This is a genomic window from Paracoccus sp. 08, from assembly GCF_024105395.1.
GTDB classification, from domain to species: Bacteria; Pseudomonadota; Alphaproteobacteria; order Rhodobacterales; family Rhodobacteraceae; genus Paracoccus; species Paracoccus marcusii.
The window spans coordinates 1-54,806 of sequence record NZ_WEKR01000068.1; the positions used below are offsets into that span (position 1 = coordinate 1).

Annotated in this window: 55 protein-coding genes and 1 pseudogene (1 of these 56 running past the window's edge); 23 read left to right on the forward strand and 33 right to left on the reverse strand. The window is 69.2% G+C overall.

Going from position 1 to position 54,806, the window contains the following annotated elements; all coding sequences use genetic code 11:
• Together GBO37_RS17105 and GBO37_RS17110 are read right to left on the reverse strand one after the other, a co-directional pair.
• Positions 1-214: pseudogene (locus GBO37_RS17105) on the reverse strand (dihydroorotase); the annotation flags it as partial.
• On the reverse strand, positions 214-1,173 hold the full coding sequence (locus GBO37_RS17110) for an aspartate carbamoyltransferase catalytic subunit (protein WP_045981080.1): 960 nt from the start codon (positions 1,171-1,173) through the stop codon (positions 214-216). The pseudogene GBO37_RS17105 and the gene GBO37_RS17110, both read right to left, overlap by 1 nt.
• Positions 1,174-1,343: 170 nt before the next feature.
• Between GBO37_RS17110 and GBO37_RS17115 the strand changes: the two genes are divergently transcribed.
• The 3 genes from GBO37_RS17115 to GBO37_RS17125 are packed head-to-tail and all read left to right on the forward strand — an operon-like array spanning position 1,344 to position 4,083.
• Positions 1,344-2,717, forward strand: a complete 1,374-nt coding sequence (locus GBO37_RS17115; RefSeq protein ID WP_046000005.1) for an MATE family efflux transporter — start codon at positions 1,344-1,346, stop codon at positions 2,715-2,717.
• Positions 2,718-2,743: 26 nt separating this feature from the next.
• Positions 2,744-2,980 (forward strand): Lrp/AsnC ligand binding domain-containing protein, encoded by a 237-nt coding sequence (locus tag GBO37_RS17120; protein ID WP_045981082.1) that lies wholly within the window; start codon positions 2,744-2,746, stop codon positions 2,978-2,980.
• Entirely contained in the window at positions 2,980-4,083 is a 1,104-nt protein-coding gene (locus tag GBO37_RS17125; protein ID WP_252930141.1) for a pyridoxal phosphate-dependent aminotransferase, read from the forward strand. The genes GBO37_RS17120 and GBO37_RS17125 overlap by 1 nt, the downstream gene beginning before the upstream one ends.
• On the opposite strand, the gene GBO37_RS17130 is transcribed toward GBO37_RS17125, so the two are convergent.
• From GBO37_RS17130 to GBO37_RS17145, 4 genes are all read right to left on the reverse strand, one after another.
• Complete coding sequence (locus GBO37_RS17130; protein ID WP_252930142.1) at positions 4,070-4,393, reverse strand: DnaJ family domain-containing protein; 324 nt, start codon at positions 4,391-4,393, stop codon at positions 4,070-4,072. The genes GBO37_RS17125 and GBO37_RS17130 overlap by 14 nt on opposite strands.
• 78 nt (positions 4,394-4,471) lie before the next feature.
• Positions 4,472-7,333, reverse strand: a complete 2,862-nt coding sequence (locus tag GBO37_RS17135; RefSeq protein ID WP_252930143.1) for a valine--tRNA ligase — start codon at positions 7,331-7,333, stop codon at positions 4,472-4,474.
• 102 nt (positions 7,334-7,435) lie between these two features.
• On the reverse strand, positions 7,436-7,786 hold the full coding sequence (locus GBO37_RS17140; protein ID WP_194886228.1) for a DUF1428 domain-containing protein: 351 nt from the start codon (positions 7,784-7,786) through the stop codon (positions 7,436-7,438).
• A gap of 68 nt (positions 7,787-7,854) precedes the next feature.
• Positions 7,855-8,286: an Lrp/AsnC family transcriptional regulator gene (locus GBO37_RS17145; RefSeq protein WP_252930144.1), complete on the reverse strand. Its 432-nt coding sequence runs from the start codon at positions 8,284-8,286 to the stop codon at positions 7,855-7,857.
• A 165-nt stretch (positions 8,287-8,451) separates the two neighbouring features.
• On the opposite strand from GBO37_RS17145, the gene GBO37_RS17150 reads away from it, so the two are divergent.
• Entirely contained in the window at positions 8,452-9,606 is a 1,155-nt protein-coding gene (locus GBO37_RS17150) for a type III PLP-dependent enzyme (protein ID WP_252930145.1), read from the forward strand.
• 35 nt (positions 9,607-9,641) lie between these two features.
• Entirely contained in the window at positions 9,642-10,718 is a 1,077-nt protein-coding gene (locus GBO37_RS17155; RefSeq protein ID WP_252930147.1) for a DUF2235 domain-containing protein, read from the forward strand.
• A 7-nt stretch (positions 10,719-10,725) separates the two neighbouring features.
• Here GBO37_RS17155 and metF read toward each other — a convergent pair whose 3' ends face one another.
• On the reverse strand, positions 10,726-11,598 hold the full coding sequence (gene metF, locus GBO37_RS17160) for a methylenetetrahydrofolate reductase [NAD(P)H] (RefSeq protein WP_045981089.1): 873 nt from the start codon (positions 11,596-11,598) through the stop codon (positions 10,726-10,728).
• A gap of 92 nt (positions 11,599-11,690) precedes the next feature.
• On the opposite strand from metF, the gene GBO37_RS17165 reads away from it, so the two are divergent.
• The 3 genes from GBO37_RS17165 (at position 11,691) to GBO37_RS17175 (ending at position 14,520) form a co-directional block, all read left to right on the forward strand.
• Positions 11,691-12,605, forward strand: coding sequence for a LysR family transcriptional regulator (locus GBO37_RS17165; RefSeq protein WP_252930148.1), 915 nt, complete (start codon positions 11,691-11,693; stop codon positions 12,603-12,605).
• 73 nt (positions 12,606-12,678) lie between these two features.
• On the forward strand, positions 12,679-13,467 hold the full coding sequence (locus GBO37_RS17170; protein ID WP_045981091.1) for an inositol monophosphatase family protein: 789 nt from the start codon (positions 12,679-12,681) through the stop codon (positions 13,465-13,467).
• Positions 13,468-13,566: 99 nt separating this feature from the next.
• On the forward strand, positions 13,567-14,520 hold the full coding sequence (locus GBO37_RS17175; RefSeq protein ID WP_252930149.1) for a DMT family transporter: 954 nt from the start codon (positions 13,567-13,569) through the stop codon (positions 14,518-14,520).
• Here GBO37_RS17175 and GBO37_RS17180 read toward each other — a convergent pair.
• Entirely contained in the window at positions 14,486-16,549 is a 2,064-nt protein-coding gene (locus GBO37_RS17180) for a lytic transglycosylase domain-containing protein (RefSeq protein WP_252930150.1), read from the reverse strand. The two genes, GBO37_RS17175 and GBO37_RS17180, sit on opposite strands and share 35 nt — an antisense overlap.
• A 123-nt stretch (positions 16,550-16,672) precedes the next feature.
• On the opposite strand from GBO37_RS17180, the gene dapA reads away from it, so the two are divergent.
• Positions 16,673-17,548 (forward strand): 4-hydroxy-tetrahydrodipicolinate synthase, encoded by an 876-nt coding sequence (gene dapA, locus GBO37_RS17185; RefSeq protein ID WP_046000330.1) that lies wholly within the window; start codon positions 16,673-16,675, stop codon positions 17,546-17,548.
• Between the two features lie 64 nt (positions 17,549-17,612).
• Here dapA and GBO37_RS17190 read toward each other — a convergent pair whose 3' ends face one another.
• Together GBO37_RS17190 and GBO37_RS17195 are read right to left on the reverse strand one after the other, a co-directional pair.
• A complete protein-coding gene (locus GBO37_RS17190) occupies positions 17,613-18,812 on the reverse strand; it encodes a UbiH/UbiF family hydroxylase (protein WP_194886234.1) in 1,200 nt (399 codons plus the stop codon).
• Between the two features lie 71 nt (positions 18,813-18,883).
• Positions 18,884-19,546, reverse strand: coding sequence for a pyrimidine 5'-nucleotidase (locus tag GBO37_RS17195; RefSeq protein ID WP_252930151.1), 663 nt, complete (start codon positions 19,544-19,546; stop codon positions 18,884-18,886).
• 64 nt (positions 19,547-19,610) lie between these two features.
• Here GBO37_RS17195 and GBO37_RS17200 point away from each other — a divergent pair, with 64 nt between their 5' ends.
• From GBO37_RS17200 to ilvD, 6 genes are all read left to right on the forward strand, one after another.
• Positions 19,611-20,234, forward strand: a complete 624-nt coding sequence (locus GBO37_RS17200; protein ID WP_252930153.1) for a GntR family transcriptional regulator — start codon at positions 19,611-19,613, stop codon at positions 20,232-20,234.
• Positions 20,227-20,859, forward strand: a complete 633-nt coding sequence (locus GBO37_RS17205) for a DNA-3-methyladenine glycosylase 2 family protein (RefSeq protein WP_252930154.1) — start codon at positions 20,227-20,229, stop codon at positions 20,857-20,859. Before GBO37_RS17200 ends, GBO37_RS17205 begins: the two co-directional genes overlap by 8 nt.
• Complete coding sequence (locus GBO37_RS17210; RefSeq protein WP_252930155.1) at positions 20,856-21,512, forward strand: alpha/beta hydrolase; 657 nt, start codon at positions 20,856-20,858, stop codon at positions 21,510-21,512. Before GBO37_RS17205 ends, GBO37_RS17210 begins: the two co-directional genes overlap by 4 nt.
• A 157-nt stretch (positions 21,513-21,669) precedes the next feature.
• Positions 21,670-22,269, forward strand: coding sequence for an HNH endonuclease (locus tag GBO37_RS17215; RefSeq protein WP_045981097.1), 600 nt, complete (start codon positions 21,670-21,672; stop codon positions 22,267-22,269).
• A gap of 324 nt (positions 22,270-22,593) precedes the next feature.
• The gene (locus GBO37_RS17220) at positions 22,594-22,908 is read left to right on the forward strand and encodes a multidrug efflux SMR transporter (protein ID WP_194886238.1); all 315 of its coding nucleotides are present in this window, start codon (positions 22,594-22,596) and stop codon (positions 22,906-22,908) included.
• Between the two features lie 174 nt (positions 22,909-23,082).
• Positions 23,083-24,921: a dihydroxy-acid dehydratase gene (gene ilvD, locus GBO37_RS17225; RefSeq protein ID WP_148911285.1), complete on the forward strand. Its 1,839-nt coding sequence runs from the start codon at positions 23,083-23,085 to the stop codon at positions 24,919-24,921.
• A gap of 15 nt (positions 24,922-24,936) precedes the next feature.
• Here ilvD and GBO37_RS17230 read toward each other — a convergent pair whose 3' ends face one another.
• The 3 genes from GBO37_RS17230 to GBO37_RS17240 are packed head-to-tail and all read right to left on the reverse strand — an operon-like array spanning position 24,937 to position 26,355.
• Entirely contained in the window at positions 24,937-25,386 is a 450-nt protein-coding gene (locus GBO37_RS17230; protein WP_252930156.1) for a DUF305 domain-containing protein, read from the reverse strand.
• Positions 25,387-25,444: 58 nt separating this feature from the next.
• The gene (locus GBO37_RS17235; protein ID WP_252930158.1) at positions 25,445-25,903 is read right to left on the reverse strand and encodes an Lrp/AsnC ligand binding domain-containing protein; all 459 of its coding nucleotides are present in this window, start codon (positions 25,901-25,903) and stop codon (positions 25,445-25,447) included.
• Entirely contained in the window at positions 25,900-26,355 is a 456-nt protein-coding gene (locus tag GBO37_RS17240) for an Lrp/AsnC family transcriptional regulator (RefSeq protein WP_252930160.1), read from the reverse strand. Before GBO37_RS17240 ends, GBO37_RS17235 begins: the two co-directional genes overlap by 4 nt.
• Positions 26,356-26,483: 128 nt before the next feature.
• On the opposite strand from GBO37_RS17240, the gene ilvC reads away from it, so the two are divergent.
• Positions 26,484-27,506 carry a ketol-acid reductoisomerase gene (gene ilvC, locus GBO37_RS17245; protein ID WP_045981101.1) on the forward strand — a complete coding sequence of 341 codons (1,023 nt, stop codon included), beginning with the start codon at positions 26,484-26,486 and terminating at the stop codon, positions 27,504-27,506.
• 126 nt (positions 27,507-27,632) lie between these two features.
• Here ilvC and yghU read toward each other — a convergent pair whose 3' ends face one another.
• Positions 27,633-28,496, reverse strand: a complete 864-nt coding sequence (gene yghU / locus GBO37_RS17250; protein ID WP_252930162.1) for a glutathione-dependent disulfide-bond oxidoreductase — start codon at positions 28,494-28,496, stop codon at positions 27,633-27,635.
• A 99-nt stretch (positions 28,497-28,595) separates the two neighbouring features.
• Between yghU and GBO37_RS17255 the strand changes: the two genes are divergently transcribed.
• Entirely contained in the window at positions 28,596-29,675 is a 1,080-nt protein-coding gene (locus tag GBO37_RS17255; protein ID WP_252930163.1) for a PA0069 family radical SAM protein, read from the forward strand.
• Here GBO37_RS17255 and bmt read toward each other — a convergent pair.
• From bmt to rpsF, 4 genes are all read right to left on the reverse strand, one after another.
• Positions 29,672-30,646: a betaine--homocysteine S-methyltransferase gene (gene bmt / locus GBO37_RS17260; protein WP_252930193.1), complete on the reverse strand. Its 975-nt coding sequence runs from the start codon at positions 30,644-30,646 to the stop codon at positions 29,672-29,674. The two genes, GBO37_RS17255 and bmt, sit on opposite strands and share 4 nt — an antisense overlap.
• A 163-nt stretch (positions 30,647-30,809) precedes the next feature.
• On the reverse strand, positions 30,810-31,400 hold the full coding sequence (gene rplI, locus GBO37_RS17265; protein ID WP_127897869.1) for a 50S ribosomal protein L9: 591 nt from the start codon (positions 31,398-31,400) through the stop codon (positions 30,810-30,812).
• 13 nt (positions 31,401-31,413) lie between these two features.
• On the reverse strand, positions 31,414-31,641 hold the full coding sequence (gene rpsR / locus GBO37_RS17270) for a 30S ribosomal protein S18 (protein ID WP_042247758.1): 228 nt from the start codon (positions 31,639-31,641) through the stop codon (positions 31,414-31,416).
• A 13-nt stretch (positions 31,642-31,654) separates the two neighbouring features.
• Positions 31,655-32,095 (reverse strand): 30S ribosomal protein S6, encoded by a 441-nt coding sequence (gene rpsF, locus GBO37_RS17275; RefSeq protein WP_045981105.1) that lies wholly within the window; start codon positions 32,093-32,095, stop codon positions 31,655-31,657.
• A 223-nt stretch (positions 32,096-32,318) separates the two neighbouring features.
• Between rpsF and speB the strand changes: the two genes are divergently transcribed.
• The 4 genes from speB to GBO37_RS17295 all read left to right on the forward strand — a co-directional run bounded on the left by speB (position 32,319) and on the right by GBO37_RS17295 (position 36,514).
• Complete coding sequence (speB, locus tag GBO37_RS17280; protein WP_148911334.1) at positions 32,319-33,278, forward strand: agmatinase; 960 nt, start codon at positions 32,319-32,321, stop codon at positions 33,276-33,278.
• A 110-nt stretch (positions 33,279-33,388) separates the two neighbouring features.
• The gene (gene prfA, locus GBO37_RS17285) at positions 33,389-34,444 is read left to right on the forward strand and encodes a peptide chain release factor 1 (protein WP_046000018.1); all 1,056 of its coding nucleotides are present in this window, start codon (positions 33,389-33,391) and stop codon (positions 34,442-34,444) included.
• Positions 34,441-35,277, forward strand: a complete 837-nt coding sequence (prmC, locus tag GBO37_RS17290) for a peptide chain release factor N(5)-glutamine methyltransferase (RefSeq protein ID WP_252930164.1) — start codon at positions 34,441-34,443, stop codon at positions 35,275-35,277. Before prfA ends, prmC begins: the two co-directional genes overlap by 4 nt.
• 253 nt (positions 35,278-35,530) lie before the next feature.
• On the forward strand, positions 35,531-36,514 hold the full coding sequence (locus tag GBO37_RS17295; protein ID WP_252930165.1) for a DUF4167 domain-containing protein: 984 nt from the start codon (positions 35,531-35,533) through the stop codon (positions 36,512-36,514).
• A 126-nt stretch (positions 36,515-36,640) separates the two neighbouring features.
• On the opposite strand, the gene rsmA is transcribed toward GBO37_RS17295, so the two are convergent.
• The 6 genes from rsmA to lptF form a co-directional block, all read right to left on the reverse strand.
• Positions 36,641-37,486, reverse strand: a complete 846-nt coding sequence (rsmA, locus tag GBO37_RS17300; RefSeq protein WP_252930167.1) for a 16S rRNA (adenine(1518)-N(6)/adenine(1519)-N(6))-dimethyltransferase RsmA — start codon at positions 37,484-37,486, stop codon at positions 36,641-36,643.
• 55 nt (positions 37,487-37,541) lie between these two features.
• Complete coding sequence (gene pdxA, locus GBO37_RS17305) at positions 37,542-38,507, reverse strand: 4-hydroxythreonine-4-phosphate dehydrogenase PdxA (protein ID WP_252930195.1); 966 nt, start codon at positions 38,505-38,507, stop codon at positions 37,542-37,544.
• Positions 38,504-39,775, reverse strand: a complete 1,272-nt coding sequence (locus GBO37_RS17310) for a peptidylprolyl isomerase (protein ID WP_252930168.1) — start codon at positions 39,773-39,775, stop codon at positions 38,504-38,506. Before GBO37_RS17310 ends, pdxA begins: the two co-directional genes overlap by 4 nt.
• Before the next feature lie 31 nt (positions 39,776-39,806).
• The gene (locus GBO37_RS17315) at positions 39,807-42,188 is read right to left on the reverse strand and encodes an LPS-assembly protein LptD (RefSeq protein WP_252930169.1); all 2,382 of its coding nucleotides are present in this window, start codon (positions 42,186-42,188) and stop codon (positions 39,807-39,809) included.
• Entirely contained in the window at positions 42,185-43,294 is a 1,110-nt protein-coding gene (gene lptG / locus GBO37_RS17320) for an LPS export ABC transporter permease LptG (RefSeq protein ID WP_046000023.1), read from the reverse strand. The genes GBO37_RS17315 and lptG overlap by 4 nt, the downstream gene beginning before the upstream one ends.
• Complete coding sequence (lptF, locus tag GBO37_RS17325; RefSeq protein ID WP_252930170.1) at positions 43,291-44,412, reverse strand: LPS export ABC transporter permease LptF; 1,122 nt, start codon at positions 44,410-44,412, stop codon at positions 43,291-43,293. Before lptF ends, lptG begins: the two co-directional genes overlap by 4 nt.
• A gap of 110 nt (positions 44,413-44,522) precedes the next feature.
• On the opposite strand from lptF, the gene GBO37_RS17330 reads away from it, so the two are divergent.
• Positions 44,523-46,106, forward strand: a complete 1,584-nt coding sequence (locus GBO37_RS17330; RefSeq protein ID WP_252930172.1) for a leucyl aminopeptidase — start codon at positions 44,523-44,525, stop codon at positions 46,104-46,106.
• A gap of 132 nt (positions 46,107-46,238) precedes the next feature.
• Positions 46,239-46,688 (forward strand): DNA polymerase III subunit chi, encoded by a 450-nt coding sequence (locus GBO37_RS17335; protein ID WP_252930173.1) that lies wholly within the window; start codon positions 46,239-46,241, stop codon positions 46,686-46,688.
• Between the two features lie 85 nt (positions 46,689-46,773).
• Here the strand turns inward: GBO37_RS17335 and urtE are convergent, their stop codons facing one another.
• From urtE to ureC, 9 genes are all read right to left on the reverse strand, one after another.
• On the reverse strand, positions 46,774-47,481 hold the full coding sequence (gene urtE / locus GBO37_RS17340) for an urea ABC transporter ATP-binding subunit UrtE (protein ID WP_046000027.1): 708 nt from the start codon (positions 47,479-47,481) through the stop codon (positions 46,774-46,776).
• A 1-nt stretch (position 47,482) separates the two neighbouring features.
• Positions 47,483-48,223 (reverse strand): urea ABC transporter ATP-binding protein UrtD, encoded by a 741-nt coding sequence (urtD, locus tag GBO37_RS17345; RefSeq protein WP_252930174.1) that lies wholly within the window; start codon positions 48,221-48,223, stop codon positions 47,483-47,485.
• Entirely contained in the window at positions 48,220-49,395 is a 1,176-nt protein-coding gene (gene urtC / locus GBO37_RS17350; RefSeq protein WP_252930175.1) for an urea ABC transporter permease subunit UrtC, read from the reverse strand. The genes urtD and urtC overlap by 4 nt, the downstream gene beginning before the upstream one ends.
• 3 nt (positions 49,396-49,398) lie before the next feature.
• Entirely contained in the window at positions 49,399-51,318 is a 1,920-nt protein-coding gene (gene urtB, locus GBO37_RS17355) for an urea ABC transporter permease subunit UrtB (RefSeq protein ID WP_371927622.1), read from the reverse strand.
• A gap of 54 nt (positions 51,319-51,372) precedes the next feature.
• A complete protein-coding gene (urtA, locus tag GBO37_RS17360) occupies positions 51,373-52,632 on the reverse strand; it encodes an urea ABC transporter substrate-binding protein (RefSeq protein WP_252930197.1) in 1,260 nt (419 codons plus the stop codon).
• Positions 52,633-52,848: 216 nt separating this feature from the next.
• Positions 52,849-53,424: an urease accessory protein UreG gene (gene ureG, locus GBO37_RS17365; RefSeq protein WP_252930176.1), complete on the reverse strand. Its 576-nt coding sequence runs from the start codon at positions 53,422-53,424 to the stop codon at positions 52,849-52,851.
• Complete coding sequence (locus tag GBO37_RS17370; protein ID WP_371927623.1) at positions 53,421-54,086, reverse strand: urease accessory protein UreF; 666 nt, start codon at positions 54,084-54,086, stop codon at positions 53,421-53,423. The genes ureG and GBO37_RS17370 overlap by 4 nt, the downstream gene beginning before the upstream one ends.
• Positions 54,049-54,594 (reverse strand): urease accessory protein UreE, encoded by a 546-nt coding sequence (locus tag GBO37_RS17375; RefSeq protein ID WP_252930178.1) that lies wholly within the window; start codon positions 54,592-54,594, stop codon positions 54,049-54,051. The genes GBO37_RS17370 and GBO37_RS17375 overlap by 38 nt, the downstream gene beginning before the upstream one ends.
• A 16-nt stretch (positions 54,595-54,610) precedes the next feature.
• Positions 54,611-54,806: the 3' end of an urease subunit alpha gene (gene ureC / locus GBO37_RS17380; protein ID WP_148911299.1), read on the reverse strand. It continues 1,490 nt past the right edge of the window; 196 of the gene's 1,686 nt are visible here — the last part of the coding sequence; its start codon lies off the right edge, out of view; its stop codon occupies positions 54,611-54,613.

The window sequence follows — 54,806 nt, forward strand, 5'->3', positions numbered from 1 at the left end:
GGCGTTCGCCCGGTTCGCCGATCTTGACGCCCCAGTCGATCAGGCCGGGCGCCAGCGCGCGGCCGCGACAGTCGATGACGGTGGCGCCTTCGGGGGCGGCTTCCTCGGGCGCGCCGCGTCCGGCGATGCGACCGTCAGTGACGCGCAGGCTGCCGATGTCGTCGGTCTGGGCCTCGGGATCGATCAGGCGGGCGTTGCGGAAGATCAGGTCCATCACGATTCTCCGGCGGCGGCGCGGCCACGGCTGGCGCGCAGGTTGCGGGCCAGCAGGTCCAGGGCGGCCATGCGGACGGCGACGCCCATCTCGACCTGGTCCTGGATGACGCTGCGGTTGATGTCGTCCGCGATGGTGCCGTCGATCTCGACCCCGCGGTTCATGGGACCTGGATGCATGACGATCGCGTCGGGCGCGGCCAGGGCCAGCTTTTCCGCATCCAGCCCGAAGCGGTGGAAGTATTCGCGTTCGGACGGGATGAAGCCGCCATCCATCCGCTCCTTCTGCAGGCGCAGCATCATGACGACATCGGCGCCGCGCAGCCCCTCGCGCATGTCCTCGTACAGCTCGACCCCCATGTCCGCCACGCCGGCGGGCATCAGCGTCGCGGGGCCGATCAGGCGGATGCGGTTCTCCATCTTGCCCAGCAGGATCAGGTTCGACCGGGCCACCCGGCTGTGGGCGATGTCGCCGCAGATGGCGATGGTCAGCCGCTGCAGCCGCCCCTTGGCGCGGCGGATGGTCAGCGCGTCCAGCAGGGCCTGGGTCGGATGCTCGTGCCGCCCGTCGCCCGCGTTGATGACCGCGCAGTTCACCTTTTCCGCCAGCAGGTTCACCGCGCCGGAATGCGGGTGGCGCACTACCAGTAGGTCGGGCTGCATCGCGTTCAGCGTCAGCGCCGTGTCGATCAGCGTCTCGCCCTTCTTCACCGACGACTGCGCGACGGCCATGTTCATCACGTCCGCGCCCAACCGCTTGCCTGCCAGTTCGAAGCTGGCCTGGGTGCGGGTCGAGTTCTCGAAGAACATGTTGATCTGGGTCATGCCGGCCAGCGCATCGGAATGCTTGACCGTGCGACGGTTCAGGCTGACGTAATCCTCGGACAGATCCAACAGCGATACGATCTCGTCGGGCTTGAGATGGTCGATGCCCAGAAGATGGCGGGCGCGAAAGCTCATCGGGGGCCTCCTGGGGTCGGTGTTCGCGCGATCTATCGCAGATGGGGGCAGGGGCGGCAAGCCGCGCGGACCCGCCCCGCCGCCGCCTTTCCGCCGATGCGGCGCGAAATGTTGCAGGGCGTGCAATGCCGCCCCTTGCCGCATTTTGCGGCTGCGGATATGGCAGGACGATGCACAGCCGATACCGCCCCCATGTTCTTGCGACCCTGTCGTTGGGCCTGCCGCTGATCGGCAGCCACCTGGCGCGCATGGCCATCGGCGTGGGCGACACGGTCATGGTCGGCTGGTACGGGGTCGAGCCGCTGGCCGCCCTGGTCATCGCGACCAGCTTCTTCCACATCCTGTTCTTTCTGGGCATGGGCTTCGGCATCGGCGTGCTGGGCCTGATCGCCGCCCATGTCGCCGCCGGCCGAGAGACCGAGGTCCGCCGCGGGGCCCGGATGGCGCTGTGGCTGTCGGCCGGCTATGCCCTGGCCGTGATGCCGCTGATGTGGTGGTCCGAACCGATCCTGCAGGCGCTGGGCCAGACCGACACGGTCAGCGCGCTGGCGCAGGATTACCTGCGCATCGCGGGCTGGGGCCTAGCGGTGGTCCTGGGCCAGCTGACCCTGTCGTCCTATCTGGCCGCGCTGGAGCGGACGCAGGTCGTCATGTGGGTCACCCTGGCCGGGCTGCCGCTGAACCTGGCGCTGAACTGGGTGCTGATCTTCGGCAACCTGGGCGCGCCCGAACTGGGCGTGCGCGGCGCCGCCATCGCCAGCGTCACCGTCCAGGTGGTCCAGCTGCTGGCCCTGATCGCCTATGCGGGCTGGGTGCCCGTCGCGCGCAAGTACAACCTGTTCCAGCGCTTCTGGCGCCCCGACTGGCAGGCCATGCGCCAGATCGCGCGGATCGGCTGGCCCATCGGCCTGACCATGGTGGCCGAGGGCGGGCTGTTCGTCGCCTCGAACATCATGATGGGCTGGATCGGGACGCCCCAGCTGGCCGCCCACGGCATCGCGCTGCAGATCACCTCGATCACCTTCATGGCGCATCTGGGGCTGTCCAACGCCGCGACCGTCCGGGTGGGCCAGGCCAAGGGCCGCGGCGATCGCGCCTGGATGCGCGATGCGGCGGTCACGGTCGTGTGGATGTCGCTGGCCTTTGCCGCCGTGGCCATCATGCTGTACCTGCTGTTCGCCGAACAGCTGGTGCGGTTGTATCTGGACCCGACCGATCCGCAGGCCCCGCAGATCGTCGCGCTTGGCGCGATGCTGCTGATGTATGCCGCGCTGTTCCAGCTGACCGATGCGTTCCAGGTGATCGCCCTGGGCTTCCTGCGCGGGGTCCAGGACACGCAGGTGCCGATGTGGATCGCGGGCTTCAGCTATTGGGTCGTGGGCATGCCGGTGGCCTGGGCGCTTGCCTTTCCCCTGGGCTTCGGCCCCGCGGGCCTGTGGCTGGGCCTGTGCGTCGGGTTGACCTTTGCCGCGGTGCTGCTGATGCGGCGGTTCTGGCGCGGCCACGCGCGCGGGGACTGGACCCGCGCCGCGGCCACGGTCTAACCTTGCCCCCAAACAGGAGCTTTTTCATGCGCGCCGTCTTCGTCCAGTTCCGCTGCGAGCCCGGCAGGACCTATCAGGTCGCCGAGGCCATCTACGACCGCGAGGTCGTCAGCGAGCTTTATTCCACCTCCGGCGATTTCGACCTGATCGCCAAGGTCTACATCCCCGAGGACCAGGATGTCGGCCGCTTCCTGTCGGACCGGCTGTTCGACATCCCCCATATCAGCCGCACCCTGACCACCATGACCTTTCGCGCGTTCTGATGCCGCCCTTTGCACCCCTGGTGGCGGGCCTGCCCGCGACCGTGCCCTTTGTCGGCCCCGAAACCCTGGAACGCCGCCGCGGCATGCCCTTCGCCGCCCGCCTTGGCGCGAACGAGAGCGCGTTCGGACCCAGCCCGCTGGCCGCCCGCGCCATGCGCGAGGCCGTGGGCCAGGTCTGGAAATACGGCGACGCGCCCAGCTTTGATCTGTCCCACGCGCTGGCGGCCCATCACCGCACCACCCCGGACAGCATCATGGTCGGAGAGGGCATCGACGGCCTGCTGGGCAACCTGGTGCGGATGATGGTCGCGCCGGGCGATGCGGTGGTCACCTCGGACGGGGCCTATCCGACCTTCAACTATCACGTCGCGGGCTTCGGTGGGGTGCTGCACAAGGTCCCCTATCGCGACAATGCCGAAGATCCCGACGCCCTGGTCGCGCGCGCCCATGCCACCGGCGCGCGGCTGCTTTATCTGGCCAATCCCGACAATCCGATGGGCACCTGGCACGACGGCACGGTGATCGCGGCGATGCTGGACCGGCTGCCGGCCGACTGCCTGCTGGTGCTGGACCAGGCCTATGCGGAATTCGCGCCGGCCTCGGCCATTCCCGACATCGCGGCGGACGATCCGCGGGTGATCCGCATGCGGACCTTCTCCAAGGCCTATGGCCTGGCCGGCGCGCGCATCGGCTATGCGATCGGCGCGCCGGACCTGATCGCGGGCTTTGACCGGGTGCGCAACCATTTCGGGGTGAACCGCATCGCCCAGGCCGGGGCGCTGGCCGCGCTGGCCGACCAGGGCTGGCTGGCCCATGTCGTGGCCGAGGTTCAGGCCGCCCGGCTGCGCATCGCCGATATCGGCGCCGCCAGCGGCCTGACCGCGCTGCCCTCGGCCACGAATTTCGTATCGCTGGATACCCATCGCGATGGCGACTTCGCCCGCGCCCTGATCGCCGCACTGGAGCGCGAGGGCGTCTTCGCCCGCATGCCGGGTGTCGCCCCCCTGGACCGTTGCATCCGCATCAGCGCCGCACCGATCCACGAACTGGACGTGTTCGAGGACGCGCTGCCCCGCGCGCTGGCCGCCCTCAGTCCCGCATGAAGCGGCGTCGGGCCTCCTCGGCGATGGCCTGACGCATCTGCAGCCGCGCGATCTCGGCCAGCAGGGCCGCGCGCTCGGGGCCCTCGGGCAGGTCGGACAGGCGGGCCTGCGCGGCGATCACCTGCTTCTTCAGCACGATCTCCTGCGGCAGCACACCCGCCTGCGCCATGATCCGGAATCCCGCCGCCGTCGCATCCGTCTCAACGGGCCGGTCGGGCAGGGGCCTGCCCTCGCCCTCAATCCCCGTCAGCTTGCCCTCGGCGCGGGCCTTCAGCATCATCCGTTCGGCGATCCGCTCCAGCCAGCCCATCCGCGCCTCCCTTGTGACTCTCTCTTGCCGGAAGACCCTTGGCCCAGCCAGCCCGACGGGGCAGGCCGGGCCGCAGGCTTACATCGCCGCCAACTGCGCCAGCGCGGCCTGCAGGCGGGCAATGTCGTCCTCCAGCGCGGCCAGCTTGCCGGTGGTCTCCTCGATCACCTCGGCATCGGCATTCTCGACGAACTTGGGGTTCGACAGGCGCTTGGACAGGCCGTCGGCATCCTTGCGCAGCTTGGCCTCCGCCTTCTGTAGGCGCGCGGTCTCGGCCGCCACGTCGATCACGTCGCCGATGGGCAGCGCGAAGCTGGCCCCCTGAACAGACACGGCGATCATCCCCTTGCCGGCGACCCCGTCGGCGGCCGGGTTCACCCGCGCCAGCCGCTCGATCAGCGGACCGTTGGCGGCCAGCGCCGCCCGGGCGGCCGCGTCTGCCTCGGTCACGACCAGGTCCAGCTTGGCGCCCGCCGGCACGCCCATCTGCGCCCGCGCGGACCGCACGCCTTCGATCAGCGCGATGACCCAGTTCATCTGCCGGTCGGCCTCTGCGTCGATCAGGTCCGCGCCCAGTTCGGGCCAGTCGCCATGGACCAGCATGCGGTCGCGGTCCCCGGTCAGCGCCCACAGCTCCTCGGTGACGAAGGGCATGATCGGGTGCAGCATGGCGAAGCACTGATCCAGCACCCAGCCCATCGTGGCCCGCGTCTCCTCCGCATGGTCGCCGTCGAACAGCGGCTTGGCGAATTCGACATACCAGTCGCAGACCTTGCCCCAGACAAAGGCGTAAAGCCCCGTCGCCGCATCGTTGAAGCGATAGGCGGCCAGCGCCTCGTCGACAGCCATCAGGATGCGCGCCGTCTCTCCGATGATCCAGCGGTTGACGGTATGGGCGGGCTGCGGACGCGCGCCGCCGCCCCGCACGCCGTTCATCTCCGCGAAACGGGTGGCGTTCCAGATCTTGGTGACGAAGTTGCGGTTCACCTCGACGGCCTTGGGCCCCAGCTTGGGGTCGCGCCCCATCGCCGCCATGCTGGTCAGCGTGAATCGCAGCGCATCCGCACCGTAAGCATCCACCAGCGTCAGCGGGTCGATGACGTTGCCCTTTGACTTGGACATCTTGGCGCCCTTCTCGTCGCGCACCAGCCCGTGGACATAGACGGTCCTGAACGGCACATCGCCCACGACCTCCAGCTGCATCATCATCATCCGGGCGACCCAGAAGAAGATGATGTCGAAGCCCGTGACCAGCACGTCGGTCGGGAAATACCGCTCCAGCTCGGGCGTCTTCTCGGGCCAGCCAAGCGTCCCGATGGGCCAGAGGCCGCTGCTGAACCAGGTGTCCAGCACGTCCGGGTCGCGGGTCAGCGCCTTGCCCGGCGCCATGGCCTTCGCCTCGGCCTCGGTGGCGGCGCAATACTGGTTGCCCTCCGCGTCATACCAAACCGGGATCTGGTGGCCCCACCACAGCTGGCGGCTGATGGTCCAGGGCTCGATGTTCTCGAGCCAGTTGAAATAGACCTTCTTATGCTGCTCGGGCAGGATCTCGGTCCGACCCGACCGCACGGCCTCCAGCGCGGGCTCGACGATGCGGGCGGTGTCCACGAACCACTGGTCGGTCAACATCGGCTCGATCACCACGCCGGACCGGTCGCCGAAGGGCTGCATGATGGGCTTCGCCTCGACCACCGGGCGACGCTCCAGATGCTCGGCGCCGGTCTCGGGCTCGATCTCCTTGTGCAGATAGGTGACGGCCAGGCCCTCGGCGGTGACCTGGGCGATCACGCGCTTGCGGGCCTCCAGCCGGTCCAGACCGCGCAGGTCCTCGGGGACCAGGTTCACGGCGCCCACATCGCCCACATCCTCGCCTTGCGCGGCGCGGGTCGCGATGGCGGCGCTCTCGGCATAGGACAGGCCGTCGGCGCGCATCTGCGCCTTGCCGTCCATCAGCGCATAGAGCGGGATGCCGTTGCGCATCGCGACGCCGTAATCGTTGAAATCATGCGCGCCGGTGATCTTGACCGCGCCCGAGCCGAAATCGGGATCGGGGTATTCGTCGGTGATGATCGGGATCAGGCGGCGGTGTTCCTTGGGGCCGACGGGGATCTCGACCAGCTTGCCGACGATCGGGGCATAGCGCGCATCCGACGGATGCACGGCCACCGCGCCGTCGCCCAGCATCGTCTCGGGGCGGGTCGTGGCGATGCTGATATAGTCGCGCGTCTCGCGCAGGGTCACGCGGCCGTCTTCGTCGCGTTCCACGTATTCATAGGTCTCACCACCGGCCAGCGGATACTTGAAGTGCCACATGTGGCCCGGAACCTCGCGGTTCTCGACCTCCAGATCGCTGATCGCGGTCTCGAAATGCGGGTCCCAGTTCACCAGCCGCTTGCCGCGATAGATGATGCCCTTGTTGTGAAGGTCCACGAAGACCCGGATCACCGCGTCGTGGAAATTGCCCTCCTCGCCCGCGGGGGCGCCGGGGGCGCCGGACATGGTGAAGGCGTTCCGCGACCAGTCCGCGCTGGCGCCAAGGCGCTTCAGCTGGTTGATGATCGTGTCGCCGGATTCCCGCTTCCAGTCCCAGATCTTGGCGGTGAAGGCCTCGCGCCCGATCTCGCGCCGGCCGGGTTCGCCCCGTTCGGCCATGCGGCGTTCGACGACCATCTGGGTGGCGATGCCCGCATGGTCCTGACCCGGCTGCCACAGCGTGTCAAAGCCCCGCATCCGGTGCCAGCGGACCAGGATGTCCTGCAGCGTGTTGTTCAGCGCGTGGCCGATATGCAGGCTGCCGGTGACGTTGGGGGGCGGGATCATCACGGTGAAGGTTTCCGACCGCCGGGCATTGGCCCCGGCGGCAAAGGCGTTCCGGCGTTCCCATTCGGCCGCGATCCGGGCCTCGGCATCCGCCGCGTCAAAGCTTTTGTCCATCGTCATCGCATCACCCCATCTGTTGCAGCGGGATTAGCGAATGCGGGGCCAAAGGCCAAGCCCGTCGGCACCGGGCATGTCATCCGGGGCGGTTCGCGGCCGGGCCCGTCAGCGCAGGTCCACGATGGGGGCAAAGCCGCCCCAGAACATGCGCGCGCCGTCAAAGGGCATGTCGGCCATGTCGGGGTGGTCCTCGGTCATCATCGCGGCCCATGCGGCATCCGCGGTGGCGCGGTCGGGCCATTCGATCCAGGACAGCACAGGCACCTCGTCGCCGGTGGCCTCGGTCGCGCGATAGAAATCGGTGCGCTTGCCGTGGGGCACGTCCTCGCCCCAGCATTCGACCAGCCGCAGCGCGCCGTGACGCTTGAACGCCGGCCAGGCCCTGGTCGCGTGATCGGCATAGTCGTCGCGCTTGTCCGCGGGCACGGCCAGCACGAAGCCGGAATAATAGCTCATCGCATCCTCCCTTGCGTCGGTGGGCACAGTGTCCGCCCACAGGAGATTCGAGGCAACAGGCGTCGCGCCTAGACGGCGCGATCCAGCTTGGTCGCCAGGTGGATCAGGCTTTCGGACGACCGCACGCCCTCGATCCCGCCGATGCGGTCCAGCGTCTCGTCCAGTTCGGTCGTCGAGGCGGTGGCCAGCTGCAGCAGCAGGTCGACCCGGCCGCTGGTGGTGTGCACACGCTCGACCTGGGGCAGGGACTTGAGCCGCGACAGCACGGCGGGCTGGGCGCGGGGCTCGATGCCCAGCAGGACGGTGGCGCGGATGCGGGCCCCGCGCGCGGCCTCTCCCAGGCGCAGCGTGTATCCGGCGATGGCGCCGGTGCTCTCCAGCCGCTCCAGCCGGGCCTGCACGGTCGAACGCGCGACGCGCAGGCGGCGGGCCAGCACCGCCACCGACATGCGCGCGTCGCCCGACAGCTGCGCCAGAATGTTGCGATCCAGATCGTCCAAAGCCGCGCCTGCCTGCCTGTTTCGTCAAAATGACATGAACTGCGTCATAATAACCGGGATGACATGCGATTCTAGCCTTTTCATCGGTGAAATCGGAACTCAAAAGCGCCATTCCGGGTTGCAGGACCGCAACCCATCATCCAGCCTCGTGCGAAAGGAACCGCAATGGGACAACAGAAGACCGTCTGGGAAAATCCGGCCGAGGTCATCCGACATCTGGCCCCGGAACATCCGGTCATGGTCTTCGCGCCGACAGTCTTGCAGGACCGTGCGCGGCAATTCATCGACGGCTTTCCGGGGCTGGTGACCTATGCGGTCAAGTCCAACCCCGACGAGGCCGTGATTCAGAACCTTGTCGCCGCCGGCATCCGCGGTTTCGACGTGGCCTCGCCCTTCGAGATCGACCTGATCGGCCGCATGGCGCCGCATGCTGCGCGCCATTACCACAATCCCGTCCGCGCAAGGTCCGAGATCGCGCACGGCGTGTCCCAGAACATCCGCGCCTGGTCCGTGGACAGCCGGTCCGAACTGGACAAGCTGTTCGATCAGGTGCCGACCCAGGTCGACGGCAAGGGGGTCGAGATATCGCCCCGCTTCAAGCTGCCGGTGCTGGGCGCGGCCTATGACTTCGGCTCCAAGTTCGGCGCATCGCCCGAACTGGCGGCCGAGCTGCTGGCAGAGGTCGCGCGCCGTGGATACGTCCCGTCGCTGACCTTCCATCCGGGCACGCAATGCACCGATCCGATCGCATGGGAAAGCTATATCCGCGTGTCCAAGGACATCTGCGACATGGCGGGCGTGCGCGCGGTGCGCCTGAACGTGGGCGGCGGTTTCCCCTCGCACCGCGTCGTCGGCGTCGAGCCCGACCTGACCTCGATCTTCCAGGAGATCTCCGACACCGTGACCGAGATGTTCGGCACCGACGCGCCCGACCTGGTCTGCGAACCGGGACGCGGCATCGTGGCCGATGCCTATGCTCTGATCACCCGGGTCAAGGGCGTGCGCGACGGCGGCCACGTGTTCCTGAACGACGGCGTCTATGGCGGCCTGGCCGAGCTGCCGATCATCGGCAACATCGACCGCATCGAGGTCCTGACTCCCAAGGGCACCCCGCGCGTGGGCGAGGCCGGTGGCCGCGTCATCTTTGGCCCGACCTGCGATTCGGTCGACCGCCTGCCGGGTGAACTGGCCCTGCCGGACACGATCCAGGAAGGCGATTTCGTGATCTTCCACGGCGCGGGCGCCTATTCGACGGTCACGAACACGCGATTCAACGGTTTCGGCGCCATGACCAACGCGACCGTGATGCGCCTGTCGTAACGGTTTGCTCATGCCCCCATGCTAGGCTTGGGGGCATGAGCGTGACCAGACCACCCACCATCCATGTCGTGCTGATGGACGGCACCTTCGCGTCGCTGGCCGATGGCAGGCGCAGTTCCATCGGCCGCATCCACCGCCTGCTGACGGGCCAGCTGGGCGCCCTGCCGCCCGGACGCATTCGCGTCCATTACGGCATGGGACAGCAATGGGCCCGATGGCGCACGCTGCCCGACCTGGTCATGGGCCGCATCCTGGAAACTCGCATCACCGATGCCTATGGCTGGCTGGCCAGCGGCTATCGCCCCGGCGACCGGATCTTCATGCTGGGCTATTCCCGCGGGGCCTTCGCGATCCGCAGCCTGGCGGGGATGATCAGCCGCGTGGGCCTGCTGCAGGCGCAGGCGGCGACCGAACGCCACATCCGGCTGGCCTGGCGCTATTACCACCAGGGGGGCACGCCGCAGGCGATGGCCGCCTTCCGGCGCAGGCGCTGTCATGCGCAAGCGCCGATCCGCATGGTCGGTTGTTTTGACACGGTGATGGCCCTGGGCCTGCGGCTGCCGGTGCTGTGGATGCTGACAGAGCCGCGGTTCCGCTTTCACGACGCGCATCTGGGGCAGGGAATCGAGCACGGGTTCCAGGCCCTGGCCCTGGATGAGACCCGCGCCGCCTTTGCGCCGCTGCTGTGGGACGATGCCCATGCGGCGGGCCGGATCGAGCAGATGTGGTTTCGCGGCGCGCATCCCGACATCGGCGGACAGCTGTCCGGGTTCGAGATGTCGCGGCCCTTGGCGAACATCCCGCTGGTCTGGATGCTGGATCGGGCCGAACAGGTCGGCCTGCCGTTGCCGCCTGGATGGCGGGGGCTGTTTCCGGGAGATGCCGCGGCGCCGTCGATCGGGTCGTGGCGCAACTGGGGCAAGGCGTTCCTGGCGCGCACGCCCCGCCTTGCCGGCCGCTACATGACCGAGGCGCTGCATCCGACGGTGCCAAGACCCGTTGCCGGGCCGGCCCGCCTGACCGGACACCTGACTGCGCACCGCCCGCCGCGTCGCAGATCGCCCGCCACCATCGCCGCGCGCTGGCGCCGCCCGCCCGTCGATCCCGCCTAAGGGGTGGTCAGGCCACGGCCTCCAGCCCGGCCTTGGGGCGCACGCCCAAGGCGGCGCAGACGTCGCGGGTCAGTTCGGGACGGTTCAGCGTATAGAAATGCAGCTGGTCCACGCCGCCCGCGATCAGCTTTTCGCACAGGTCCACCGACAGGTCGGTCGCAAGCGCACGCTGTGCGTCGGGGCCGTCCAGGGCCGCAAGCTGGAACGCCTCCTCGGCCCAGTCCGGGACGGTGGTGTTGCAGGTCGCGGCGAACCGCTTGGTCCCGGCCCAGCTTTGGACCGGCAGCAGGCCGGGGATGATCGGCGCGTCGATGCCGGCCGCGACGCATTTGTCGCGAAAGCGGAAAAAGGTTTCGGGCTCGAAGAAGAACTGCGTGATGGCGCTGGTGGCCCCGGCCTCGATCTTGCGCTTCAGCCAGGTCACGTCGGCATCGCCATCGGCGCTGTCCGGGTGCGGTTCGGGATAGGCGCCGCAGCGGATCGTCATGTCGCCGCGCGCGGCGATCGCCTCGATCAGTTCGACCGAATTGGCAAAGCCGTCGTCATGCGGGGTGAAGCGGTCGGCCCCCTTGGGCGCATCGCCGCGCAGTGCCACGATCTGGGTGATCCCGGCATCGGCATAGGACTGCACGATCTCCATCGTCTCGGCGCGGGTGGCCTCGACGCAGGTCAGATGCGCCGCGACCTGCAACCCGAACTGGCGGTTGATCGTGGTCACGGCCTCATGGGTCAGCTTGCGGGTCGTGCCGCCGGCGCCATAGGTGACCGACACGAAATCGGGGGCCAGCGGGGCCAGCACCTTGGCGGTCTCCCACAGCTTGAACGAGGCTTCCAGCGTCTTGGGCGGGAAGAACTCAAAGCTGACGTTCGGCGTGGTCATGGCGAATCCCTTCGTGTTGGCGGCTCTTGTGCCATGAGGCGCGGCGTGAGACAAATTCATAATCTTCAACATCAACGTGAGGGCGTTTCATCATGCATCTGGAACTGCGCCATCTGCGCACCGTGCATGCGATCCACGAACAGGGCGGCCTGGCCCGCGCCGCCGAGGTGCTGAACATCACGCAGAGCGCGCTGTCCCACCAGGTCAAGGCGCTGGAGGAGCAGTCGGGTGCCCAGCTGTTCGTGCGTCGCGCCAAGCCCATGCGCCTGTCCGCCGCGGGCATGCGCCTGCTGCGCCTGGCCGAACAGGTCCTGCCCCTGGTCGAGGCGACCGAGGCAGAGTTCAAGGGCGTCGAGGCCGGGCGCATCGGCCGGCTGCACATCGCGATGGAATGCCACGCCTGCTTTGACTGGCTGCTGCCGGTGCTGGACATCTTTCGCCGCGCCTGGCCCGACGTGGACGTGGACATCCGCCAGCGCCTGGCCTTTGGCGCGCTGCCCGCGCTGGTGCGCGAGGAGGTGGACCTGGTGATCTCCTCGGACCCCGAGGATCTGGCGGGCGTCACCTTTCAGCCGCTGTTCGACTATGCGCCGACCCTGGTCGTGCCGGCGGGCCATCCGCTGGCGGCCAAGGGCCATGCCGATCCCGCCGATCTGGCCGCCGAGACGCTGATCACCTATCCCATGGACCGCGCACGGCTGGACGTCTTCAGCCAGTTCCTGACGCCCGCGAACATCGAACCCGCGCGCCAGCGCACGGTCGAACTGACCGCGGTGGCGCTGATGCTGGTGGCATCGGGGCGGGGCGTCGCGGTCATGCCGGACTGGGTCCTGCGGCGCGAGGCCGCGAACCCGGAACTGGTGCTGCTGCCGCTGGGGCCGCAGGGGATCCGCCGCCGTCTGTACGCGGCGGTGCGGTCGGACGACCTGTCACAGCCCTACATGGCGCATGTGCTGCGCCTGTCGCGCACCGAACCCCTGCGGATGCTGCGCACCCCGTCCAGCTAGGCCGGCGCGTGATGCTTGGCTTTCCGCCGCGTCTGCCCTATGACGCGGCCAACCCCAATTCCCGGAGCACCCGATGGCAAGCGCCAATCTGAACGTGATGATCAAGGCCGCCCGCAAGGCGGGTCGCGCCCTCGTCAAGGATTTCCGCGAGGTCGAGAACCTTCAGGTCAGCGTCAAGGGCGCCGGCGATTTCGTCACCCGCGCCGACCGCGAGGCCGAACGCCTGATCAAGGAAGAGCTGATGACCGCCCGCCCCAGCTATGGCTGGCTGGGCGAGGAGACCGGCAAGACCGAGGGCGACGACCCCACCCGCCGCTGGATCGTGGACCCGCTGGATGGGACGACGAACTTCCTGCACGGCCTGCCGCACTGGGCCGTCTCCATCGCGCTGGAGCACAAGAAGGAGATCGTCGCCGCGGTCATCTTCGACGCCGCCAAGGACGAGATGTTCGTGGCCGAAAAGGGCACCGGCGCCTATATGAACGACCAGCGCCTGCGCGTGTCGGGCCGCACCAAGCTGTCCGAATCGGTGTTCTCGACCGGGATCCCGCATGCCGGGACCGGCCCGCTGCCAGCGATGATCCAGGATCTGGCCCAGCTGATGCCCGTCTGTGCGGGCGTGCGCGGTTTCGGGTCCGCGGCGCTGAACCTGGCCTATGTCGCCGGCGGCCGGTTCGACGGCTATTGGGAACGCGGCACGAAATCCTGGGACGTGGCCGCGGGCATCCTGATGGTGCGCGAGGCCGGCGGTTTCGTCCACGGCATCCGCGAGGGCGACGATCCGCTGGAATCGGGTCGTCTCATCGCGGCGAACCCCACCCTGCTGGACCCCTTCGCCAAGATCATCCGCGCCCGCGACTAGGCTGCAACAGGTCAGGGTTGCAGACCGTGCAACCCTGACCCTCGCTTGACCTTGCGGAATGGCGGGCGCAACAGGGGGCAACCCTGAAGGCGCCCGCTTATGTCCGACGACCGACCGACCCAGCCCTATGCCGCATCCGCCGCCGTCGCGGCGCCGCCCCCGGTTCCGCCGCAGGGGCAGGCCCCCGTCCGCGACCGCACCGGCCTTGCCATCGCCATGATGTGCGCGGTCAGCCTGATCTTCGCCTTCCAGGACGTGTTCTCTCGCATTCTGGGCGGGGGCTATCCGCCGGTGCTGATCGTGATGATCCGGTACTGGGTCTTTGCGCTGTTCGTGATCGCGCTGGTCGCACGCCAGCCGGGCGGGTTGAAACGCGCCATCCGCACGAAACGCCCCCTGACCCAAATCGCCCGCGGCGTGATCCTGGCGCTGGAGGTGCTGATCATGGTCGAGGCCTTCGTCCGCCTGGGCCTGATCGAGACGCATGCTGTCTTTTCCGTCTATCCGCTGCTGGTCGCGGCCCTGTCCGGGCCGGTCCTGGGCGAGGCGGTCGGATGGCGGCGCTGGACCGCCATCGCGGTGGGCTTTGCCGGGATCATCGTGATCCTGAACCCCGGCGGCGGGGTCATCAGCATGGCGGCGCTGCTGCCCTTTGCGGCGGCGCTGATGTTCGCGCTGTACGGCCTGCTGACGCGACACGTGTCGCGCGACGATCCGGCAATGGTCAGCTTTTTCTGGACCGGCGTGTCGGGGGCGGTGGCCATGACGCTGGTGGGCATCTGGGACTGGCAGTGGCTGGCACCGATGGACTGGGTCTGGATGGGCTGCCTGTGCGTCTGCGGCATGACCTCGCATTACCTGATGATCCGCAGCTATGAGCTGGCCGAGGCGTCGGCCTTGCAGCCCTTCGGCTATACGCAGCTGGTCTGGGTCAGCATCCTGGGCGTGGTCCTGTTCAACGAGAAGCTGCGCGCCAACGTGGTGATTGGGGCCGCGATCGTCGTCGCGGCAAGCCTGTTCACTCTGTGGCGACAGCGGATGCGGTCGCGCTGAACCAGCCTTCGGGCAGGCGCGGTCCGATGAAGGGCTTGGGCCGCGGCTTGGCCGACAGGGCCAGCGTCAGCCGCGCCGGCGGGGGCGGCACCGCACCGCCGCCCGACAGGTCCCACCGGGTGACGACCGGCGCGGGCGTGCCATGGATGCGCGCACGATAGATCGGCAGCGCCTCGGCCACGCGCATGACGTAATTGCGCGTCTCGTCGAAGGGGATCAGCTCGACCCAGTCCACGGGATCGGCATCGCGGCGCAGGTCGCCGAAATCGTTCAGCCAACGCGCGGACCGCCCCGGCCCGGCATTGTAGCCCGCCGCGATCAGCGCCACGGACGGGCCGAACCGGTCGGCCAGGTCGATCAGGTATTGCGACCCGATCCGCGCGTTGTAGCTGGCATCGCTGGACAGGCGCGCCAGGTCATAGGGCATGCCGATCTGGCGCGTGACCTGTTCGGCGGTGCCGGGCATCACCTGCATCAGCCCCTGCGCGCCGACGGGGCTGGAGGCCGTGTGGTTGAATTCGGATTCCTGGCGCGCGATGGCCATGACCAGTTCCGGGGGCGGGCCCAGATCCTCGCGCTCCAGCCCGGTCAGGGGGAAATGCGCGACGGGCCAGATCACGCCCTGGTTCGCCGACTGTTTGGCCAAGCGCAGCCCGTGCCAGGGGGTCCCGGCCTCGTACATCAGGCGCGCCATGCGGGCGATGTCGTCTGGGGCCGCGGTTTCCGCCAAGTGCAGCAGAAAGCGCTGCGCGTCGTCGCGCCGTCCGCTGGCGACCAGCCACAGGCCTGCGCGAAAGATCGGGTTCTCACGCAGCGCGCTGCCGCGCCAGTCGGGCAGGGTGTCGATGGCCGCGTCGGCCACGGCGTAATCGGCGGGCAGGGTGCGGCCGACCTTCTCCATCGCCAGTTGACCGTAATAGGTACCGGGCAGGTCGGCCGCCGCACCAAAGGCCGTGCGTGCGGCGGCATCGTCGCCCAGGGCCTCATGCGCGCGACCCTGCCAGTAGAAGGCGCGCGACTTGCTGATCGCGGCGCCGACGACGGTTTCCAGATGGTCGAAATGCGTCAGCGCGCGGGCCGCATCGCCGGTCTTCAACGCGGCAAAGCCCGCCAGCCATTCCAGGTCGGCGTAATGGCGGTTGTCGGGCGTCAGGAAATGCGGCGTGGCCAAGCGCAGCGCGCGGTCCCAGTCGCCGTTCCGCATGGCCAGCCGCGTGTAATCCACCCGCATCGACGCCCATCGCGCCGGAACGCGCAGCGCCTCCGCGCTGGTCGAGGATTCCAGCAGCAGGGCCTGGGCGCCCTCATGCTGCTTTGCGCCCACGCGCCAGTCGAAGCGGTCCATCGCCAGGCCCGGATCGGAGCGCAGGTCGGCAGGCAGCGCCAGGATCAGGTCGTCGACGCCGGCACGGCCCGCCTGCACGGCGATCCGGGCGCGGGGCAGGGGGCGGTCGGCCTCGGGCAGGCGGGGCAGCAGGCGTTCGGCCTGTGCCCATTCCCCCGCATCCAGCATCGCGGTGATGCGCGCGGGGATCAGCGGCAGCAGTTCGGGAAAGGCGGCCAGCAGGGCGGCCTCGTCCTCGGCCGGCAGGGGTTGCGTGGTGAAGAAGGCCTGGCGGGTCCGGGCGGCATCGGCGTCGGGCAGGATCGCGGTCAGCGCGTTCAGGCCGGCCCGCGTGGTGGGGCTGCGGCCGTCGAACCACAGGCGGATGTCGTCGGGATCGGCGCCGGGGCGCAGCCGCGTCTCTCCGCGCTGGATCAGCAGGTCAAGGCCGGGCCAGTCGGGATGGTTGCGCAGAAAGCCCGCGTAATCGGCAAAATCGCCGTGGCCTGCGCGCAGGGCGTGCCAGCCGACCAGCGCCTCGCCCAAGGGGCCTGCGGCGCGGGCGGCGTCACGGGCGGTCACCCAGTCCTGGACCTGGGTCGCGGCCAGGGCCAGCGCCATCGCGCCCGGATCCTCGGCCCGTGCGGGCAGAGCCAGGGACAGGGCCAGAAGGCCCGCCATCGTCATGTCACGCAGAAGTCGCATCACCACCCTGTGTCACCGTCAAACGCCCCGCGTGCAATTCACAACCTTGGCAAGTTCGCGGCCCTTGGTTAGGGATGGCCGCGCAATTGCCTGCTTTCACCAAGGATCATCATGGAGCGTGTCATGTTCAAAGGGTCGATGCCAGCCCTGGTCACGCCGTTCACCCCGGACGGCGAGCTGGATCTGGACACGCTGAAGAAGCTGGTCGAATGGCATGTCGAACAGGGCAGCCACGCCATCGTGCCCGTGGGTACCACCGGCGAAAGTCCCACCCTGACCCATGACGAGCATCGCACCGTCATCGAGGAGGTGGTGCGTGCGGTGAACGGTCGCATCCCGGTCATCGCGGGCGCCGGGTCGAACTCCACGCGCGAGGGCATCGGCCTCTTGCAGCACGCGGCCAGCGTGGGCGCGGATGCGGGACTGGTCGTCACGCCCTATTACAACAAGCCGACGCAGGCGGGGCTGATCGCGCATTACACCGCGCTGACCGAGGCCTGCGATCTGCCGATCATCATCTACAACATCCCCGGGCGGTCGGTCGTCGACATGATGCCCGAGACGATGGGCGTCCTGGCGAAGATCCCGTCGATCATCGGGGTCAAGGACGCGACCGGCAAGCTGGAGCGCGTGAGCTGCCAGCGCATGACCTGCGGGGCGGATTTCATCCAGCTGTCCGGAGAGGACGCGACGGCCCTGGGCTTCAACGCGCATGGCGGCGTGGGCTGCATCAGCGTGACCGCGAACGTCGCGCCGCGCCTGTGCGCGCAGTTCCAGGAGGCCACGCTGCGCGGCGATTACGCGGCGGCGCTGGAGATCCAGGACCGGCTGATGCCGCTGCATCTGGCGATCTTCGTCGAGCCGGGGCTGGTGGGCGCGAAATACGCGATGTCGCGCCTTGGCCTCTGCCACGAGCGGGTGCGCCTGCCGCTGACGCCGCTGACCGAACCGACGCGCCATCTGATCGACGCGGCGCTGGAGCATGCGGGCCTGATCTGAGTGCGTCCCGCGACGGCGGGGGGCCAGCCCCCCGCACCCCCCGGTGTCGCGCGGTGCCGGTGTCTTAGCTGAGACCCAGGCCGGCCCGCATCATCATCCGGCGCACGGGTGCGATTCCGTACAACCCGCCCAGAGCCGCGGCGCGCAGGTCGCGCAGCGGGCGCAGCTGCGCCTGGCTGGCGCGATTCAGGGCGTCGATGGCCAGAATGCGTGCATAGGCGTCCGGGCGGCGCGTTCGGTTGTAGCGGGCAAGGCTGTCGGCGCTGCCCGGATCGGCGCGGCTGAGCTCCAGCAGCGCCGAGAGGTCGGCCAGGCTCATGTTCAGGCCCTGCGCGCCGATGGGGGGCAGGACATGCGCGGCCTCGGCGATCAGCGCGGTGCGGGGGCCGGCGAAGCGGTCGGCGATCTGGCTGACGATCGGCCAGGCGGTCAGGGGGGTCGCCTGGCGCAGGTGCCCCAGCACCCCGGCGGAGCGGTCGTTCAGCGCGGCTTCGAAGCCTGGGGCGGGCAGGGCCAGCAGCGCGTCGATGGCGGCGGCGTCGTCCATCCAGACCACGGCCGAACCGGGCTGTCCGTCACGGTCGGGCAGGGGGACCAGCGTAAAGGGCCCGCCGGAGCGGTGCACCTCGGTCGAGACGTTATGGTGGGGCTGTTCATGCGTCACGGCAAAGGCCAGCGCCTTTTGCCCATAGCGCCAGGTGCGCGTGCCGATGCCCAAGGCGCCCCGGACCGCGGAATCGCGGCCGTCCGCGCCGATCAGCAGGCGGGCGCGCAGGCGGCGGCCGTCGGTCAGGGTCACGACCGCGCCTTCGGATCGGGGCAGGACCGTCGCCGTGCCGGTGCCGTGGATCACCCGGACCGAGGGCAGGGCGCGGGTGCGGGCCATCAGCTCGCGCCGCATCAGCCAGTTGGGCAGGTTCCAGCCGAATGGCTGGTCGCCGATCTCGGCCGCGTCGAAGTCGCGGGTCAGGCGCGGCGTGGCGGTGGCGCCCCCGGCATCGACGATGCGCATGACCTGCAACGCGGTCGCATGGGGGGCGAGGTGTTCCCACAGCCCGATGCGTTCGAAGAGCGCGACCGAGGGCATCAGGAAGGCGGTCGAGCGCAGGTCGGCGCCCGCCGCGTCCTCCTCGGTCACCGGGGGGGCGGGATCGACGCAGAGGACCGAGAACCCCTCGGCCCCGAAGGCGCAGGCGGCGATCAGCCCGGCCAGTCCGCCGCCCGAGATCAGGATGTCGATGTCGTCGATGCGCGTGTCGGTCATGGCAGGCCCCTTCGGTTCCGGGTCAGACTGCCCCGCCGCGCGGGCGGGGGAAAGGGGCGGCGCTGTCGCAGTCAGACCAGCGCGCGCAGAAAGCCGGTCAGGTCATGGGTGCGGTGCTGAACATGCGGGCCGACCCCGCCGGTCAGCGCGTCGGGCCCGTGGCGACCGTCGCCCACCAGCACGGTGCGCATGCCCAGGTCGTGCGGGACGATCAGGTTGCGCGGGTCATCCTCGAAGAACGCGGCCCGGGCGGGGTCGATGCCGGACGCGGCCAGGATCGGCGCATAGGCGCGGGGGTCGGGCTTGGGGTGAAAGCCCGCCTCCTCGATGCCATAGACGGCGTCGAACAGGTCCTCGGGCAGGGCGCGGGCGGCCAGGACGCGGCGGGCATAGCCCGCGTCGCCATTGGTGTGGATGATCCGCCGCCCCGGCAGGGCCGCGATGGCGGCGGCCAGGTCCGGGTCGGGGGTCAACACCGAGAAGTCGATGTCGTGCACGTCGGCCAGATATGCCGCGGGATCGATCTGATGTTCGGCCATCAGCCCGGCCAGCGTGGTGCCGTGCAGCCGCCAGTAATCCGCGCGCAGGCGGTTCGCATGATCCTGCGGCACGTCCAGCGCGCGCATCATCCAGGCGGTCATCCGGACCTCGATCTGCGCGAAAAGCTGCGCCTCGGGCGGGTAGAGGGTGTTGTCCAGATCGAAGATCCAGGCGGTGACATGCGAAAAATCCATGCCCCGGGCATAGCTTGCGCGCGGACCGCTTGCAATTCGGCACGCGCGGGCCAATCGTTCGCGGATGAAAGACGCCTATTCCCTGATCCTGACCGCCATCGAGGGCGGAACATACCGCCCCGGCGACCGGCTGGTCGAATCCGAGCTGGCCGAGCGGTTCGGCGTCAGCCGCACCCCCGTACGCGAGGCGCTGCAGCGGCTGGAGACGCAAGCCATGTTGGTGCGCGACGGGCGCAGCCTGATCGTCGCTTCGCTGGACCACAACCAGTTGGCCGAGCTCTATACCGTGCGGGCCGAGCTGGAGGCGCTGGCCGCCCGCCTGGCTGCCCGCCACGCGACGCCGGAGGAGGTGCGCGTGCTGGCCCAGATGGTCGAGGAGGACCGCCGCACCAAGGGCGATCCCGAGGCGCTGGCGCGGGCCAACAAACGCTTCCACCGGCAGATCCACCTGGCGTCGCACAACCGCTATCTGGTGCAGCAGCTGGATCTGGTGCACCGGACCATGGCGCTGATGGCGCGGACGTCGCTGGCCGCCGAGGGGCGGGGCGAGACCGCGCTGGCCGAACATGCCCGCATCGTCGAGGCGATCGCTGCGGGCGACGGGGCGGCGGCGGACCGTGCGCTGCGCCAGCATATCTCGATGGCGTGGGAGACGCGGCTGAAGCTGGAGGCGCAGGCGAGTGGCTGAGCCGCGCCTGATCCTGACGCAGGCCGACATCGACGAAGGGGCCGCACATCTGGCGGCCGTCTGCCCGGTCTGGGCGCGGGTGCTGCCCCAGCTTGGGCCGCTGCCCCTGCGCCGCCAGCCGGACGGGTTCGCGGCGATGGCGCAGGCCATCGTGGGCCAGCAGGTGTCGGTCGCGGCGGCGGCGGCGATCTGGGGGCGGCTGCAGGCCGCTGGGCTGGACCGGGAGGCGACCCTGCGCGAGGCCGATGACGACAGCTTGCGTGCCGCGGGGCTGTCGCGTCCCAAGGCGCGCTATCTGAGGGGGATCGCCGCGGCGGGGCTGGACTGGCAGGGCCTGCGCGATCTGCCTGATGATGAGGCCATGGCGCGACTGGTGGCCCTGCCGGGCATCGGGGTCTGGACGGCCAAGATCTATCTGAAATTCGCGCTGGGCCGCCGGGATGTTTTCGCTGCGGGCGATCTGGCCCTGCAGGAGGCGGCGCGCGGCATGTACGGGCTGGCCGAACGGCCCGGGCCCAAGGTGCTGCGCGCGCTGGCCGAGCCTTGGGCGCCGTGGCGCGCGGTTGCGGCGCGGGGGCTCTGGGCCTATTACCGCTGGGCCAAAGGACGCGAGGGAATATCATGACCGAACCGCTGCAATCCGCCCGCCGGGGCCCCGAGAAGGCCGGATCGGTCGTCGTCTTCCTGCACGGCTATGGCGCCGACGGGACAGACCTTCTGGGCCTGTCCGAGCCGCTGGCGCCGCATCTGCCCACGACGGCCTTCTATGCGCCCGACGCGCCCGAGCCGTCGCGCAACAATCCGATGGGGTTCCAGTGGTTCCCGATTCCCTGGCTGGACGGATCGTCCGAAGTCGATGCCCGCATCAGTATGGGCCAGTCGGTGACTGCGCTGAACGAATTCCTGGACACCGTGCTGGCCGCCGAGGAGCTGACCCCCGACCGGATGGTGCTGGTGGGTTTTTCCCAAGGCACGATGATGGCGCTGCACGTGGCCCCGCGCCGCGACGTGGCCGTGGCGGGGGNCGTCGGATTTTCGGGCCGCCTGCTGACCCCCGAGGTCCTGGCGGAGGAGGCGCGGGTCAAGCCGCCGGTCCTGCTGATCCATGGCGACCAGGACGAGGTGGTGCCCTTCGACGACATGTCCCTGGCCGGCCAGACCCTGCAGGAGGCGGGATTCACCGTCTATGGCCACGTGATGCAGGGGACCGGGCACGGCATCTCTCCGGACGGGTTGTCGGTCGCGCTGGCCTTTCTGAAGGAGCATCTGCCCGGCTGATCGCGGGGTCGTCACGCTGCTGTCATCCTGGGCGTCTATGGGATGGTCCGTCGGGAATAGATGCGGGGGCTTGCCAGATCACCGCCGCCAGATATAGTCGACGCAACGGATCTGACGGGCGCCCCGGTCAACCCCACGGGGCAGACGGGAAGGCGCTATGCTGGACGACCATCTTCATTCCGATTTCCGAACGCAGTTCGTGCGCGAGCCGGCCAACCTGCGCCATTTCCCGGCGCTGGTCCTGAATGCCGATTACCGGCCGCTGTCCTATTACCCGCTGTCGCTGTGGCCGTGGCAGGAGGCGATCAAGGCGGTGTTCCTGGACAGGGTGACCATCATCGCGGAATACGACCACGAGGTGCGAAGCCAGCGACAGGCGTTCCGCATCCCCTCGGTGGTGGTGCTGAAGGATTTCGTCCGACCCCAGAAGCGCGTGGCATTCACGCGCTTCAATCTTTTTCTGCGGGACGAATTCTGCTGCCAGTATTGCGGGGCCAAGGGCGATCTGACCTTCGATCATGTCGTGCCGCGGTCGCGCGGCGGGATCACCAGCTGGGAGAACGTGGTCGCGGCCTGTTCGCCCTGCAACCTGAAGAAGGCCAACCGCAGCCTGCGCCATTCCGGCATGCAGCTGCGCAAGCCCGCGCGCCGACCGTCAGCGGACGAGATGCATGCAATCGGGCGGCGCTTTCCGCCGAACCACCTGCACGACAGCTGGATGGACTTCCTGTATTGGGACGCCGAACTGGACAGCTGAGCGATCAGCCGTCGTGATCGTGGCGGTCCGGGGTGTTCAGCTGCACCCGCGCGGCGGCCAGGATCGTCACGGCGATCAACGCGAGGAAATGGGTCAGCGGCATGGGACACTCCTTCTCCTGACATCCAATATGGGCCGCATGGGTCGGGTTGGGAAGGCCATGCGGAGAATGCGCGACGTTTTGACGGGGACGGGGCGGGATCGCGCCGAGATCCGGCGTCTTGACCGGAAGAATCAGGCGTCCTAGACGGGGCGGCAGAGGACGACCTCCCCCTGACGGGCTGACACTTCCGGGACGGCCCGGATCATTCGGAGGGTTCAGCCATGCCATGGCTTCTTCTGTTCACGGCCGGTCTTCTGGAAATCGTCTGGGCGACGGCGATGAAATATTCGGCCGGCTTCACGCGCCCCATCCCCACCATCGTGATGGTCGTCGGCATGGTCGCGTCGTTCTGGCTGCTGGCGACGGCGATGCGGTCGCTGCCCCTGGGGACGGCCTACATGGTCTGGACGGGCATCGGCGCGGTGGGCAGCTTTGTCGTGGGCGTGGTGTTTCTGGCAGAGCCCGTCACCGCGATGCGCATGGCGGCGGCAGGGATGATCGTCGCAGGCATCGTCACGATGAAGCTGGCCTCCTGACAGGCCCGAGGGCGGGGCGCGCTTGCGTCCCGCGACGGCCGGGGGCGCTGCGCCCCCCGGACCCCCCGCCGCGTCGCGCCCTGCCGACAGAAAACCGCGAAATTCCCGCGTCGGGGGTAATTTCCTTCCGTGCCGAGGGGTGATAGACGCAATGCCAGCCAAAGGAGATCCGCCATGCCCGCCTATCGTTCCCGCACCACCACCCATGGCCGCAACATGGCCGGCGCACGGGGCCTGTGGCGCGCGACAGGCGTGAAGGACAGCGATTTCGGCAAGCCGATCATCGCCATCGTCAACAGCTTCACCCAGTTCGTGCCCGGCCATGTCCACCTGAAGGACCTGGGCCAGCTGGTCGCCCGCGAGGTCGAGGCGGCGGGTGGCATCGCCAAAGAATTCAACACCATCGCGGTCGACGACGGCATCGCCATGGGCCATGACGGCATGCTGTACTCGCTGCCCTCGCGCGAGGTCATCGCCGATTCGGTGGAATACATGGTCAATGCGCATTGCGCCGACGCGATGGTCTGCATCAGCAACTGCGACAAGATCACGCCGGGCATGCTGATGGCATCGCTGCGCCTGAACATCCCTACCGTCTTCGTGTCGGGCGGGCCGATGGAGGCGGGCAAGGTCGTGCTGCAGGACGGTCGTGTCAAGGCGCTGGACCTGGTCGACGCGATGGTCGCGGCGGCCGATGATTCGGTCAGCGACGAGGATGTGCAGGCGATCGAGCGGTCGGCCTGCCCGACCTGCGGGTCCTGTTCGGGCATGTTCACGGCCAATTCGATGAACTGCCTGACCGAGGCCCTGGGCCTGTCCCTGCCGGGCAACGGATCGACCCTGGCGACCCACGCCGACCGCAAGCGGCTGTTCGTCGAGGCGGGCCACCTGATCGTCGACCTGGCCAAGCGCCATTACGAGGGCGACGACTTCAGCGTCCTGCCCCGCAACGTGGCCAGCTTTGCCGCCTTCGAGAATGCGATGACCTTGGACATCGCGATGGGCGGGTCGACCAACACCGTCCTGCACCTGCTGGCCGCGGCGCATGAGGCCGAGATCGACTTTACCATGTCCGACATCGACCGCCTGTCGCGCAAGGTGCCGGTGCTGTGCAAGGTCGCACCCGCGAAATCGGACGTGCACATGGAGGATGTCCATCGCGCCGGCGGCATCATGGCCATTCTGGGCCAGCTGGACCGCGCCGGACTGCTGGACACCTCGGTGGGCAGCGTCCATTCCGGCACGCTGGCACAGGCGCTGGACCGGTGGGACGTGTCGCGCACGACCGCGGCGTCGGTGCACGATTTCTTCCGCGCGGCGCCGGGCGGGGTGCCGACGCAGACCGCGTTCTCTCAGGCGAACCGCTATGACGACGTGGACCTGGACCGCGAGACGGGCGTGATCCGGTCGTCGGAGCACGCGTTCTCGCGCGATGGCGGGCTGGCGGTGCTGTACGGCAACCTGGCCGAGGACGGCTGCATCGTGAAGACGGCGGGGGTGGACGATTCGAACCTGACCTTCGAGGGGCCCGCGCATATCTTCGAAAGCCAGGACGACAGCGTCAGTGCCATCCTGACCGGCAAGGTCAAGGCCGGAGAGGTCGTGCTGATCCGCTATGAAGGACCGCGCGGCGGGCCGGGGATGCAGGAGATGCTGTATCCGACCAGCTATCTGAAATCCAAGGGTCTGGGCAAGGAATGCGCGCTGGTGACCGACGGGCGGTTCTCGGGCGGGTCTTCGGGGCTGTCGATCGGCCACGTCTCTCCCGAGGCGGCCGAGGGTGGCACGATCGGTCTGGTCGAGCAGGGCGACCTGATCCGCATCGACATCCCGAACCGCAAGATCGAGCTGGTGGTCGACGACGCGACCCTGGCCGCCCGCCGCGCCACCCGCGATGCGGAAGGCTGGAAGCCCGCCAAGCCGCGCAAGCGCAAGATCACCACGGCCCTGCGCGCCTATGCGGCGATGACCACCAGCGCGGCAAAGGGTGCCGTCCGGGTGATCCCGGAGTAAGTGGCGGGGCGCCGGTCACCTGGCGCCCTCCAATTCGCCGATCAGCGCCTCCATCTCGGCGATCTCGCGGCGCTGCGTCTCGATGATGCCATCGGCTAGTGCGCGGACACGGGGATCGGTGATCTTTGCCCGGGTGCTGGTCAGGATGGCGATGGAGTGATGCGGGATCATCGCCTTCATCCAGGACACCTGGTCCACCGTCGCCTGACTGCGCACCATCGCGACGCCCAGGCCAAGGACGACGGCCGCCCCCGCCAGGGTCGCGACATTGGCGCGGCGGTTCGCGAACATCCTCCACATCGCGACCAGCATCACGATCGCCATCCCGCCCCCCATATACAGGGCCATCCAGGCGCGGGTCTGACTGAACCGGACATGCGACAGATCCCAGGTGTTCAGATACATCATCGCCAACATCGCAACGGTCGAGACGGCGATGGTCGCCAGGAAGCGGACATGGGTCATGGCATGGCCTTTCACAAGAAGTGCCTGCCCCCAACAGGGGACCCACGCCGATGTTCCCTCAGCCCAAGGGACCGGGGCAGCGTTCCTCGGACAGCATCACGTTCGCCTCGACCTGGCCCACGCCGGGCAGGGTCATGATGCGGCGGCGCAGGATGCGTTCGAAATCGCTGATGTCGCGGGCGGTGATTCGCAGCCGGTAGTCGAACTGGCCCAGGACGTGCTGGACCAGCTGCACCTCGGGGATGGCGGTGACGGCGCGTTCGAAATCCTCAAGCCCGGTGCGGCCCTTGGCGGCCAGCTTGATCCCCAGGAACACGGTCACGCCAAAGCCCAGCGCGGCCGAGTCCAGCACCACGCGCCGGCCGGCGATCACGCCCTGATCCGTCAGCCGCCTGATGCGCCGCCATGCGGCAGGCTGGCCGATGCCGACCGCGCGCCCGATATCGGCGGCGCTGGTGGTCGCGTCGCGTGCCAGCGCCCGCAGGATGGCCAGATCGGTCGCGTCCAGGTCGGTCACAGGGCCAGGTCCTCGCTGTCCTTGATGGTCGCGACCAGCATCAGCGCGTCCAGTTCGGCGATATGCGGCAGGGTCAGGATGCGGTCGCGATAGACCTGCTGCCAATGCGCCATGTCGCGGGCGATGACCGAGGCGCGCCAGTCGACGCTGCCCAGGAAGGACTGGATCTCGATCACCTCGGGGACCTGGCGCAGGGCCGCGACGAACTCGTCGAAGGCGCGCGGGTTCGTCTTGTCCAGCGTGAAGCGCAGGCTGACCTCGACCGCCCAGCCCATCGCGCGCCAGTCGATGCGGGCCTGCACGCCGCGCAGGACGCCCGCCTCGCGCATCCGCTCCATCCGTCGCCACAGGCTGGCCGCGGTGACGCCCGCGCGTTCGGCCAGCGTTGCATTGGCGGCGGCGGGATCGGCCAGAAGCTGGCGCAGGATGCGGCGATCGGTTGGGGCGGGCATGAAAGTCATGAGATTGGCATAATCATGGCATGATCTTTTCGCAAGATGCCTGAACCATTGATCGAATGCGGAGGTTCGAACCCGGTCCACAGGTTAGAACGGTATCAGCAAATCGAAAGGACTTCCCCATGCGCGTTTACTATGACCGCGATTGCGACGTGAACCTGATCAAGGACGCCAAGGTTGCGATCCTGGGCTATGGCAGCCAGGGCCATGCCCACGCCCTGAACCTGCGTGACAGCGGTGCCAAGAACGTCGTCGTGGCCCTGCGCGAGGGCAGCCCGTCCGCCAAGAAGGCCGAGGGCGAGGGCCTGAAGGTCATGGGCATCGCCGAAGCCGCCGCCTGGTGCGACGTCATCATGTTCACCATGCCCGACGAACTGCAGGCCGAGACCTACAAGAAGTACGTCCATGACAACCTGCGCGAAGGCGCGGCGATCGCCTTTGCCCACGGCCTGAACGTGCATTTCGGCCTGATCGAGCCCAAGCCCGGCGTCGATGTCATCATGATGGCGCCCAAGGGCCCCGGCCACACGGTGCGCGGCGAATACACCAAGGGCGGCGGCGTGCCCTGCCTGGTCGCGGTGCATCAGAACGCCTCGGGCAAGGCGATGGATATTGGCCTGTCCTACTGCTCGGCCATCGGTGGTGGCCGGTCGGGTATCATCGAGACCAACTTCCGCGAGGAATGCGAGACGGACCTGTTCGGCGAACAGGCGGTCCTGTGCGGCGGCCTGGTCGAACTGATCCGCATGGGCTTCGAGACGCTGGTCGAGGCCGGCTACGAGCCCGAAATGGCCTATTTCGAGTGCCTGCACGAGGTCAAGCTGATCGTCGACCTGATTTATGAGGGCGGCATCGCGAACATGAACTACTCGATCTCGAACACGGCTGAATACGGCGAATACGTGTCCGGCCCGCGCATCCTGCCCTATGACGAGACGAAAGCCCGCATGAAGGCCGTCCTGCGCGACATCCAGACCGGCAAGTTCGTGCGCGATTTCATGCAGGAGAACGCCGTCGGCCAGCCGTCATTCAAGGCGACGCGCCGCATCAACGACGAGCACCAGATCGAACAGGTCGGCGCCAAGCTGCGCGAGATGATGCCCTGGATCTCCAAGGGCAAGATGGTCGACCGCGCGCGCAACTGATCGGTCGAAGCCGGGGGTTTCACACCCCCGGACCCCGGTGGGGTATTTGGGCAAAGAAGATGTCATTCTCCTTTGTCCAAATACCCTGGGGGGAGTCCGAAGGACGGGGGGCAACGCCCCCCTTCCTCATGCCTGCAGCTTGTCCTGCGTCTTCGTCTGGAAATCCGACGCGTCATGGCGTTCATGCAGCTGTTTCGCGGGATCGCCGGACACGTTGTTCACCATGATGCCACGCTGAACCGCCGGGCGCGCCGCGATCTCGGCCTGCCAGCGATGCAGGTTGCGATAGCTTTCGGCATCCAGGAAGGTCGCCGCATCGCCGTAGGCGCCCCCCGTGATCAGTCGCCCGTACCACGGCCAGATCGCCATGTCGGCGATGGTGTAGTCGTCGCCCGCGATGAAGCGGCTATCGGCCAGGCGCTTGTCCAGCAGGTCAAGCTGACGCTTGACCTCCATCGTAAATCGGTCGATCGCGTATTCGATCTTGGTGGGTGCATAGGCGTAGAAATGCCCGAAGCCGCCGCCCAGATAGGGGCCCGCGCCCATCTGCCAGAACAGCCAGTTCAATGTCTCGGTTCGTGCGGCGGGATCCGTGGGCAGGAAGGCCCCGTATTTCTCGGCCAAGTAAAGCAGGATGGATCCTGATTCGAAGACCCTCTGCGGGGGGCTGACCGAATGGTCCATCAGTGCGGGGATCTTGCTGTTCGGGTTCGCCGCGACGAAGCCGCTTCCGAACTGATCGCCGTCACCGATCTTGATCAGCCACGCGTCATATTCGGCGTCATGGCCGGCCTCCAGCAGCTCCTCCAGCAGGATCGTGACCTTCTGCCCGTTGGGCGTTGCCAGCGAATAAAGCTGCAGCGGATGCTGGCCCACGGGCAGGTCGCGGTCATATTGGGCCCCGGCGGTGGGCTTGTTGATGCTGGCGAACTGGCCGCCATTCTCCTTGCCCGGGGTCCAGACCTTGGGCGGGGTATAGTCGTCGCTCATCGGGATGTCCTGTGATTGCGTCGGATCAGAGATGTGGGCGGGCTTGCGGAACATCAACCGGGGGCTTGCGATGTTCTTATTATGTTCTATAATTGCAAGATGCTTCCGCCCCGTGATCCCGACCAGCGCATCAAGGCCCGTGGGGCCGACACTCGCCCCGCGGGGCGGTACGAACAGCAGGTCAGGACCCGCGAAGCCGACGACTGGGACATCGCCGAGGATCAATCCCTGCTGCGGACCGAGGTAACGGTCGAGCGCCCGCGCAGCATCATCACCCGCAATACCTCTCCGGACATCAGCTTCGACCGGTCGATCAATCCCTATCGGGGGTGCGAACATGGCTGCATCTACTGCTATGCGCGGCCGACGCATGCTTGGCTGGGCCTGTCGCCGGGTCTGGATTTCGAGACGCGGATCACCGCAAAGCCCGATGCGGCCGACCTGCTGGCGCGCGAACTGGCGCGGCCCAGCTATCGCCCCGCGCCGATCGCCTTGGGCACGAACACCGATCCCTATCAGCCGGTCGAAAAGCGACTTGCGATCATGCCCGGTATCCTGCGGGTGCTGCGCGATTGGAACCACCCGGTGACATTGGTGACGCGGGGCCAGACAGTCCTGCGCGATCTGGACCTGTGGGCGGAACTGGCGGCACGCGATCAGGCCTCGGTGGGTGTCAGCATCACCACGCTGGACGCGGATCTGGCCCACACGCTGGAACCGCGCGCGCCGGCACCCGCGACCCGTCTGCGGATGATCCGGGATCTGTCACGCGCAGGCGTGCCGGTCCGCGTGATGGTCGCCCCGGTCATCCCCGTTTTGACCGAGCCCGAGATCGAGGCCATCCTGACCGCCGCGCGCGAGGCGGGCGCCACCNCCGCCACGATGATCCCCCTGCGTCTGCCACATGAGGTCGCGCCGCTGTTTCGCGATTGGCTGGAACGGCACCGGCCGGGGATGGCCGCGCATGTGATGAACCGCGTGCAGGACATGCGCGGCGGACGCGACAACGACCCGCGTTTCGGCCACCGGTTTCGCGGAGAGGGCCTGCACGCGCAACTGGCCCAGCAGCGGTTCCGGCTGGCGCGAACCAGGTTGGGGTACCGCACGGGCGGGCCGGCGCTGGACTGTTCGCGGTTCGGGCCGCCGCCCAAGGCCGGGGACCAGCTGTCGCTGTTCTAGTGGCGGCGGTCGTCCTCGCCGCAGCTGCTGAAGGCGCCCAGCAGTGCGGTGATTCGGTCCAGCGCGGGGCGGGGGCCGCGGGGGCGGGTCTCCAGCGCCTCGTGCATCGCGCGCAGATGCGCGGGCATGGTCCCGCAGCAGCCGCCGATGATCCGCACGCCCAGGTCGCGCGCAAGGCAGGCGTAATCGGCCATCAGTTCGGGCGTGCCGTCGTAATGGATATGGCCATCCTGCAGATGCGGCACGCCCGCGTTGCCCTTGGCGATGGTCGGGCGTTCATTGCCCGATGCGGCAAGACCGGTGACCGACCGCAGCAGGTCGGACGCGCCGACGCCGCAATTGGCGCCATAGGCCACGGGCGGATTGGGCAAACGTTCCACCGCGGCGGCCAGCTGTCCGGGCGTCACGCCCATGATCGTGCGGCCCGCGGTGTCAAAGCTGAGGCTGCCACACCAGGCCATGCCGGCCAGGCGCGCGGCCTCGGCCGCGGCGCGCAGCTCCTCCAGCGAGGAGAGGGTCTCGACCCACAGGATGTCGGCGCCGCCGTCGCGCAGCGCCTCGGCCTGTTCGTGGAACATCTGGACGGCACGCGCATGGGTCAGGCTGCCCATCGGGGCCATGAATTCGGCGCTGGGGCCCATGCTGCCCGCGACGATGACGGTGCGGCCCGCGCGGTCGGCCTGATCGCGGGCGATCTCGGCGGCGCGGCGGTTCAGTTCGGTGACGCGGGCGGCGGCGCCATGGCGCGCAAGACGGCTGGCATTCGCCCCAAAGCTGTTGGTCAGGAACAGATCGGACCCGGCCTCGATCGCGCTGCGGTGCAGGGCGGCAATGCGGTCGGGATGGGTGGCGTTCCAGATCTCGGCCGGGGTGTCGGCGTCCAGGCCCATGTTGAACAGGGCGGTCCCCGTTGCGCCGTCGGCCAGCACGTGCGGGCGGGTCTGCAGCATCAGGGACAGCGCGTCGGTCATCACCACTTCCTTGGCCACGGCCAAGGGGGCCGGGGCGATGTCGGGTCCAGTCATCAGGTCCATGTCGGGATGTGTCACAGCAAGGAGAATTTTGACAGGAACGAATGAAAAACCGCGCCGGTTTCCCGGCGCGGCAAAAAAGTCTGCGCTTGATCCGGTGGGATCAGTTGCGGTCGCGGTCGTCGCCTTCGCCGTCATCGGCACCGCCGATGTCGTCGAACAGTTCGGCGATCTCGAACTCGGCCTCGGCGTCGGCTTCGGCGGCCATGTCCTGGATGGACTTGCCCTGCGCCTGCAGCTCCGCCTCTTCGGCCGAGCGGGCGACGTTCATGGTGATCGTCGCCTCGACTTCCGGGTGCAGCACGACGGTGACGTCATGCAGGCCCAGGTCCTTGATCGGCTCGCGCAGGACGACCGACTTGCGGTCGACGGTGAAGCCGGCCTCGGTCGCGGCCTCGGCCGCGTCACGCGTGGTGACCGAGCCGTACAGCGCGCCCGAATCGGATGCGGAACGGATGACCACGAAGGTCTGGCCGTCCAGCTTGTCCGCGATCTTCTGGGCTTCGGCCTTCGACTCCGCGTTGCGGGTCTCCAGCTGCGCCTTCTGACCTTCGAACGCCTTGATGTTGGCTTCCGACGCGCGCATCGCCTTGCCCTGGGGCAGGAGATAGTTGCGTGCGAAGCCTTGCTTGACGTTCACGACTTCGCCCATCTGGCCCAGCTTGGCCACACGTTCCAGCAGGATGACTTGCATCGTTCAGGTCTCCTTACTTGACGACATAGGGCAGCAGGGCCAGGAAACGCGCGCGCTTGATGGCACGGGCCAGCTCGCGCTGTTTCTTGGCCGAGACGGCGGTGATGCGCGAGGGCACGATCTTGCCGCGTTCGCTGATGTAGCGCTGCAGCAGGCGGGTGTCCTTGTAGTCGATCGCAGGTGCGTTGTCGCCCGAGAACGGGCAGACCTTGCGACGACGGAAGAAGGGTTTATTGGCCATTCGTCAGATCCTCTCAGTTCCGCTCGCGGCGTTCGCCGCGGTCGCCGCCACGATCACCACGGTCGCCGCGATCGCGGTCGCCACGGTCGCCCCGGGGTCGGTCGCCACGGTCACCGCGCTCGCCACGCTCTTCGCGCTTCTGCATCTGGACCGAGGGGCCTTCCTGATGCTCGTCCACGCGGATGGTCATCACGCGCATCACGTCATCATGCAGGCGGGCCAGGCGTTCCATCTCCAGCACGGCGCCCGAGGGGGCGTCGGTGCGCAGGAAGGCATAGTGGCCCTTGCGGTTCTTGTTGATCTTGTAGGCCAGGGTGCGCACACCCCAGTATTCGTGCTCGACGACCTTGCCGCCATTGTCGGCGAGAACGGTCGAGAAGTGTTCGATCAGCCCTTCGGCCTGCGTGTTCGACAGGTCCTGGCGGGCGATCAGCACATGCTCGTACAGAGGCATGGCGATCCTTTCGGTTTGAATGCGCATTTCATCGACGGGCCGTCCCTTCCGCACCCGTCACGAGAGGCTGCGCCGTTACAGTCAAGCTCAGGCGGAAGGATGGCGTGTCATAGCAGCGAACCGCGCGGATGCAAGGGTTTTCGCCCCCGGCCGCGTCCGGCGCCCCTTGCGCCCGTCCATGCGCGCGGCCAATCTGGCCGCCGGCACGACAGGGGGAGCGGCGATGGCGCTGGAAGATGCGAAGACCCAGGTGGATCAGGCCTTCACGCGCGACAGCCTGCGCGGGCTGTCCTTCGAGAACGCCTTTGGCGGGGCCACCAGCTTTCTGCGCCGCCGCTATACCAAGGACCTGGGCGGCGTCGACGTCGCGGTGACGGGCATCCCCTTCGACCAGGCGGTGACTCACCGGCCCGGCACACGCTTCGGACCGCGCGCGATCCGCGAGGCGTCCAGCCTGCAGGCCTTCGATCCGCCCTATGGCTGGGGCTATGATCCGATGGCGGTGCTGGACGTGGTCGATTACGGCGACATGGCGTTCGATTACGCCAATGTCCGCGAGGTGCCGGCCCGGATCGAGGCGCATGTCGGCGCGATCCTGGATGCGGGTGCGGCGCCGATCACCCTGGGGGGCGATCATTTCATCACGCTGCCGATCCTGCGCGCGGTCGCGGCGCGGCGGGGGCCCGTGGCACTGATCCAGTTCGACGCGCATTCCGACACATGGTTCGACGACGACCCGGACCGGATCGACCACGGCACGTTCCTGTACAAGGCGATCAAGGCGGGGATCGTGGACCCGGCGGCCAGCGTGTCGATCGGCATCCGCACCGACAATCCCGACACGCTGGGCGTGACCATCCTGGATGCGCCGTCGGTGCATCGGGACGGGATCGAGGCGACGCTGTCGCGGGTGCGGGCGGTGGTCGGCGACCGGCCCTGCTACGTGACCTTCGACATCGACGCGCTGGACCCGGCCTTTGCGCCGGGCACCGGCACCCCGGTCTGGGGCGGGCTGGCCAGCTGGCAGGCGGCGACGCTGCTGCGCGGGCTGGCGGGGATCGACCTGATCGGCGGCGACGTGGTCGAGGTCTCTCCGCCCTATGACACGACCGGGGCCACGGCGATCGCGGGCGCGCATGTCGCGCTGGAGCTGATCGCGCTGTTCGGCTGGTCGCGGCGATGAGTTGCGTCCCGCGCCGCGCCGGGGGGCTGCGCGCCCCCCGGACCCCCCCGGCGTCGTGCCGGAATGCAAGGGCGCTTGTACGGTCCGGGGCCGGGGGGTAAGCCGCATCCATGTTGCCCCAGGACCGCCTTGACCAGATCGCCGCCCGCTTCGAGTTTCTCGAGGCGCAGCTGAATGCCGGCCCCGCCGCCGACCAGATCGCCAGGATCAGCCGCGAATATGCCGAGCTGAAGCCGGTCGTTGCCCAGATCGACCGCTGGCGCGCCGCCCAGGACGGGCTGGTCGAGGCCCGCGCCCTTCTGGCCGATCCCGAGATGCGCGACCTGGCCGAGGACGAGCTGCGCCGTCTGGGCGCATTGCTGCCCGCGCTGGAGCAGGACCTGCGGTTGGCGCTGCTGCCGCGCGATGCCGCGGACGCGCGCCCCGCGATCCTGGAGATCCGCCCCGGAACCGGGGGCGACGAGGCCGCGCTGTTCGCGGGCGACCTGCTGGAGATGTACCGCCGCCACGCCGAGGCCCAGGGCTGGCAGTTCCAGACGCTGGAACTGACCCGGACCGAGCTGGGCGGCATCAAGGAGGCCATCGCCCGGATCGAGGGCGAGGGCGTCTTTGCCCGCCTGAAATACGAATCCGGCGTGCACCGGGTGCAGCGGATCCCCTCGACCGAATCGGGCGGGCGCATCCATACCAGCGCGGCCACCGTGGCCGTCCTGCCCGAGGCCGCCGAGGACGTCGAGATCGACATTCCCGCGACCGACATCCGCATCGACACGATGCGCGCGTCCGGCGCGGGCGGCCAGCATGTCAACACGACCGATTCGGCCGTGCGCATCACCCACCTGCCCACCGGCATCGTCGTCACCAGCAGCGAGAAGTCGCAGCACCAGAACCGCGCCAACGCGATGGCCGTGCTGCGCGCCCGTCTCTATGACATGCAGCGCGCCGCCGCCGATGCCGAACGATCCGCCGACCGGCGCGCGCAGGTCGGCAGCGGCGACCGCAGCGAGCGCATCCGCACCTATAACTTTCCGCAGGGCCGCATGACCGACCACCGCATCAACCTGACGCTTTATGCCCTGGACCGGGTCATGGCCGGCGACCTGGCCGAGATCATCGACGCGCTGACCGCCCATGACCAGGCCGCCCGCCTGGCCGAGGCGCAGTGAGGCTGTCGGACGCCCAGGCCCAGGGCACGGCGCTGCTGCGCGCGGCGGGCATCGCGGGCGCGTCGCGTGATGCCGACCGCATCCTGGCCGCGGTGCTGGAGATCGAGCCGGGCCAGCTGCGCATCACCGACGACCGCGCGCTGACCGACGATCAGGCGACGCAGTTCAACCGCGGCATCGCGGCCCGCGCCCTGCGCCAGCCCGTGGCCCAGATCACCGGTTTCCGCGATTTCTGGGCGCATCGCTTCAAGGTTACGCGCGACACGCTGGACCCGCGCCCCGAGACCGAGGCGCTGGTCGAGGCGGCACTGGCGCGGCCCTGGCGGCGGGTGCTGGACCTGGGGACGGGGACGGGGGCGATCCTGATCTCGCTTCTGGCGGCGCGTCCGGGGACGACGGGCCTGGGCACCGACATATCCGAGGCCGCGCTGCAGGTGGCGCGTCACAATGCCCGGCGGATCGGCGTCGACGCGCGGTTCCGCCAGGCCGACTGGCTGGACGGGGTCGAGGGGCCGTTCGACCTGGTCGTGTCGAACCCGCCCTATATCGCGGCGATCGAGATGGCGCTGCTGGACCCCGACGTGCGCGACTGGGAACCCCGCCATGCGCTGACGGACGAAGGCGACGGGCTCGGCGCCTATGGCACCATCGCGGCGGGCGTGCGCGGTCTGCTGTCGCCAAAGGGCGCCGCCCTGGTCGAGATCGGACCGACCCAGGGCGCGGCGGTCGCGGCGCTGTTCCGGGCGCAGGGCGCGCAGGTGCGCGTGCTGCCCGATCTGGATGGACGCGACCGGGTGGTGCTGGCGGATTTCGCGCCCGCTGCGGCGGTTTGACGCCCATTTCGGCGTGGTTTTCGCAGTTTTCCCTTGTCTGGCCCGTCATTGCATGGTTAGTCGGCAGCGTGCGACAGGCCCTAGCCGTCGCATGGGTCAGCCTGACAACTGCCGATACCGAAGGGTGCATCTGGTGCGCCGCGGTTGGGCAAGGCAGGGCTGAACGGAGTGGTCACAGCCCCCGTATCCGTCCGACACCGCCGTCCAGTTCACGCTGGCATCCCGACGCCCGGAAACATTACAGACAAGACTGATGAGATCATCAAAATCCCGCTCGCGTAGCAAATCGAACCGCCAGCGCACGCTGGGGAACATCACCAATCGCGTCTTTGACAGCTCGGGGCCCGAGGGCAAGGTGCGTGGCACCCCCCAGCAGATCATCGAGAAATACCTGACGCTGGCGCGCGACGCCCAGCTGTCCCATGACCGCGTCGCGGAGCAGAGCTTTCTGCAGCACGCCGAGCATTACACCCGCATGCTGGGCGAGGCGAACCGCGAGATGGCCGAACGCCAGGGCCGCCCCGACGATGACGGCTATCAGAGCAACATCGGCAGCCATGGTTATCACCAGGGCGGCCAGACCGGCGGTCAGAACAACGGTGGCCAGAACAGCGGCGATCGGAACAATGGTGGCCAGAACGGCAACCAGGGCCAGCAGGGCGAGGGCAACCAGCGCCGCGACCATCAGCAGCGCGACGGCGGACAGCAGCGGGACCAGCAGCGCGATGGCGGACACCAGCCCCGCGACGGCCAGCGCGATCACCAGGCCCGCGATGGTCAGCCCCGTGACAACCAGGGTCGCGACAGCCAACCCCGCGACAATCAGAATCGTGACAATCAGGCCCGCGACAATCAGGCCCGCGACAATCAGGGTCGTGACAGTCAGCGCGACAACCAGCCGCGTGAGCAGCGCCCGCGGTCCGAGCCGCGCCTGGACGCGCGCGTCGAGCCGCGTCAGGACCCGCGTCCCGACCTGTCCGAGGAGAACGCACCGCAGTTCCTGCAGCAGCCCAGCCTGCCCGAGGTGATGCCTGCCACTGAGGACGACGGCGGCGCCGCCGTCCGCACGCCCGAGGCGGAAGCCCCGGCCAAGCCCGCACGGACCCGCGTCTCGCGTCCCCGCGCACCGCGTGCCGTGTCCGAGGACGGGACGCCTGCGCCGACCCGCAGCCGCCGCAAGCCCGTGGCCGAGGCCGAGCGTCCGGCCCCTGTCCGCCCCGAGGGCGATCAGGACTGATCCGGGCCGATCATCGGAAAGATAGGAAAGGGCGCGCCAGATCGGCGCGCCCTTTGTCGTGATCGGTCCATGACCGCCGTCAAGTTGGAGTGTACGCCGCGTCGATGCCAGCCCGATGGCGCGGGATCAGCCTTGCCGGGCCGCCTGAAGCGCGCGGGCCAGGGCGCAGAAGCGTTCAAGCTCGATTTCCTCGGCGCGGGCGGTGGGGGGGATGCCGACGCTGTCCAGCAGCGCCTCGATCTGGGGGTGCAGGCCTTTCAGGCTGGCGCGCAGCATCTTGCGGCGCTGGTTGAAGCCGGCCCCTGTTATCTGTGACAGGATCGCCGCATCGGCGGGGRAGCGCGGCTGGGGCAGGGCGGTCAGGTGGACGACCGCGGAATAGACCTTGGGCGCGGGCACGAAGGCCTCGGGCGGCAGGGACATCACGATCTGCGCGTCCGCGCGCCACTGCGCCAGCAGCGCCAGCCGACCATAGGCCTTGGAGCCGGGACGGGCCACGATGCGTTCGGCCACCTCGCGCTGGAACATCAGCGTCAGCGATTGCCAGAAGGGTGGCCAGTCCCGGGGCGTCAGCCAACGGATCAGCAGCTCGGTTCCCACGTTGTAGGGCAGGTTCGCGGCCACGCGGATCGGCGGCGTCAGGTGCGCCAAGGGGTCGATCTGCAGCGCGTCGCCGGTGATGACCGTCAGGCGGCCGGGATAGGCGTCGGCGATCTGTTCCAGCGCGGGCAGGGCGCGGGGGTCCTTTTCGATGGCCAGCACGTGGCGCGCGCCGCAGGCCAGCAGGCCACGGGTCAGACCGCCGGGGCCGGGACCGACCTCGAGGACGTCGCATCCGGTCAGGTCGCCCGCCTGCCGCGCGATCTTGTGCGTCAGGTTCAGGTCCAGGAGAAAGTTCTGGCCCAGCTGCTTTTTCGCGCGCAGGTCATGGGTCGCGATCACCTCGCGCAGGGGGGGCAGGTTGTCGATCATCGCGAGGTCCTGGGGGCGGGGGCGCGCCAATGGGTATTTGGGCAAAGGAGAAACCTCATGCCCGGCTGTCCGCCATGGAGCGCGCCAGACGCAGCGCGGCGATGGTCGAGGAAGGATCGGCCAGCCCCTTGCCCGCGATGTCGAGGGCGGTGCCGTGATCGGGCGAGGTGCGGATGAAGGGCAGGCCGAGCGTCACGTTCACGCCGCCGTCGAAATCCAGCGTCTTGATGGGGATCAGGCCCTGGTCGTGATAGCAGGCGACGGCCGCGTCATAGCGCGCCCGCGCGGGGGCGTGGAACAGGGTGTCCGCCGGATGGGGGCCGGTGACGTGCAGGCCCTGATCGCGCAGACGGGCGATCAGGGGGGCGATCATGTCGCGGTCCTGGGTGCCCATCATGCCGCCTTCGCCCGCATGGGGGTTCAGCCCCGCAACCGCGATGCGCGGGGTGGGCAGGCCGAAATCGCGGATCATCGCGGCATGGGTCAGGCGGATCGCCTGTTCCAGTGCCTGTTCGGTCAGGGCTGTGGGCACGTCGGCCAGGGGGATGTGGATCGTCGCGGGCACCACCCGGCAGGGCGGCGTCACCGTGGTCGAGGCCAGCATCATCGCCACCGGCACGTCGCCCGCCAGATGCGCCAGGAATTCGGTATGGCCCGGGAAGGCGAAGCCCGCGCCGCGGATCAGGGCCTCCTTGCTGATGGGGGCGGTGCAGATCGCGGCCACGCGGCCGGCCATCGCCAGATCGACCGCGCGGGCGATGACCGCGACCACATCGGCCGCATGGGCGGGGTCGGGGCGGCCGGGCGTGGCGGGGCCTGCGAAGTCATGGCGCAGCACCGGCAGGTGGCCGGGCGGAACGACATCGTCGGGGTCCGCGACCGCGGTCCAGGCGGCGGTCGGATGCAGGTGGCGCGGATCGCCCATCCAGACCAGGTCCACGCCCGCGGCCAGCGCCAGCGGCGCCAGTTCGGGGCCGATGCCCGCGGGTTCGCCGCAGGTCAGCAGGATGCGCGCCATCAGGGCCGCCGGATGATCGCGTCGGCCCGCAGATCGGCCAGCAGCCCTTCGGCGGCGGTGTTGATCTTGGCGTTGAACAGCCGGTCGCGGACGGCCTCGCGCGAGGGGATGCCCTGGACTTCGGGCTGGGGGATCGCGGCCTCGACCCCGTCATCGGGCAGGGCGGTGGTGGCCACCTGGGCCTGGGCGGCCAGCGCGGGCTGGCGCGAGCACAGCATCACCAGATCGGCCCCCGCGCCCAACGGGACCACCCCGGCCTCGTTGGCGTCCAATGAGGCCAGGCGCGCGCCGATCATCTGCGGGATCGCGCCTTGGGACACGGTCTGGCGCTGGATCTGGGCGGCGGCCTCGGGGCCTGCCTGGACGTAAAGGTCGTCGCAGCTGGTGGCCCGCGCGGCCAGGTTGGCCGCATCGGTGACCGAGGCCAGCCGCAGGGTCATGTAGTCCAGCACCTGTTCGCGCGCGCCCGGGCGCAGCGTGCCTTGGGCGTCGCGCAGGAAGAACAGGACCACCGCGCCTTCGACCGGCAGGGGCGGCGTGGTCTGGCCGGGCTGCAGGCCGGCGATGATCGGACGCAGGCTGGGCGGCAGATTGTCCAGCGCCAGCAGTTCCAGCCGCCCGCCCGCCTCGGCCGAGGGGGTCGCCGAATACTGCCGCGCGGCTTCGGCGAACTGGGCCTCGGTCGGGCGCGAGGCGGCGATGCGTTCGGCCAGCTGCAGGGCCTGCGCCTCCTGTCCCGGAGGGGCGGGGATGATCAGCTCCGACAGCAGGACGCGGTCGATGATCGGCGTCTCGATCACGCGCTGCAGCTCCTGGTCGACCTCGGCGTCGGTGACGTTGACGCGGGGCAGCAGGCGGGCGCGTACGACGTCGCGCCAGACGGTGCCCGCCTCGACGAAATCGCGGAACACGCCTTCCTCGATGCCGGCGCGTTCCAGCTGGGCGATGAAGCCTGCCGCGTCCAGACCCGCGCGGCCTGCGAATTCCTCCAGCCCGGCCTGCAGCCCCTCGGGGGTGATCTCGACGCCGATCTGGCGGGCGGCCTGGATGCGCAGGCGGTCGTCGACCAGTGCCCGTTCGGCAGCGGTGGCACTGGCGTCGGGGGCGCCGATCACCTGCATGAACCGCATCCGCTGATCGACCTCATAGCGGGTGACGGCGCTGTCGTTCACATAGACGACGGGCGCGAACAGGTTCTGCGCCGCCGCCGGCGCCACGGCGCCCGTGGCGATCATCGCCGCCAGGGCGATACCCGAAAGAAATTGCCGCATGTCTGCCCTCATCTGGTCCTTGGCCCGCAGGTTAGCGCATGCAGTTGCGGCGCGCCACCGTGCCGGGGCCGTCTTCTTGTGCGCCGAACCCGCCAAGGCGGACCGACAGGTCGAAGCTGGTTTCCGCGCGCAGCAGGTCGCTGCTGCTGAAGCGCCGCGACAGGCCGCTTTCCAGCGTGATGCATTCGTTGCGATAGGCCACGCGCAAGGCCGCGCGCTGTGCCCGGTCGGCGGCGAAATCATACCGCGTCTCGGCCTCGCCCCACCAGCCGTCCGCGATCTGCCATCCGACATTGGCGGCCAGTTCGCTGGCGTTGACGACGCGGCCCTCGTCCTCGTCGCGGTCGATCCAGATGTAGCCGGCCGACAGGTTCAGGTCCGGGCGGAGCCAGCCCACCCGCAATTCATTGCGCGAGATGCGCGCCGAATCGTCGAACAGCGCGCGGTTGGCCACGGCCAGCCCGCCGCCATTGTCGAAGTTCGCGGCCAGCAGCCAATCCGAGCTGCGCCCGCCCAGGGGGCTGTCGGCGGCAAAGTTGTCGGCATCGCGCGCGCGCAGCNCGCGCCCGCCGGTCACCCCGATCGACCAGCCTGTCGGATCGATCCGCGTCCAGGTGGCGCCGATGTTGGCGCGCAGCCCGGTCTCGCGCACGTCCCAGCCCGGAAAGCGGTTGTCCGAGAACAGGTTGCCTTCGTCGAACTCGATCAGGCGGCTGTCCTCGTTCGGGATGTCCTGGTCGCGGCCGCGCGGCGAATAGAGGACCTGGACCACCGGCTCGACGATATGGGTGGCGCCGCCCGTGCCGCCGGCCAGGGGCCAGCGCAGTTCGAACCCGACCTGCGGATCGACGCGGGTCACGACGTCGTCGAACTGGTCGTCCTGCGCGATGCGGTACAGATCCGCGTCCAGCCCGGCCAGGGCGGCCGCGACAATCCCGCCAGGCAGGATCTGGTTGCGCCGCCAGTCCAGGCCCACGGACGCGCGCGCCACGTCGCGACCGACCAGGTCGCTGTCCGACGGGCGGCGATGGGCATGGGCCGACCATTCCAGCAGCGCCTCGCCGCCGATCAGGCGTGGCGTCAGGCGGCGCATCCAGATGGCGTCGGCCACCTGCGCCGGAGAGGTCGCGTTGTCCTCGTCCTCGCGCAGGGTCTCATAGTTGCCGACGCGGCCCCAGAACAGCTTGTCGCGGCGCACGCGTTCGACGCTGACGCCGCTCCACAGGCGGTCGGCATCGGTGACGCCGTAATCCAGCAGATAGGCGCGGTCGCTGGCATTCTGGACCTGCAGGGCCAGGCGATAGTCGCGCGGCAGCAGGAACTGGGCCGCGCCGAACAGATAGCCGCGCGTCTCGCCCGGGCGCAGGTCGTCGCGGCTGATCGCGCCGTTCCATTCCGTGGCCCCGGTTGTGAAGGCCTGGCGATAGCGCAGCTCCAGCGTGCGGGTGCGGCTTTCGCTGACATAGGGGGTGACGGTCAGGTCGGTGCTGTCGCCCAGTGTCTGGAAATACGGCAGCTTGACCCCGAACCCCAGGCCCGAGGTCGTACGGATCTCGGGGCGCAGAAAGCCCGAGCGGCGTTCCACCGACGGGTCGGGCGCGGTCACACGGAAGGGCACATAGGCCAGGGGCACGCCGAAGGCGCGCAGCTGCGGGCGGTCGAAGGTGATCAGCCGCGTGTCGGCGTCGTGGATGATGCTGCGGGCGCGGATCTCCCATAGGGGCGTCGGATCGGTCGCGCAGATCTGGCAGCTGGAGGCCACGACATTGTCCAGCTGGCTGATCCGTCCGTCCTCGCGCCGCTCCAGCCGGGTCGAGGCCAGCTGCAGTTCGCGGGCCAGCACCAGCCGCGCGCCCAGGACGATGCCATCCTGCAGTTCGCTGTCCAGCTGGGCGCTGTCGGCGATCAGGATGGCGTCGGTCTCGGGGTCGGCGGCGCCGGGGCGGGACAGGTGGATCGGCCCCTCAATGGTCAGATCGCCGCTGTCGCCGTCGACGACGATCCGGTCGGCAACCAGCCGGGCGCCCTGGTGCCAGACCACGACGCCGCCGGACGCGGTCAGGGTCTGGTCGCCCGCGACGTCGATCCGGTCGGCCAGCAGCGTGGCGGCCCCGGACTGCGGATCGCGCGGCCCGCCGCCGGGCAGGGTCACGTCGGCATCGGGTCCCACCACCATCGGGTTCTGGGGCGAGGGGGTGCGGTCGGCCACGGGCGCGCTGCCCAGGGCAACCGATTCGGGCGCCAGGGCCGTCACGCCGCTGTCGGCGGACATGCTGCCCGGCATGCCCGTCAGCGGCTGCACGCCCATGCCGTCATCGGCATCGAACATCGACTGGGCGGCCAGCGGACCGGACAGCGCGATCAGCGCCACCCCAGCCCGCAGCAGGCCCCGGCTTACCATGCGCGCGCTCATCCGTCCTCCCGTCTCAGGATCAGCCCCAGGGCCAGCATCGCGCCGACCAGGGGCGGCGTCCAGGCCGCCATCGCGGGCGGGATCTGCCCGTTATCCCCCAGAACCTGCGCCAGGTTGCGCAGAAAGAACAGCGCGATCCCCGCGCCGAACGCCATCAGCACGGCACCGCCGGTGTTGCGGCCCCGCACATGCTGCATGGTAAAGGCCGCGGCGATCAGCACCATCGCGGCCATCAGGAACGGGCGTGCCAGTTCGGTCTGGAACCAGACCTTGTGCCGGGCGGCGGAAAAGCCCGCGCGTTCCAGCCCGGCGATGAACTGCGGCAGCTGCCAGACCGGCACCGATTCGGGACGACCGAACCCCTCGCGGATGCGCTGGGCGGTCAGGTCCGACGCCAGGGTCATCGCGGCGCTGCGGGTCACGGCCGCCTGCGGATTGGGCTGATCCAGGGGAAAGTCGCTGACATCGCGCAGGTCCCAGGCCCCGGGGGTCAGCCGCGCCTCTCGGGCCTCGATGCGGCGGATCGGACCGGCCTCGGCGCCGAAGACCAGGAAGCTGGCGTCATACAGCGTCACGGCATCGGGGCTGGCGCGGCTGGCGCGGATCACGATCTGGCCGGCCTCCTCTCCGCCCTGCTGGACGGCCTGGCGCAGCCATACGGCGCTGTCGCCCAGGCTGACGGTCTGGCTGCCGGCGCGGTCGATCTCGGCCACGGCGTCGTCGTAAAGCGAGCCGGTGGCGGCGACCAGCGGGTTCAGCAGGCCCACGGTCAGCGCCCCCAGCACGATCGCGGTGGCCACCGGGGCCCGCACCACGCGCAGTGCCGACCTGCCCGATGCGCGGATCGCCACCATTTCCGAACTGCGGGCCAGGCCCAGGAACAGCGTGATCCCGGCCAGCACCGTCATCAGCGGCAGGATGGAATAGAAGCTGCCGGCGATGTTCAGCCCGGCCAGCCGCGCCGCCCCGCCCAGGCCGATGTCGCGGCCCGAAAAGCGGCGGATGATCTCGATCATGTCGATCAGGAACAGGATCAGCAGGAACACCCCCGCGATCATCAGGAAGGCGCGCAGGAAGCGGCGCGCGACGTAAAGAGCCAGGATCATCGGGCGACCTCGCGTGGTCCGCGCGGCCGGGCGGCCAGCCACAGGAAGGACAGGCACAGCCCCGCGCCCAGGACGGCGGGCAGATACAGGAGCGGCCACAGCGCGGCATCGCGGCCGACCTGGTTCGCGGCCGCGTTGGTCAGGAACTGCACCGCGATCAGCGACAGGGTGGCCCAGCCCACCTGCCGCCACACCCCGAACCGCGAGAACCCGCCGATCAGCAGCGTGGCAAAGCCCAGCATGGCCGCGATCGGCGACAGCAGCGGCTGGGCCAGGCGCTCGTGCGCCTCGCGCTGGGCGTCGGCGGCGGTCGCGCCGGTGGCCTCCAGGACGGCCGGGTCGGCCTGCAGCAGCGCCAGCGTGCCGAAATCGCGCAGGTCGCGGCCCCGGCTGCCGCCGCCCGCGAACATCGCCCCCACGTCATAGCTGAATTCGTCGAAACGGGTCACCGACAGGACCGGGCCGTCGGGGCCGGGGCGCAGGTTCTGCGCCATGCCCTCCAGCAGGATCAGCACCGGGCCGGTATCGTTCCGGACGACCAGCGCCTCCTGCGCGGTATAGGTGACCTGGTCGGCGGGATCGCGCGAATCCTCGATGAACAGGTCCAGCAGGCGACCGTCGCCCGCCACGTCGCGGATGAACAGCGTGACCCCGCGCGCCGGGTACTGGAAGCTGCCGGGGCGCAGGAACTGCGCGGTCACGTTTTCGGCAATCTCGGCGCTGCGGTCGGCCAGGCGGGCGCGGGCCATGGGCACCAGCCCGTGAACCAGCACTGCCACCATCACGCCGACGAAGACGCCGAAGATCAGCACTGGCCGCGCCAGCCGACACGGCCCCAGGCCCGCCGACTGCATCGCCACCAGTTCGGATTCGCCGGCCAGGCGGTTGGTGCCATAGGCGGTCGCCGCGAATGCCGCCACCGGCAGCACGACCGAGATGACCAGCGGCAGCGTCAGCGCCGTGAACTCCAGAACCACCAGGGCGGTCTGGCCGTCGTTCAGCAGATCGTCGAACAGGCTGACCGCCCGGTTGATCCAGTAGACGGACACCAGCACCAGGGCAAAGAACCCGAACAGCGTCAGCAGCTGTCCCAGGATGTATCGATCGATGCGCGGCATGGATGGTCCTTGGCGTGACGTTCCGTCCTGCTTAGCGGCAAGGGCGGCTCTGGAAAAGGGCCGGGCGGGGGTCTAGGGTCGGCGCAACCAGACGTGAGGACCGTTTTGCAATGACCCAACCTGTCGAAATCAACTTCACCGAGGTCGCGCTGGACAAGCTGGCCGATCACAATGGCCGCGTGGCCCTGATCATGACCGACGCGTCCAAGCTGCCGGGCAAGCTGCCCCGCGTGATCCGCGACGCCGCGACACGCGCGTTGGCCTCCAAGGCGGGGCGCGCGCTCAAGTCCGGGCAGGCGCTGGAGCTGGCCTTTCCCGCGGGCATGGCCGCCGACGCGCTGATCCTGGTAATGCTGCCCAATTCCGCCACCCAGGCCGAGGCACGCCGCGCGGGGGCCGCCCTGGGCGCCAAGCTGGGCACCGGGCACACGCTGGTTCTGGCGGGCAGCCACAAGCAGGCCGGACAGATCGCGTTCGGGCTGGCGCTGCGCGGCTATGATTTCTCGGTCTACAAGACCAAGCCCGCGACGCCGGACGCCGCCCCGGCCCAGGCCGAGGGGCTGATCCCCGAACAACAGGCCGGACAGGACGACGCCGTCCTGGGCGATGCGCAGGCGACCGAGGCCCCCGACAGCGCCGATGCGCCCATCGGCGACAAGGCCCGCGTCACCGTGATGGTCAAGGATCCCGAGGCACTGGCGAAATCCGCCCAGGACGCCGCCGCGGTGGCCGAGGGCGTGTTCTTCACCCGCGACCTGGTCAACGAACCCGCCAACGTCCTGACCACCACCGACTTCGCCGACCGCCTGCTGGCCATGCAGGAGATCGGCCTGGAGGTCGAGGTTTTGGACGAGGATCAGCTGGCCAAGCTGGGCATGCGCGCCCTGCTGGCCGTGGGCCAGGGCAGCGAATCGCCCTCCAAGGTCGTGGTGATGCGCTGGAACGGCGGCGGCGACGAGGCGCCGCTGGCGCTGGTCGGCAAGGGCGTCGTCTTCGACACCGGCGGCATCTCGATCAAGCCGGGCGCCGGCATGGAGGAGATGACCATGGACATGGGCGGCGCGGGCGTCGTCGCGGGCACCATGCGCGCCCTGGCGCTGCGCCGCGCCAAGGCCAATGTCGTGGGCCTGGTCGGCCTGGTCGAGAACATGCCCGACGGGCGCGCCTATCGTCCCGGCGACATCCTGAAGTCGATGAAGGGCGACACGATCGAGGTCGTGAACACCGACGCCGAGGGCCGCCTGGTCCTGGCCGACGTCCTCTGGTACGCGCAGGAAACCTATCGCCCCCGTGCCATGATCGACCTGGCGACCCTGACCGGCGCGGTCATCATCGCGCTTGGCCATGACAATGCGGGCGTCTTCTCGAACGACGACATGCTGGCGGGCCAGATCCTGTCGGCCGCCAAGTCGGAGGGAGAGGGCGCATGGCGCCTGCCCCTGGGCGCGGCCTATGACGGGCTGATCAACTGCCGCCTGGCGGACATGAAGAACTCGGGCGGGCGCGCGGCGGGCTCGATCACCGCGGCGCAGTTCCTGCAGCGCTTCGTCAAGGAAGGCCAGCCCTGGGCGCATATCGACATCGCGGGCGTGGCCCTGCCGCCGGGCGGCACCGACCTGGCGCCCAAGGGCGCGTCGGGCTGGGGCGTGATGACGCTGGATCGCCTGGTGCGCGACGGCTTCGAGGACGCGTGAGCCCCGCGACGTCTGCGGTGCACGCCCCGTGCACCGCCTGCGCACGCCCCGGACGCCCGCGATCGTCGGCGTCCGGGGCGACGCTGCCCCTTGCCGGCGGGCGCGCCGCCATCGCCGGGGTGCTGCGCTGACATGGGCAAGGCGCTGTTCTATCACCTGACCCGGTCCCCGGCCGAGGCGCTGCTGCCGGTCCTGCTGACCAAGGCGCTGTCCGCGGGTTGGCGGGTCGAACTGTCGGCCCCCGACCCGGATCGTCTGGACCGTCTGGACCAGCAGCTGTGGCAGGGCGACGGCTTCCTGCCGCACGGCCTGTTCGGCGGCCCCCATGACGCGCGACAGCCGATCCTGCTGACCCTGCCCGATCAGCCTGCCGCCAACGACCCGTCCTGCCTGATGGCGCTGGACGGTGCTCCGGTTGCGCCCGATCGCGCGCAGGCCGTGCAGCGGACCTGCATCCTGTTCGACGGGGGCGACGCGCAGGCGCTGGAACGCGCCCGCGCACAATGGCGCGAGCTGACCGCCGCGGGCGTCGAGGCGGAATACTTGTCCGAAGAATCGGGCAAGTGGGAACGCAAGCGCTAGGGCAGGACGGTCATGTCCGGGTGCCGGCCTTCCGGGGGGTCAGGGGGGCTGGCAGCCCCCCTGCCACCGTCCGCGACGACGTCCTTCAGGCGCTGGCATGTCCCGCCAGGCGGGCGTGCAGGTCCGACCGCGCCAGATCGGATTTCGGCCCCTGCAGCACCGCGCGCCCGCGTTCCATGACCAGGAACCGGTCGCCCAGATCCCAGGCAAAGTCAAAGAACTGCTCGACCAGCACGATCGCCATGTCGCCCCGGTCGCGCAGCCCGGCGATCACCCGCCCGATCTGGGCGATGATGTTTGGCTGGATCCCCTCGGTCGGCTCGTCCAGCAGCAGCACGCGGGGTCTGGTGATCAGCGCGCGGGCGATGGCAAGCTGCTGCTGCTGGCCGCCCGACAGATCGCCGCCCCGCCGATGCGCCATTTCGGCCAGCACCGGAAAGCTGTCGAAGATCGCGTCCGGGATGCGCCTGTCGCCGCGGGGCAGGCAGGCGAACCCGGTCTCCAGGTTCTCGCGCACCGTCAGCATCGGAAAGATCGCGCGGCCCTGCGGGACATAGCCCACGCCCATCCGCGCCATCCGCTGCGCCGACAGCCGGCCCAGGGGCTTGCCGTCCCAGGTGATGTCCCCGCCCGACCGGGGATGCCTGCCGGCCAGCAGGTTCATCAGGCTGGTCTTGCCCACGCCGTTGTTGCCCATCACGCAGGTGACCTCTCCGGGGCGCGCCACCAGGTCGATCCCGTGCAGGATCTGGCTGCCGCCGTAATGCAGGGTCAGATTCTTGGCCTCGATCATCTCATCGCCCCAGATAGACGTCGATGACGTCGGGATTGCGGGTCACGTGGTCCAGGCTGCCCTCGGCCAGCACGGACCCCTGGTGCAGCACGGTCACCTTGCAGTTCAGGCGGCGCACGAAATCCATGTCGTGTTCGACCACCACCACGGCACGCGTTTCCGCCAGCCGGCACAGCAGCGTCGTGGTCTGTTCGCGTTCCGCCAGGGTCATGCCGGCCGCGGGTTCGTCGACCAGCAGCAGCCGCGGGTCGGATGCCAGCAGCATCCCGATCTCCAGCCACTGCTTCTGGCCGTGGCTCAGCTCTCCGGCCGGGCGGGGCAGCTGGTCGGCCAGCCCGACCTCGGTGGCCAGCTCGCTCACGCGGTCCCGCGACGCGGCCGTGGGCCGCCAGCCCAGCACCGCGAACGGGCTGCGGTCGGCCTTCAGCGCCATCACCAGGTTGTCGGCGACCGACTGGTCCTCGAACACGGTGGGGCGCTGGAACTTGCGACCGATCCCCTCGCGGGCGATCTGCGCCTCGGACAGCTTCAGCAGCGATTTCGACGTGGCCCCCCACAGCACCTCGCCCGTGTCGGGGCGCGTCTTGCCGGTCACGATGTCCATGAACGTCGTCTTGCCCGCGCCGTTCGGCCCGATCACCGCGCGCAGCTCGGCCGCGTTGATGGAAAAGGACAGGTTGTTGATCGCCTTGAACCCGTCGAAGGACTTGCTGATCCCGCTGACCTCCAGAAGCGCGCTCATGCCCGGTCTCCCTTGCGGCCGGACAGGTCGAACACCCCGGCGATGCCCTTGGGCGCGAACAGCGTGACCAGCACGAAGGACAGGCCCAGCAGCACCTGCCACCAGTCGACCCAGTTCACCACGTATCCCGGCAGGTGGATCGACGGCGCCCGCCCGCCGGTGAACCAGCTGGACAGAAGCGACACGACCACCGCGCCGATGACCGCGCCGTACAGCCGCCCGCGCCCGCCGATCGCCACCCAGACCGCCAGGTAGATCGAGGCGATGGGCATCATCTCGGCCGGGTTGATGATCCCGGCCTGGGGATAGTACAGCGCCCCGGCGATGGCGGTGATCATCGCGGCCAAGGTGAAGACGACCAGCTTGAACCCCTCGACCGGATAGCCCAGGAACCGCACGCGCGTCTCGTCGTCGCGGATGGCGCGGGTGACGCTGCCGAACTTGCCGCTGACCAGCCAGGCGGCCAGGGCATAGAACAGCGCCAGCGCCGCGGCCGATGCCCACAGGAACCACACCGACAGGGTCGCTTGGCCCACATGGTCCAGCCCCGGCAGGTTCTGCAGGCCCGACAACCCGTTGTTGCCCCGGAACCCGCTGTCGTTCTGAAACAGCCACAGCGCCAGCGCCAGCGTCATCGCCTGGGTCAGGATCGACAGATAGACGCCGTTGACGCGGCTGCGGAAGGCCAGCCAGCCGAAGACCAACGCCAGAAGCCCTGGCACCGCCACGACCAGCAGCAGCTGCAGCCACAGCGAATGCGCAAAGGACCAGACCAGCGGCAGGTCGGACGACCCGACCACGCCGAAGATCTGGTTGGTGACCGCGTCGCGGACCTCCTGCGGGGTGGGGGGGATGGGCGATTGCGCCAGCTGCGGCGCGACGATGGCGTCGGTGCGCGCATACATCAGCCATTGCCCGATCATGTAGCCGCCAAGCGCGAAGAACGCCATCTGGCCCAGGGACAGGATGCCCAGGTATCCCCAGACCAGGTCCATCGCGACCGCCGCCAGCGCCAGGCACAGCGTCATGCCCAGGATCTTGACCGTCGATGTCGGCAGCGCGCCGGTGCCATAGGCCTGGCTGGTCAGCGTGACGGCCAGTGTCAGCACCGCCAGCACGGCCAGCATCGCCAGGACCGACGGATTCCTCAGGATGAAGGGGGTTCGGGTCATGTCTTATGCCTCGGCCGCGCGACCGCGCTGCGGGATGATCCCGCGCGGCCGGAACTGGATGAAGATGATGATGAACAGGATCATGAAGGTCTGGGCGGCCAGCGTGTTGGCGGGGTTCATGAACTCGATCACCTTGGACAGTCCGCCGATCAGGGCGGCCCCCGCCAGCGTGCCCCAGATGTTGCCCACGCCGCCCACGACCACGGTCATGAAGCTTTGAACGATGTATTGCTGGCCGATCTCGGACGTGACCTGCGCGAACAGACCGATCGCCACGCCCGCGATCCCCGCGATGCCGGACCCCAGACCGAAGGTCATCATGGCGATGCGGTCGGGGTTGATGCCCATGGATGCCGCCATGCCGGGGTTCTGGGTGACCGCGCGGACCTCAAGGCCCAACCGGGTACGCTTCATGATGAACAGGAACAGCCCCAGGAACAGCAGCGCCAGCACGAAGATCGCCACCCGGATCGCGCTGATGCCGATGACGTCGTTCACGGTGATCGACCCCTCCAGCCAGGCGGGCGCGGTCAGCGGGCGGGCCTGGGTGCCGAAGATGTTCTTGGCCAGCTGCTGCAACGCGATGGACACGCCGAAGGTCGCCAGCAGCGTCTCCAGCGGGCGGTTGGCCAGGTGCCGGATCACCAGACGGTACAGGACCACCCCCGCCAGCGCGGTCACCGCGAAGGCCAGGGGCAGCGCCACCACCAGCGACAGCGTGCGGTCCGCGATGACGGTCTGGACGGTGTAGGCGGTATAGGCGCCCATCATGATGAACTCGCCATGCGCCATGTTGATGACCCGCATGACGCCGAAGGTGACCGCCAGCCCGATGGCCGCCAGGAAATAGATGGATGCCAGCGACAGCGCGTCCAGCCCCAGGTCGATACCGGTCATCGCGCCAAGGCGCACCTGGGCGCGGATCTGGGCGGCCTTGGCCGCGTCCGTCACGGCGGGGTCGGGTTCGGCATAGACCTCGAAGAAGCGGCTGGCACCCAGGGCGGCCTGGATTTCGGTTTTCGTCGCGGCGGGGGGGACGGCGCCTGCCGCCTCCAGCGCCTGATAGGCACGGTCGCGGGCGGCCTGGTCGGACAGCTGATCCACCGGCACGCCCGCCACCGCCCCGTCGGTGATGTTGGCGGCCAGCGCGGCACGCTGATCGGCGCCCGACAAGGGCGGCTGCAGCAGGTCCTGCTGGACCAGCTGGGCCAGGGCCGCCTCGCGCGACAGGCCCGCGTCGCCGGGGGTCAGTTCGCGCGCGACATTGGCGCCGGGCGGCGTGTCGGGGGCCACCACCGCGCGGGTCACCAGAAGCGGGTTCAGCGCGGCCCGGAAATCCAGGCCGACGTCGCCCGCCATCTCCTCGATCGCGGCGACGCGGGCGGCGCTGTCGGGGTCGTGCTGGATGGTCAGCAGGCGTTCCAGCCGCGCCTTGCGCGCCGCCAGCACGGGGTCGGGATCGTCCAAGGCCGCGCGCAGCAGCGGCAGCTGGTCGGGTGCCGCGCCGCGTTCCAGCGACTGCAGCGCGGCCGCCCGGCGCGCGGGGTCGGGGTCGGTCAGCGCGCCCGCGGCCAGCGCCGCCTCGATCACGCCGCGCACGCCGGAATTGGGGCGCAGCATGCGCGGATCGGCCCCCGCGACCGCATCGCCGGTCACCGCGTCCGTGGCCGTGTCGTCGTCCATGATCAGAACCTGGCCGGTTTCCGTCAGGCCCAGGCTGCGGTCGGCCCAGGCCTGCAGCATCGCCAGGCCCTCGGGGCCGGTCGCCGCGATCTGGTCGACCAGCGGCCCGACCGTCTGGCGCGAGGGGCGTTCGATCTGGTCCAGGTTCGCGTCGATGACGGCCTGCAGGGCCGGGTTGGCCTGGGCCGACCACGGCAGGATCAGCGCAAGCGCGCAGGCAAGAAGACGATGGCGGATCACGGGGGCTTCCTTCGCACGAAGGGCCGGGCGGCGCGGGGCCGCCCGACCGTCACGTCAGTAGTTCGACTGGACCTGGACGCAGCTGTCCGTTTCCGTGTTGAACATGCCGCAGTCCTTGCCCGGCCAGTCGGCGTCCAGCACCGCCGATTCCGGCAGGAAGTCGGTCCAGGCATCGCCCGGCACGGGGTCGGTCTGGCTGACGATGTCGAACTGGCCGTCCTCGCGGATCTCTCCGATCAGGACGGGCTTGGTGATGTGATGGTTGGGCAGGACGGTGGCCGTGCCGCCGGTCAGGTTCGGCACCTCGACGCCGACGATCGCGTCAAGAACCGGGTCCACGTCGGTGGTGCCCGCAGCCTCGACCGCAGCGACCCAGGCGTTGAAGCCGATGACGGTGGCCTCCATCGGGTCGTTGGTCACGCGATCCGCATCGCCGGTGAAGGCCTTCCACTCCTCGATGAAGGCGGTGTTCGCGTCCGATTCGGCGGTCTGGAAATAGTTCCAGGCGGCCAGGTGGCCGACCAGGTTGGCGGTATCCAGGCCCGACAGCTCCTCCTCGCCCACGGAAAACGCCATGACCGGAATCTCGTCCGCCGACACGCCGGCCGCGGCCAGCTCCTTGTAGAAGCCAACGTTCGCGTCGCCGTTGATGGTGGACACGACGCCGACCTTCTTGCCGCCCGCGCCAAGCGCCACGACATCGGCCACGATCTTGGACCAGTCGGAATGGCCGAAGGGGGTGTAGTTGACGAAGATGTCCTCGGGTGCGGTGCCGTTATCCTTCAGATAGGCGTCCAGGATGTTGTTCGTAGTGCGCGGATAGACATAGTCGGTGCCGAGCAGAGCCCAGCTTTCCACGCCCAGCTCGTCGCGCATGTAGTCGACGGCGGGAATCGCCTGCTGGTTCGGGGCGGCGCCGGTATAGATGACGTTCTTGGACGATTCCTCGCCCTCGTACTGGACGGGATAGAACAGCAGGCCGTTCAGCTCCTCGATCACGGGCAGGACCGACTTGCGGCTGACCGAGGTCCAGCAGCCGAAGATCGCGTCCACGTCGCTGACGGTCAGCAACTCGCGCGCCTTTTCGGCGAACAGCGGCCAGTCGGATGCCGGATCGACGACCACCGCCTCCAGCGGGCGGCCCAGCACGCCGCCCTTGGCGTTCTGCTGTTCGACCAGCATCAGGACCGTGTCCTTCAGCGTGGTCTCCGAGATCGCCATGGTGCCCGACAGCGAATGCAGCACGCCGATCTTGATCGGCTCGCCCTCCTGCGCATGGGCGGCGTGGGCCAGCGTCAGGGCGCTGGTCAGCATCAGGATCTTGGTCAGCTTGGTCATCGTTACCCTTTTCCCCCCGGCGCGTCGGCCGGTGTCCCTGTTGTCCTTGGGAAGGCGCGTGGCCTTCGCATGTGCAGAAAGAGGGGAAAATCGGGCAGTTGGACAGGATTTCAGCAGTCCCTGCGCGCCCCGCGCAGGCAGTGGCGCGGACTTCGGCAGTGGGCGGAGCAAATGCCCGCCCGCCGGGCAAAGTTACGCCGCGCGAGGCGTCAGGCCGCCCTGTTCGACCAAGAAATCGACGATCTGCTGCACGCCGCGGCCGTGACGCAGCTGGGCCATGACCACGGGACGGGGTCCCCGTGCCTCATGTGCATCCTTTTCCAGCAGTGCGGCATCGACGCCGACATGCGGGGCCAGGTCTGTCTTGTTCACAACCAAGAGGTCGGACCGCGCAAGGCCCGGGCCGCGCTTGCGGGGAATGTCCTGCCCCGCGGCCGTGTCGATCACATAGATCGTCAGGTCGGCCAGTTCCGGGCTGAAGGTCGCGGCCAGGTTGTCGCCACCCGATTCGATCAGGATCAGTTCCAGATCCGGGAAGGCCGCGTTCAGATCGGCGATGGCGGCGAGGTTGATGCTGGCATCCTCGCGGATGGCGGTGTGGGGGCAGCCGCCGGTCTCGACCCCGCGGATGCGTTCGACAGGCAGGACCTGAGCGCGCATCAGTGCCTCGGCATCCTCGCGGGTATAGATGTCGTTGGTGATCACCGCCATCGACAGGCGGGGGGCCAGCGCGCGGGCGATCTCGCGGAGAGGGCCATTCAAGCTCATGAGCGGAAGATCCTTGTGGTCATGGTTTCGTGGGCCATCGCGGCGATGTCGGCGCCCCAGGTGGCGCTGGTCAGATCGTCGGGCGTGGCCGTGACGGCGCAGGCGGCGCGGACCAGAATGCGCGGCTGCAGCGCGGCCAGCATCCGCTGTCCCTCGACCGGGCCCAGGGGCAGGAACCGCACCGCCGCGCTGATCAGCGCCGCCGCCTGTGCCTGCAGGAAGGCCGCGATGATCTCTGCCGGAGGCAGGGGCAGGGCGGCGCAGGCGCGGCCCATGGCGACGGGCAGGGCCACGGGCGGCTGCGGCGACCCGGTCAGCGCGGCCATGTTGGCGGCGAAGGCCGCGCCCTGCTCAGTGGTCTCGGCCAGGCGCTGGCTGCTCATGCAGGCCGCGCGGGCCAGGTCGTCCAGGTCGGCATGGTCGGCATCGGGACGCAGGGCCAGCGACAGCAGCACCGCATCGGACCAGCCCGCGCCGTGATCCAGCCAGTCGGCCAGCCATTGCGGCAGTGTCGCGCGCGTCACCCAAGCCTCGTCCATTGCGTATTCCAAGCCCTGCGACCAGGCAAAGCCGCCCACCGGAAAGGCGGGCGACAGCAGTTGCGACAGCTGCAGGCGGGCGGCCTCAGGCGTGGTCATGCGCGTGGCTGTGGCTTTCGGCATGCGCATGGCTGTGGCCTTCCGCGTGGGAATGCGGGTGTTCGCCCGCGCCATGGGGGTGGTTCGTTGCGGGGCCGTGGTCATGGCCGAAGGTGCGGCCGTGTCCATAGGCGCCACCCTCGGGACGGAAGGGCATGTCCTTGCGGCACATGTCCGCGCCCAGCTGCTTCAGCATCGCCTCCAGCACGTGATCCTGGCGGATAACCAGGCGGTCGGCCTCGATCCGGCAGGGGGTGTGGCGGTTGCCGATGTGCCAGGCCAGCCGGGGCAGGTTGCCGCGGATGACCAGCACCGGTTCCGGCGCCGCGCGCACGACGACTTGGCGGCCGTCGGACAGCTCGAACGCGTCGCCGTCGTCCAGGCTGGTGACCTCGGGCAGGTCGACCATGAAGTCGCCCCCCTCGCAGGACAGGCGCTTGCGGCGCAGCAGGCGGCCTTCATAGTCCAGGCTGACCTCGGCGTCGAATGGTGCAGGGGCGTTGCGGATGATGGAATGTGCGGTTGCGATCATGGTGGGGTCCTCCCTCTCAGAAGAGGAAATAGCGCTGTGCCAGCGGCAGTTCCGTCGCGGGCTCGCAGGTTAACAATTGTCCATCGGCCCGGACCTCGTAGGTCTCGGGATCGACCTCGATTGCGGGCATGGCGTCGTTCATCGCCATGTCGCGCTTGCCGATGTCGCGGGTGTTCTCGACCGCGATCAGGGTCTTGGACAGCGCCTCTCCG

Excerpts from the sequence above, each read along its gene's own strand:
- GBO37_RS17110 (WP_045981080.1), bottom strand. The coding sequence starts at position 1,173 with ATGAGCTTTCGCGCCCGCCATCTTCTGGGCATCGACCATCTCAAGCCC.
- GBO37_RS17115 (WP_046000005.1), top strand. The coding sequence starts at position 1,344 with ATGCACAGCCGATACCGCCCCCATGTTCTTGCGACCCTGTCGTTGGGC.
- GBO37_RS17120 (WP_045981082.1), top strand. The coding sequence starts at position 2,744 with ATGCGCGCCGTCTTCGTCCAGTTCCGCTGCGAGCCCGGCAGGACCTAT.
- GBO37_RS17125 (WP_252930141.1), top strand. The coding sequence starts at position 2,980 with ATGCCGCCCTTTGCACCCCTGGTGGCGGGCCTGCCCGCGACCGTGCCC.
- GBO37_RS17130 (WP_252930142.1), bottom strand. The coding sequence starts at position 4,393 with ATGGGCTGGCTGGAGCGGATCGCCGAACGGATGATGCTGAAGGCCCGC.
- GBO37_RS17135 (WP_252930143.1), bottom strand. The coding sequence starts at position 7,333 with ATGACGATGGACAAAAGCTTTGACGCGGCGGATGCCGAGGCCCGGATC.
- GBO37_RS17140 (WP_194886228.1), bottom strand. The coding sequence starts at position 7,786 with ATGAGCTATTATTCCGGCTTCGTGCTGGCCGTGCCCGCGGACAAGCGC.
- GBO37_RS17150 (WP_252930145.1), top strand. The coding sequence starts at position 8,452 with ATGGGACAACAGAAGACCGTCTGGGAAAATCCGGCCGAGGTCATCCGA.
- GBO37_RS17155 (WP_252930147.1), top strand. The coding sequence starts at position 9,642 with ATGAGCGTGACCAGACCACCCACCATCCATGTCGTGCTGATGGACGGC.
- metF (WP_045981089.1), bottom strand. The coding sequence starts at position 11,598 with ATGACCACGCCGAACGTCAGCTTTGAGTTCTTCCCGCCCAAGACGCTG.
- GBO37_RS17165 (WP_252930148.1), top strand. The coding sequence starts at position 11,691 with ATGCATCTGGAACTGCGCCATCTGCGCACCGTGCATGCGATCCACGAA.
- GBO37_RS17170 (WP_045981091.1), top strand. The coding sequence starts at position 12,679 with ATGGCAAGCGCCAATCTGAACGTGATGATCAAGGCCGCCCGCAAGGCG.
- GBO37_RS17175 (WP_252930149.1), top strand. The coding sequence starts at position 13,567 with ATGTCCGACGACCGACCGACCCAGCCCTATGCCGCATCCGCCGCCGTC.
- GBO37_RS17180 (WP_252930150.1), bottom strand. The coding sequence starts at position 16,549 with ATGCGACTTCTGCGTGACATGACGATGGCGGGCCTTCTGGCCCTGTCC.
- dapA (WP_046000330.1), top strand. The coding sequence starts at position 16,673 with ATGTTCAAAGGGTCGATGCCAGCCCTGGTCACGCCGTTCACCCCGGAC.
- GBO37_RS17190 (WP_194886234.1), bottom strand. The coding sequence starts at position 18,812 with ATGACCGACACGCGCATCGACGACATCGACATCCTGATCTCGGGCGGC.
- GBO37_RS17195 (WP_252930151.1), bottom strand. The coding sequence starts at position 19,546 with ATGGATTTTTCGCATGTCACCGCCTGGATCTTCGATCTGGACAACACC.
- GBO37_RS17200 (WP_252930153.1), top strand. The coding sequence starts at position 19,611 with ATGAAAGACGCCTATTCCCTGATCCTGACCGCCATCGAGGGCGGAACA.
- GBO37_RS17215 (WP_045981097.1), top strand. The coding sequence starts at position 21,670 with ATGCTGGACGACCATCTTCATTCCGATTTCCGAACGCAGTTCGTGCGC.
- GBO37_RS17220 (WP_194886238.1), top strand. The coding sequence starts at position 22,594 with ATGCCATGGCTTCTTCTGTTCACGGCCGGTCTTCTGGAAATCGTCTGG.
- ilvD (WP_148911285.1), top strand. The coding sequence starts at position 23,083 with ATGCCCGCCTATCGTTCCCGCACCACCACCCATGGCCGCAACATGGCC.
- GBO37_RS17230 (WP_252930156.1), bottom strand. The coding sequence starts at position 25,386 with ATGACCCATGTCCGCTTCCTGGCGACCATCGCCGTCTCGACCGTTGCG.
- GBO37_RS17240 (WP_252930160.1), bottom strand. The coding sequence starts at position 26,355 with ATGCCCGCCCCAACCGATCGCCGCATCCTGCGCCAGCTTCTGGCCGAT.
- ilvC (WP_045981101.1), top strand. The coding sequence starts at position 26,484 with ATGCGCGTTTACTATGACCGCGATTGCGACGTGAACCTGATCAAGGAC.
- yghU (WP_252930162.1), bottom strand. The coding sequence starts at position 28,496 with ATGAGCGACGACTATACCCCGCCCAAGGTCTGGACCCCGGGCAAGGAG.
- bmt (WP_252930193.1), bottom strand. The coding sequence starts at position 30,646 with ATGACCGACGCGCTGTCCCTGATGCTGCAGACCCGCCCGCACGTGCTG.
- rplI (WP_127897869.1), bottom strand. The coding sequence starts at position 31,400 with ATGCAAGTCATCCTGCTGGAACGTGTGGCCAAGCTGGGCCAGATGGGC.
- rpsR (WP_042247758.1), bottom strand. The coding sequence starts at position 31,641 with ATGGCCAATAAACCCTTCTTCCGTCGTCGCAAGGTCTGCCCGTTCTCG.
- rpsF (WP_045981105.1), bottom strand. The coding sequence starts at position 32,095 with ATGCCTCTGTACGAGCATGTGCTGATCGCCCGCCAGGACCTGTCGAAC.
- speB (WP_148911334.1), top strand. The coding sequence starts at position 32,319 with ATGGCGCTGGAAGATGCGAAGACCCAGGTGGATCAGGCCTTCACGCGC.
- prfA (WP_046000018.1), top strand. The coding sequence starts at position 33,389 with ATGTTGCCCCAGGACCGCCTTGACCAGATCGCCGCCCGCTTCGAGTTT.
- GBO37_RS17295 (WP_252930165.1), top strand. The coding sequence starts at position 35,531 with ATGAGATCATCAAAATCCCGCTCGCGTAGCAAATCGAACCGCCAGCGC.
- GBO37_RS17310 (WP_252930168.1), bottom strand. The coding sequence starts at position 39,775 with ATGCGGCAATTTCTTTCGGGTATCGCCCTGGCGGCGATGATCGCCACG.
- lptG (WP_046000023.1), bottom strand. The coding sequence starts at position 43,294 with ATGATCCTGGCTCTTTACGTCGCGCGCCGCTTCCTGCGCGCCTTCCTG.
- lptF (WP_252930170.1), bottom strand. The coding sequence starts at position 44,412 with ATGCCGCGCATCGATCGATACATCCTGGGACAGCTGCTGACGCTGTTC.
- GBO37_RS17330 (WP_252930172.1), top strand. The coding sequence starts at position 44,523 with ATGACCCAACCTGTCGAAATCAACTTCACCGAGGTCGCGCTGGACAAG.
- GBO37_RS17335 (WP_252930173.1), top strand. The coding sequence starts at position 46,239 with ATGGGCAAGGCGCTGTTCTATCACCTGACCCGGTCCCCGGCCGAGGCG.
- urtE (WP_046000027.1), bottom strand. The coding sequence starts at position 47,481 with ATGATCGAGGCCAAGAATCTGACCCTGCATTACGGCGGCAGCCAGATC.
- urtD (WP_252930174.1), bottom strand. The coding sequence starts at position 48,223 with ATGAGCGCGCTTCTGGAGGTCAGCGGGATCAGCAAGTCCTTCGACGGG.
- urtC (WP_252930175.1), bottom strand. The coding sequence starts at position 49,395 with ATGACCCGAACCCCCTTCATCCTGAGGAATCCGTCGGTCCTGGCGATG.
- urtA (WP_252930197.1), bottom strand. The coding sequence starts at position 52,632 with ATGCTGACCAGCGCCCTGACGCTGGCCCACGCCGCCCATGCGCAGGAG.
- ureG (WP_252930176.1), bottom strand. The coding sequence starts at position 53,424 with ATGAGCTTGAATGGCCCTCTCCGCGAGATCGCCCGCGCGCTGGCCCCC.
- GBO37_RS17370 (WP_371927623.1), bottom strand. The coding sequence starts at position 54,086 with ATGCCGAAAGCCACAGCCACGCGCATGACCACGCCTGAGGCCGCCCGC.
- GBO37_RS17375 (WP_252930178.1), bottom strand. The coding sequence starts at position 54,594 with ATGATCGCAACCGCACATTCCATCATCCGCAACGCCCCTGCACCATTC.